Source organism: Methyloparacoccus murrellii (assembly GCF_054657115.1).
This window is the reverse complement of record NZ_BAAHXD010000017.1, coordinates 1-57,671: the sequence shown is the minus strand read 5'-3', so window position 1 is coordinate 57,671 and position 57,671 is coordinate 1. Positions and strand designations below refer to the sequence as shown.

The 57,671-nt window shown below is 65.7% G+C and carries 40 protein-coding genes; 22 read left to right on the top strand and 18 right to left on the bottom strand.

All coding sequences use genetic code 11. The features are described from left to right. The first annotated feature begins 36 nt into the window (after positions 1–36). From ACYQ1H_RS06880 to ACYQ1H_RS06850, 7 genes are all read left to right on the top strand, one after another. Entirely contained in the window at positions 37–558 is a 522-nt protein-coding gene (locus ACYQ1H_RS06880) for an ATPase (RefSeq protein WP_460027306.1), read from the top strand. After that, a complete protein-coding gene (locus ACYQ1H_RS06875; RefSeq protein ID WP_460027305.1) occupies positions 555–755 on the top strand; it encodes a hypothetical protein in 201 nt (66 codons plus the stop codon). The genes ACYQ1H_RS06880 and ACYQ1H_RS06875 overlap by 4 nt, the downstream gene beginning before the upstream one ends. Beyond that, positions 748–2,355 (top strand): type I restriction-modification system subunit M, encoded by a 1,608-nt coding sequence (locus ACYQ1H_RS06870; RefSeq protein ID WP_460027304.1) that lies wholly within the window; start codon positions 748–750, stop codon positions 2,353–2,355. The genes ACYQ1H_RS06875 and ACYQ1H_RS06870 overlap by 8 nt, the downstream gene beginning before the upstream one ends. Positions 2,356–2,528: 173 nt before the next feature. Further along, positions 2,529–3,821: an InlB B-repeat-containing protein gene (locus ACYQ1H_RS06865; protein WP_460027303.1), complete on the top strand. Its 1,293-nt coding sequence runs from the start codon at positions 2,529–2,531 to the stop codon at positions 3,819–3,821. A gap of 94 nt (positions 3,822–3,915) precedes the next feature. Then, entirely contained in the window at positions 3,916–5,421 is a 1,506-nt protein-coding gene (locus ACYQ1H_RS06860; RefSeq protein ID WP_460027302.1) for a hypothetical protein, read from the top strand. Positions 5,422–5,580: 159 nt separating this feature from the next. After that, positions 5,581–7,236 carry a ShlB/FhaC/HecB family hemolysin secretion/activation protein gene (locus tag ACYQ1H_RS06855; RefSeq protein WP_460027301.1) on the top strand — a complete coding sequence of 552 codons (1,656 nt, stop codon included), beginning with the start codon at positions 5,581–5,583 and terminating at the stop codon, positions 7,234–7,236. Then, complete coding sequence (locus tag ACYQ1H_RS06850; protein ID WP_460027300.1) at positions 7,226–17,341, top strand: filamentous hemagglutinin family protein; 10,116 nt, start codon at positions 7,226–7,228, stop codon at positions 17,339–17,341. The genes ACYQ1H_RS06855 and ACYQ1H_RS06850 overlap by 11 nt, the downstream gene beginning before the upstream one ends. A 126-nt stretch (positions 17,342–17,467) precedes the next feature. On the opposite strand, the gene ACYQ1H_RS06845 is transcribed toward ACYQ1H_RS06850, so the two are convergent. Beyond that, a complete protein-coding gene (locus ACYQ1H_RS06845) occupies positions 17,468–19,024 on the bottom strand; it encodes a PKD domain-containing protein (RefSeq protein WP_460027299.1) in 1,557 nt (518 codons plus the stop codon). A 12-nt stretch (positions 19,025–19,036) separates the two neighbouring features. After that, a complete protein-coding gene (locus ACYQ1H_RS06840; RefSeq protein ID WP_460027298.1) occupies positions 19,037–20,581 on the bottom strand; it encodes a hypothetical protein in 1,545 nt (514 codons plus the stop codon). A 358-nt stretch (positions 20,582–20,939) separates the two neighbouring features. Between ACYQ1H_RS06840 and modA the strand changes: the two genes are divergently transcribed. The 4 genes from modA to cynS all read left to right on the top strand — a co-directional run bounded on the left by modA (position 20,940) and on the right by cynS (position 24,562). Further along, positions 20,940–21,698 (top strand): molybdate ABC transporter substrate-binding protein, encoded by a 759-nt coding sequence (modA, locus tag ACYQ1H_RS06835; protein WP_460027297.1) that lies wholly within the window; start codon positions 20,940–20,942, stop codon positions 21,696–21,698. 81 nt (positions 21,699–21,779) lie between these two features. Beyond that, positions 21,780–22,718, top strand: coding sequence for a LysR family transcriptional regulator (locus ACYQ1H_RS06830; protein WP_460027296.1), 939 nt, complete (start codon positions 21,780–21,782; stop codon positions 22,716–22,718). 112 nt (positions 22,719–22,830) lie between these two features. Beyond that, entirely contained in the window at positions 22,831–24,042 is a 1,212-nt protein-coding gene (locus ACYQ1H_RS06825; RefSeq protein ID WP_460027295.1) for an NAD-dependent formate dehydrogenase, read from the top strand. Between the two features lie 76 nt (positions 24,043–24,118). Beyond that, positions 24,119–24,562 (top strand): cyanase, encoded by a 444-nt coding sequence (gene cynS, locus ACYQ1H_RS06820; RefSeq protein WP_460027294.1) that lies wholly within the window; start codon positions 24,119–24,121, stop codon positions 24,560–24,562. Positions 24,563–24,599: 37 nt separating this feature from the next. On the opposite strand, the gene ACYQ1H_RS06815 is transcribed toward cynS, so the two are convergent. The 11 genes from ACYQ1H_RS06815 to ACYQ1H_RS06765 all read right to left on the bottom strand — a co-directional run bounded on the left by ACYQ1H_RS06815 (position 24,600) and on the right by ACYQ1H_RS06765 (position 36,463). Beyond that, positions 24,600–26,129, bottom strand: a complete 1,530-nt coding sequence (locus ACYQ1H_RS06815) for a cryptochrome/photolyase family protein (RefSeq protein WP_460027293.1) — start codon at positions 26,127–26,129, stop codon at positions 24,600–24,602. Then, positions 26,126–26,293 (bottom strand): DUF2256 domain-containing protein, encoded by a 168-nt coding sequence (locus ACYQ1H_RS06810; protein ID WP_460027292.1) that lies wholly within the window; start codon positions 26,291–26,293, stop codon positions 26,126–26,128. The genes ACYQ1H_RS06815 and ACYQ1H_RS06810 overlap by 4 nt, the downstream gene beginning before the upstream one ends. A 70-nt stretch (positions 26,294–26,363) precedes the next feature. Then, positions 26,364–26,624, bottom strand: a complete 261-nt coding sequence (locus ACYQ1H_RS06805; protein ID WP_460027291.1) for a hypothetical protein — start codon at positions 26,622–26,624, stop codon at positions 26,364–26,366. A gap of 22 nt (positions 26,625–26,646) precedes the next feature. Beyond that, a complete protein-coding gene (locus ACYQ1H_RS06800) occupies positions 26,647–27,345 on the bottom strand; it encodes a protein-methionine-sulfoxide reductase heme-binding subunit MsrQ (RefSeq protein ID WP_460027290.1) in 699 nt (232 codons plus the stop codon). Then, positions 27,345–28,247 carry a sterol desaturase family protein gene (locus ACYQ1H_RS06795; protein ID WP_460027289.1) on the bottom strand — a complete coding sequence of 301 codons (903 nt, stop codon included), beginning with the start codon at positions 28,245–28,247 and terminating at the stop codon, positions 27,345–27,347. The genes ACYQ1H_RS06800 and ACYQ1H_RS06795 overlap by 1 nt, the downstream gene beginning before the upstream one ends. Before the next feature lie 118 nt (positions 28,248–28,365). Beyond that, positions 28,366–28,920, bottom strand: a complete 555-nt coding sequence (locus ACYQ1H_RS06790) for a glutathione peroxidase (protein WP_460027288.1) — start codon at positions 28,918–28,920, stop codon at positions 28,366–28,368. A gap of 70 nt (positions 28,921–28,990) precedes the next feature. Further along, entirely contained in the window at positions 28,991–29,167 is a 177-nt protein-coding gene (locus tag ACYQ1H_RS06785; protein ID WP_460027287.1) for a hypothetical protein, read from the bottom strand. 202 nt (positions 29,168–29,369) lie between these two features. Next, positions 29,370–32,120: a DEAD/DEAH box helicase gene (locus ACYQ1H_RS06780; protein ID WP_460027286.1), complete on the bottom strand. Its 2,751-nt coding sequence runs from the start codon at positions 32,118–32,120 to the stop codon at positions 29,370–29,372. After that, positions 32,117–33,361: an ATP-binding protein gene (locus tag ACYQ1H_RS06775; protein WP_460027285.1), complete on the bottom strand. Its 1,245-nt coding sequence runs from the start codon at positions 33,359–33,361 to the stop codon at positions 32,117–32,119. The genes ACYQ1H_RS06780 and ACYQ1H_RS06775 overlap by 4 nt, the downstream gene beginning before the upstream one ends. Then, positions 33,358–35,073, bottom strand: a complete 1,716-nt coding sequence (locus ACYQ1H_RS06770; RefSeq protein ID WP_460027284.1) for a site-specific DNA-methyltransferase — start codon at positions 35,071–35,073, stop codon at positions 33,358–33,360. Before ACYQ1H_RS06770 ends, ACYQ1H_RS06775 begins: the two co-directional genes overlap by 4 nt. Positions 35,074–35,086: 13 nt before the next feature. Then, on the bottom strand, positions 35,087–36,463 hold the full coding sequence (locus tag ACYQ1H_RS06765; RefSeq protein ID WP_460027283.1) for a DUF262 domain-containing protein: 1,377 nt from the start codon (positions 36,461–36,463) through the stop codon (positions 35,087–35,089). 594 nt (positions 36,464–37,057) lie between these two features. On the opposite strand from ACYQ1H_RS06765, the gene ACYQ1H_RS06760 reads away from it, so the two are divergent. The 5 genes from ACYQ1H_RS06760 (at position 37,058) to ACYQ1H_RS06740 (ending at position 42,671) form a co-directional block, all read left to right on the top strand. Then, positions 37,058–38,875: a DUF2341 domain-containing protein gene (locus ACYQ1H_RS06760; RefSeq protein ID WP_460027282.1), complete on the top strand. Its 1,818-nt coding sequence runs from the start codon at positions 37,058–37,060 to the stop codon at positions 38,873–38,875. A gap of 3 nt (positions 38,876–38,878) precedes the next feature. Next, a complete protein-coding gene (locus tag ACYQ1H_RS06755; RefSeq protein ID WP_460027281.1) occupies positions 38,879–39,283 on the top strand; it encodes an ExbD/TolR family protein in 405 nt (134 codons plus the stop codon). 75 nt (positions 39,284–39,358) lie between these two features. After that, the gene (locus ACYQ1H_RS06750; RefSeq protein WP_460027280.1) at positions 39,359–40,027 is read left to right on the top strand and encodes a TonB family protein; all 669 of its coding nucleotides are present in this window, start codon (positions 39,359–39,361) and stop codon (positions 40,025–40,027) included. Between the two features lie 49 nt (positions 40,028–40,076). Beyond that, positions 40,077–41,900, top strand: a complete 1,824-nt coding sequence (locus ACYQ1H_RS06745) for a putative porin (RefSeq protein ID WP_460027279.1) — start codon at positions 40,077–40,079, stop codon at positions 41,898–41,900. 12 nt (positions 41,901–41,912) lie between these two features. Next, the gene (locus ACYQ1H_RS06740; protein ID WP_460027278.1) at positions 41,913–42,671 is read left to right on the top strand and encodes a hypothetical protein; all 759 of its coding nucleotides are present in this window, start codon (positions 41,913–41,915) and stop codon (positions 42,669–42,671) included. A gap of 318 nt (positions 42,672–42,989) precedes the next feature. Here the strand turns inward: ACYQ1H_RS06740 and ACYQ1H_RS06735 are convergent, their stop codons facing one another. Both ACYQ1H_RS06735 and ACYQ1H_RS06730 read right to left on the bottom strand, forming a co-directional pair. Continuing rightward, positions 42,990–45,239 carry an esterase-like activity of phytase family protein gene (locus ACYQ1H_RS06735; protein WP_460027277.1) on the bottom strand — a complete coding sequence of 750 codons (2,250 nt, stop codon included), beginning with the start codon at positions 45,237–45,239 and terminating at the stop codon, positions 42,990–42,992. A gap of 146 nt (positions 45,240–45,385) precedes the next feature. Next, entirely contained in the window at positions 45,386–47,395 is a 2,010-nt protein-coding gene (locus ACYQ1H_RS06730) for a PhoX family protein (RefSeq protein WP_460027276.1), read from the bottom strand. Between the two features lie 286 nt (positions 47,396–47,681). On the opposite strand from ACYQ1H_RS06730, the gene tatA reads away from it, so the two are divergent. Both tatA and tatC read left to right on the top strand, forming a co-directional pair. Then, positions 47,682–47,891 carry a twin-arginine translocase TatA/TatE family subunit gene (tatA, locus tag ACYQ1H_RS06725; RefSeq protein ID WP_460027275.1) on the top strand — a complete coding sequence of 70 codons (210 nt, stop codon included), beginning with the start codon at positions 47,682–47,684 and terminating at the stop codon, positions 47,889–47,891. Between the two features lie 108 nt (positions 47,892–47,999). Continuing rightward, a complete protein-coding gene (tatC, locus tag ACYQ1H_RS06720; RefSeq protein ID WP_460027274.1) occupies positions 48,000–48,800 on the top strand; it encodes a twin-arginine translocase subunit TatC in 801 nt (266 codons plus the stop codon). A 96-nt stretch (positions 48,801–48,896) separates the two neighbouring features. Here tatC and ACYQ1H_RS06715 read toward each other — a convergent pair whose 3' ends face one another. Genes ACYQ1H_RS06715 through ACYQ1H_RS06705 form a run of 3 tightly spaced genes read right to left on the bottom strand, consistent with a single transcriptional unit; the run spans position 48,897 to position 54,621 of the window. After that, on the bottom strand, positions 48,897–50,327 hold the full coding sequence (locus tag ACYQ1H_RS06715) for a TolC family protein (protein WP_460027273.1): 1,431 nt from the start codon (positions 50,325–50,327) through the stop codon (positions 48,897–48,899). Continuing rightward, the gene (locus ACYQ1H_RS06710) at positions 50,320–53,502 is read right to left on the bottom strand and encodes an efflux RND transporter permease subunit (protein WP_460027272.1); all 3,183 of its coding nucleotides are present in this window, start codon (positions 53,500–53,502) and stop codon (positions 50,320–50,322) included. The genes ACYQ1H_RS06715 and ACYQ1H_RS06710 overlap by 8 nt, the downstream gene beginning before the upstream one ends. A 21-nt stretch (positions 53,503–53,523) precedes the next feature. Then, the gene (locus ACYQ1H_RS06705; protein WP_460027271.1) at positions 53,524–54,621 is read right to left on the bottom strand and encodes an efflux RND transporter periplasmic adaptor subunit; all 1,098 of its coding nucleotides are present in this window, start codon (positions 54,619–54,621) and stop codon (positions 53,524–53,526) included. A 307-nt stretch (positions 54,622–54,928) separates the two neighbouring features. Between ACYQ1H_RS06705 and ACYQ1H_RS06700 the strand changes: the two genes are divergently transcribed. The 4 genes from ACYQ1H_RS06700 to ACYQ1H_RS06685 all read left to right on the top strand — a co-directional run bounded on the left by ACYQ1H_RS06700 (position 54,929) and on the right by ACYQ1H_RS06685 (position 57,541). Continuing rightward, positions 54,929–55,261, top strand: coding sequence for a hypothetical protein (locus ACYQ1H_RS06700; protein WP_460027270.1), 333 nt, complete (start codon positions 54,929–54,931; stop codon positions 55,259–55,261). Between the two features lie 48 nt (positions 55,262–55,309). Then, positions 55,310–55,582 (top strand): hypothetical protein, encoded by a 273-nt coding sequence (locus ACYQ1H_RS06695; RefSeq protein ID WP_460027269.1) that lies wholly within the window; start codon positions 55,310–55,312, stop codon positions 55,580–55,582. A gap of 206 nt (positions 55,583–55,788) precedes the next feature. Beyond that, complete coding sequence (locus ACYQ1H_RS06690) at positions 55,789–56,181, top strand: hypothetical protein (RefSeq protein ID WP_460027268.1); 393 nt, start codon at positions 55,789–55,791, stop codon at positions 56,179–56,181. A gap of 115 nt (positions 56,182–56,296) precedes the next feature. Further along, positions 56,297–57,541: a PP2C family protein-serine/threonine phosphatase gene (locus ACYQ1H_RS06685; protein WP_460027267.1), complete on the top strand. Its 1,245-nt coding sequence runs from the start codon at positions 56,297–56,299 to the stop codon at positions 57,539–57,541. Positions 57,542–57,671 lie beyond the last annotated feature (130 nt).

The window sequence follows — 57,671 nt, the reverse complement described above, 5'->3', positions numbered from 1 at the left end:
TACCGGATTGTTCCGGTCAGCAGGCGAGGTACAGTGATGAGACCGCGAAAAATTCTCATCATCGCCGGCCCGAACGGAGCGGGCAAAACCACCTTCGCCCGCTCCTTCCTGCCGGAAGAGGCGCAGTGCCCCCGCTTCATCAATGCCGATCTGATCGCTGCCGGTTTGTCGCCTTTTGCACCGGAGGCCGCCGCAATCAAGGCAGGGCGCCTGATGCTGGAAGAAATCGCCGCCTGCGCCCAACGCGGCGAAAGCTTCGCCTTCGAGACAACGCTGTCCGGCCTGGGCTACCTGCGCCACATTGAGCAGTGGCGCGCCATGGGCTATCACATCAGCCTGTTCTTTCTGAGGCTGCCCGATGTCGAAACCGCCATGGCCCGCGTGGCCGGGCGAGTGCGACAAGGTGGACACAACATACCCGAAGCCGTCATCTGTCGCCGTTTTGCGGCGGGATTGCGCAACTTCGACCAGCATTACAAGGCTAAAGTGGATACCTGGGCCATCTACGACAACGCGGACCTTCAGCCTGTACTGCTGGAGTGGGGAGAAAACACATGAAATCCCAAGACCTATCGCAGGCCAAAGACCCGGATTTGCGCGCCTCGCTGGCCGCCATCCAGCGGGCCGCCCAACTGGCGCGCAGAACCGCCATCCAAACGGAGACCGGCATCGTCATTGTCCGGGATGGGAAAATCGTACACATCTCGGCGGAGGAACTGCGTCGCGATGCTTCGGAAGAAAACCAGAATGACTGAACAGGAAAAACAGCAACTCGGCAAAATTCTGTGGGCCATTGCCGACCAACTGCGTGGCGCCATGAACGCGGACGACTTCCGCGACTACATGCTGGCCTTCCTGTTCCTGCGCTACCTGTCGGACAACTACGAGACCGCCGCAAGAAAAGAACTGGGGCCGGACTATCCGGACTTGATGGACGACGACAAGCGCGCCCCGCTGGCGGTCTGGTATGCGGACAATCAGGCGGATGTCCCCGAATTCGAGAAGCAGATGCGCCGCAAGGTGCATTACGTGATCGAGCCGCAATACCTGTGGGCCAACATCACGGAGTTGGCGCGCTTACAGAAAAAGGAGTTGCTGGACACGCTGCAAAAAGGTTTCGCCTATATCGAGAATGAATCCTTCGCCAGTACCTTTCGCGGCTTATTCTCGGAAATCAGCCTTGGTTCGGACAAGCTGGGGAAGAACTACGACGAGCGCAACGCCCGGCTATGCAAGATCATCGGCGAAATCGCCAAGGGGCTGGCGCAGTTTTCCACCGACAGCGACACCCTCGGCGATGCCTATGAATATCTGATCGGCCAGTTTGCCGCCGGCTCGGGCAAGAAGGCGGGCGAGTTCTACACGCCGCAGCCGATTTCCAGCATTCTTTCCGCCATCGTCACGCTGGACGGGCAGGAGCCCGCGACGGGACAGCGTTCGCACATGGACAGCGTGCTGGATTTTGCCTGCGGTTCCGGCTCCCTGCTGCTGAATGTGCGCCACCGCATGGGGGTGCATGGTATCGGCAGGATTCACGGCCAGGAAAAGAACATCACCACCTACAACCTGGCGCGCATGAACATGCTGCTGCACGGGGTCAAGGATTCCGAGTTCGACATCTTCCACGGCGACACGCTGCTGAACGAGTGGGACCTGCTGCGCGAGACCAATCCGGCCAGGATGCCGAAGTTCGACGCGGTGGTGGCCAATCCGCCCTTCAGTTACCGATGGGAGCCGAGCGAGGCGCTAGGCGAGGATGTGCGCTTCAAGAATTACGGACTGGCACCCAAGTCCGCCGCCGACTTCGCCTTCCTGCTGCACGGCTTCCACTTCCTCAAGCAGGACGGCGTGATGGCCATCATCCTGCCGCACGGCGTGCTGTTCCGCGGCGGGGCCGAGGCGCGCATCCGCACCAAGCTGCTCAAGGACGGCCATATCGACACGGTGATCGGCCTGCCGGCCAACCTGTTCTTCTCCACCGGCATTCCGGTCTGCATCCTGGTGCTGAAGAAGTGCAAGAAACCGGACGACGTGCTGTTCATCAACGCAGCGGAACATTTCGAGAAGGGCAAGCGGCAGAACCAGCTGCTGCCCGAGCATATCGACAAGATCATTGCTACCTACCGGTTCCGCCAGGAAGAAGCCCGTTATTCGCGGCGGGTCGGCATGGCGGAAATCGGGAGGAACGATTTCAACCTGAACATCTCGCGCTACGTCAGCACGGCGGTCGCGGAACAGGCGATCGACCTGGGCGCGGTCCATGCCGAACTGGTGACGCTGGACCGGAACATCGCGGCGGCAACCCGCGAGCACAATGCGTTCCTGAAGGAATTGGGCCTGCCGCCGTTACCGTGATGGCCGCGGCCGTCATGCAACCTTAACCGTTCTGCAATGATTCGATGATCTCGTTGTAACAATCCTTCCGTAGTCTACCGGCCAGTTCAATGGGGCCATGGCTCCACGGTCCGATTTGGCGATGCGCCAGCGCGGCCGACACCTCTCTCATCCACTCGAGAACTGGTCAGACTATGAAAAAGTTGCAAGCCTTCATGGTGGCGGCGCTGGTGGCGGGCAGCCATCCGGCGGGCGCCCTCATCAACAATTCCAAGTATGGCGAGCCGGGCGAGCTGTTCATCTCGGTCTGGGATGAAGCCAACGCCCGCTCCTATTACAAGGACCTCGGCATCTCGATGACGGACTTCCTGGACGGCAAGGGCTGCTTCCAGGGCGATCTGTCCGCCGATCCCAATTTCGCCAACTTCGGCAACGCGGCGAACCTCGTCTTCAACATCGCCGCGGTCAATGCCCTGGCCCGCGACGGTGCCGGCAACATGGTGAATGCCGACCGCTGGGGCTATCTCGCCACCTCTTCGGCCGGCGAGACGATCTTCAATGCCTCCTTCAGCGCCATCGACAACACCAAGCAGAAGATCCAGGGCTACATCGATCGCCTGAACGTCGCGCCTTTCACCAACGCGCCGGGCGAAGCCGCCGAGCACAAGTCCGGCATCTTCCAGGCCAGCGGCCTCGGCTATCACGGCGGCAGCTTCTGGGGCGCCTCGATGGGTCGTTCCGTCGGCGGCAACACCGAGGGCAAGCCCGGCACCGCGCTGGATTTCTACTTCGTCAACAATGCCAACGGCCTGGATGGCGGCAAGCTGGTCACCAAGCTGGGCGCCTGGAACCTGGCCGGCGGCAAGCTGAGCTACAGCGGCACCGGCACGACCCAGGCTTGCAGCGGCGGTGGCGGCAATCCCGGCGGCGTTCGCCTGACCGTTGCCAAGACCGGCAACGGCAGCGGCACCGTGATCAGCTCGCCCGCCGGCATCAACTGCGGCACATCCTGCGCCGCCGACTTCACCAGCGGCGCCCAGGTCACGCTGACCGCAACCGCTGCCGCGGGCTCCGGCTTCGGCAGCTGGTCCGGCGGCCCCTGCGCCGGCTCCTCCACGCCCAGCTGCACGGTGACGATGAGCGCCGCGACCACGGTACAGGCCAGTTTCACCACCGGCGGTGATACGGGTCAGCCGCGCCTGAACCTGGCGGCGTCGTCCGCCTGGAAGGTCAAGCAGACGCAGGCCATCACCTGGGCCGCGAGCCAGATTTCGCCGAAATCCAAGGTGACCATCGCCTACTCCAAAAATGGCGGCGCCAAGTTCGCCAACCTCAAGGTTCTGCCGGTGACGCGCGGCGGCTTCAACTGGCGGCCGGGCAAGAAACACGTCAGCAACCAGGGCGTGATCCGCGCCTGTGCGCCGCCCGACCCGAAGAAGAAAAAGATTCTGCAGTGCGAGACCGTGCGCATCGTGGTCCAGCCCTGACGCCCGACAGCGCCACTCCGGCGGGCGGACCGCCCGCCGGGGGTCGAATACCCAACCCTACCGCTAGGTTCAATCAAGAGATCGGAGACTGATCATGAAATCCAAGCAGCTCATCACCGCCATCGCCGCAGGCCTGGCGTTCAATTCCGGCATCGCCCTGGCGCTGCCGCCGGGCGCGCCCGACATCGAAATCATCCTCTCCGGCGCCACGGCGCAGGACAACAACATCGGCGCCCTGTTCGCGGAGCTCTGCGTGGCTGGGTCGCTGGACGAATACCGCGACGGCACCAGCGGTTCCGCCGGCGGCAATCACCGTGCCTACTTCTGCAACCTGGATACCGGCAAGGTCACCGGCCTGTCGACCACCAGCCCGAAGGTGCTGTTCCACAAGACCAGCACCTCCAAGGCGACCGGCACGGCCATCGGCGGTTCCGGCATCGGCGTCAATCCGGTGCTGCAGAAGCAGCCGGTGGATGTCATGTCCATCAACAATGGCAACTGCACCGCCCCGGCCAACGGCGAGAAGTACTGGCGCTGCCGCATCAGCCAGACCGGCGACGTCACGCCGCAGGTGCCGGACGCCGGTGTTTCCGACGTCAACCCCGAGCTGTTCATCGGCGCCAACACCCCGGCCGGTGTCGCGCCGGTCGATGCCGGCGAGGTCGCCAAGCTGCTGCAGGTCGTTTCCGGCGGTTCGCTGGTGTTCAACACGCCGGTTACGCTGGAGCTGCGCAACGCCCTGCAGCGCGCCCAGATCGAGGAAGGCATCCTGGCCGCCGATTGTCTCGGCAAGGAGACCGAGGTCTGCATGCCCGGCATGAGCAAGCAGCTGATCGCCAGCCTGCTGACCGGCCAGGTCGGCAAATGGGACAGCGTCATGGTCGGCAAGCCCGGCAGCCTGAAGCCGCTGACCGATTTCGCCAGCGGTGCGATCACCGACAGCAAGGTGCACATCTGCCGCCGCACCAACGGCTCGGGCACCCAGGCCACCATCAACGCCAAGATCCTCAACGCACCCTGCACCGCCGGCGCGCTGGATCCGGTCGAGACCAGCAACGATCTCGCCGGCCCCATCGTCAAGCTGAACGCGGGTTCGGGCGACGTCGAGCGCTGCCTCGTCGACTTCAACGCCGGTTCCAACACCAGCGGCCAGAATGCCGGCGCCACCAAGGCCTTCGCCATCGGCGTGCAGTCCACCGAGAAGAACCCCAGCAACGCGCTGGCTTACCGCTTCATCAAGATCGACGGCGTCGCGCCGACCCTGCAGAACGCCGCCGCCGGCCGCTACGGGGTTGCCGCCGAGGTCACCTACCAGTGGCTGAAGTCGGGCGGTCCCACCGGCGACAAGGCGAAGATCATCAGTCGGGTTGCCACCGATGCCGGCAAGCCGTCCATCATCGCCGCCAACAACAAGAGCTTCGCCTTCACCTGGGGCCAGGGCGGCTATCTGGCCGTATCGACCGCAGGCTGGGAGGTTTCCCCCACAGGCGAACTGGACCTGAACAACCCGGTTACGCCATATACTCATGCTCCCAACGGTCTTTCGCTGGATAACTGCCGGGTTCCGGTAGTGGACAGCGGAAAGCGCAACCGTTTATAAGTCTACTACCTATCGATAGGGCTCCCGCCTGCCAGGCCAGGCGGGAGGCAGAAGCCGGTGGCATCCTCGCCACCGGCTTTCATGCGCTGGACCCGCGCCGGGTCCCGGGTTCGCAAGACAGGGCCTCGGGCCAGAACCGCCACGCTGAAACCATCGGCCATGCCAAACAGCTTGTTTCCTGCGCCCCCGCGGCGCTGTTCACGTTCCTGCCGCTGCCGCACGGCGCTGGTTTCCGCGCTGGCGCTCGGCCTTGGCTGGGGCGCCTCCGCGCGGGGCGACGAGGCGGAGCCGAAACCCCGCTTCGATGTCTGGGAGTACCGGATCGAAGGCAATACCACCCTCGACAACTCGATCATCGAGCGCACGGTGTACGGCTATCTGGGCGAGAGCCGGACCCTCGACGATGTGGAACAGGCCCGCCTGGCGCTGGAAAAGGCCTACCACGAATCCGGCTATGCCGCCGCGCTGGTCAGCATTCCCGAGCAGGATGTCAACGAGGGCGTCGTCGTGCTGCAGGTGGCGGAGGGCACGGTGGACCAGCTGAAAGTGACCGGCTCCACCTATTTCTCGCCCAACAACATCAGGCAGAGGGTGCCCTCGCTGGCCGAGGGCAAGCCGCTCAACATGCCGCTGGCGCAGGCCGAGCTGACCCGGCTGGCGGCCGAGAATCCGGACCGCCAGGTCACCCCGGTCATGCGCGCCGGGGCCACGCCCGGCACCATGGAGGTCGAGCTGGAGGTCAAGGACGAACTGCCCCTGCACGGCTCGGTGGAGCTGAATGCCCGCAACAGCATCAACACCACCCGCCTGCGCCTGCCGGTCATGCTGCGCTACGACAACCTCTGGCAGCTCAATCACAGCGCCTCGCTGCAATACCAGGTGGCGCCGGAGGACCCGTCGAACGTGCAGGTCTGGTCCGGCACCTACGTGCTGCCGATCGAGGCCATCGACTCGCGGCTGGCGCTGTACGGCATCGGCCTGGACTCGCAGAGCGACGTCACCACGGCCGGCTCCCTCAACGTGGTCGGCAACGGCAACATCTTCGGCGCCCGCCTGGTGAAGCCCCTGCCGAGCACGGCGGAGTACCTCCAGTCGGTGGGCTTCGGCTGGGACTACAAGGACTTCGGCCAGAGCATCAATCCCCGGGACCAGCCCGGCACCCCGGCCGACAGCAGCCCGGTGACCTACTCGCCGTTCCAGGTTAACTACAGCGGTACCCTGGCCAGCCAGGCCGGCACGCTGACGCAGTTCAACACCGAGCTGAACTTCAACTTCGCCGGCATGGGCAGCAGTTACCAGCAGTTCGAGAAGAAGCGGCCGGGGGCGACGCCGAACTATCTCTACCTGGCCGGCGAGGTCAAGCATCGCCAGCCGCTGCCGGCGGACATGGCGGTGCAGGTGCGCGCCAGCGGCCAGATCGCCGACAGCCCGCTGATCAACAACGAGCAGATGGGGGCGGGCGGCATGCTGACCGTGCGCGGCTATCACGAGGTGGAGCGACTCGGCGACAACGGCGTGATCGGCTCGCTGGAATTCTGGTCGCCGGATGTCGGCGCCATCGACATGGACGGGCTGGAGCAGCTCAAGGACCTGCGCTTCCTGGCCTTCACCGACGTCTCCCAGCTGTGGCTGAACGGCCCGCTGTCACCCGGCACGCCCAACCAGTACGAACTCTGGAGCACCGGCGCCGGCTTTCGCATGCGCGCCTTCAAGAACCTCAACGGCGAGTTCTACTGGGAATATCCCTTCATCGGTACCGAGTTCGTGAAACCCGGCCAGCAACGCATCGATTTCAGGGTGGCTTATGAATTCTGACGCACCGCGCGGCCGAGGCGCCGCATCCGCCATTCCGGTTTCCGCTCCCGGTGTCCGCCTGCGACCGCTCGCGGCGTCCGTCCAGCGTGTGCTGGCCGCCGGCCTGTCGCTGGGCATGGGCAACGTCATGGCCGGCGAGCTGCCGGTGCCCCGGGCGGCCCTGGTCAGCATGGGGCGAGCCGATCAGGTGGTGACCGGCAACCGGATGATCGTCAACCAGTACACCGACCGGGCGGTGCTGAACTGGGAGAGCTTCAACATCGGCAAGGACAGCGCCGTGCAGTTCAAGCAGCCCTCGGCCGCGTCCGTCGCCCTGAACCGCATCTACCAGTCCGATCCCAGCCAGATCCTGGGCAACCTCAGCGCCAACGGGCAGGTATATCTGCTCAACCCCAACGGCATCGTCTTCGGCAAGGATTCGACCGTCAACGTCAACACGCTGGTCGCCACCAGCCTCAACATCACCGACGATACCTTCGAGCGCGGTTTCACCAAGGTGCTGAACCAGGATGGCCGCGCGGCGCTGACCGGCACCGGCCAGGTCTATCGCCGGGATGCCCAGGGCAACTTCGTGCTCGACGACAAGGGCAACAGGGTCAAGATCGGCATCGAGTTCGAGCAGGGCGCGCAGGTGAACGCCGGCAAGTCCGGCCGCATCATCGCCGCCGCGCCTTCGGTGGTGAACCGCGGCAAGCTGTCGGCGCCGGATGGCCAGATCCTCATGGTCGCGGCGACCGACAAGGTCTACCTGCAGGAGACCAGCGGCGATCCCTCGCTGCGCGGTCTGGTGGTCGAGGTCGCCACCGGCGGCGATGTCACCAATGTCGGCAAGCTGGTGGCCCAGCGCGGCAACGTCACCCTGCTGGGGTTTGCCGTCAACCAGAAGGGCCAGGTATCGGCCTCCACGGCCGTGCAGGCCAACGGCTCGGTGCGGCTGCTGGCGCGCGAAGGCGCCGTGTCCCGCCGCGAGGGCGACAAATGGCTGTTGCAGCCGGGCGCCACCACGCGCCGCGAAGCCGCCGACGACGGCCTCGGCACCCGCGCCCGGGTCGTGCTGGCCGAAGGCAGCCTGACCGAGGCCACGCCCGATCTCAAGGACACCGCGACCGCCGTCGACGGCCAGGCCCAGGAAGCCTCGCGGGTCGAGATCATGGGCAAGCAGGTGCGCATCGAGAAGGACGCGGTGATCCGCGCGCGCGCCGGCAAGGTCTCGATCACCGCCACCGAAAATCCCGCCAGTCCGGCCCTGCCCAACGTCAAGAACGACAGCAAGGTGATGATCGCGCCCGGGGCCACTATCGACGTCTCCGGCATCAAGAATGTCAACCTGCCGATGGCGCGCAACGTCGTCGAGGTCGAGCTGCGCAGCAACGAGCTGCGCGATGCCCCGCTGCAGAAGAGCGGGCCGCTGTATGGCAAGAAGATCAAGGTCGATATCCGCAAGGGCACGCCGCTGGCCGACATCGCCGGCGCGCTGGACCGCATCGCCCGCACGGTCGCCGAGCGCAGCACCGGCGGCGGCGCCCTGTCCATCGTCTCGGAAGGCGACGCGGTGCTGGCCGCGGGGTCGAAGGTCGATCTCAGCGGCGGCTCGGTACGCTACCGTTCCGGCTTCGTCCAGACCAGCCTGCTGATCGGCCCGGACGGCCGCTCGCTGGTCGACATCGGCAGCGCCAGCCCGGATGTCAGATACCTGGGGCTGGCCGAACCGCTCAAGCACACCTACGTCGGCTCCAACCTGTCCTTCACCCGCGACCGCGTCGGCCCGGTTTCCGCCGGCACATTCGAGTCCGGCTATGTCGAGGGCAAGTCGGCCGGCACGTTGGACATCCGCGCCGCCGCCCTGGCGCTGGATGGCGAGATGCAGGCGATCGCCGTCAACGGCGCACGCCAGCGCGCACCCGAGCTGCAGGCGCATGGCGGCACCCTGTCCATCGACCTGGCCCGCACCACCGCCGACAACCAGGCGGTGCGATTCGGCAAGAAGACCGGCTCCGGGACGCCGGACGAGGACGGCAGCCTGCCGACCGATCCCGCCAATCCCGGCCAGCCGCTGGAGCTGGTGCTGGATGGCAGCGGCCTGAAGCGTACCGGCCTGCAGGCGATCCGCATCAACACCAATGGCAGGATCAGCGTCGACCAGGGGCACCGGGTCGAACTGGCCGAGGCCGGCGCCCTGACCCTCAAGGGCGGCGAAATCGCCGTGGACGGGCAGATACGCTCGCTGGCCGGCACGGTGAACCTGGAGACCCGGGTCATCGGCGGCAGCCGCGCCAGCGGTGCGATCAGTCTCGGCGAGCGCGCCTCGATCGACACCAGCGGCGGCTGGAACAACGACCGGCCGGCCGCCTCCAGCGGCGTCAATCGCTACGATGGCCGGCCGCTGCGCATCGACGGCGGCAGCGTCGCGGTCAGGGCGGAAGGCGACGTGACGGTGGCGGCCGGCAGCCGCATCGATGTCAGCGGCGGCGCCAACCGCCGGACCGACGGCACGATCAAGGCCGGCAACGCCGGCAGCATCGCCCTCGAAGCGGCGGCGGTCGGCGGCTCCGACCTCGCGCTGGCCGGCAACCTGATGGGCTATGCCGTGGTCGGCGGTCGCGGCGGATCGCTGTCGCTGACCTCCGACCAGGCGGTGCTGGGCGTCGACGACACCCTGTTCGTCGACGGCGGGCCGGTGCCCCTGTTCCTGAGCAACGCCTTCTTCGGTCGCGGCGGCTTCGCCGCGTACACGGTGGCGTCCAACAAGTCCGGCGTCAGCGTCGGCAGCGGCGCCGACATTGCCGTCACCGTGCAGAACCGGATCCTGGACCCCGGCGCCGTGAGCAAGGTCACCGGCGAGAACCTGGCCGACTTCAGCCAGATCGCCACGCTGCCGGTGCAATCCCGCCCGGCGGGCTCCCTGTCGCTGGTGCTCTCGCAGACGGTCGGTTTCGGCGGCAAGGACGCGGCGGTCAGCATCGGCGATGGCGCCACCCTGCGCACCGATGCCGGCGGCAGGATCGGCATCCGCTCGGATGGCAGCATCCGGGTGAACGGGACGCTGTCGGCGCGCGCCGGCGACATCGACCTGCAAACCGTACCGCCGGCCCTGACCGATCCGGGTTTCCTCGCCAATCAGGGCATCTGGCTGGGCTATGGCGCCAGGCTCGACGCCAGCGGCGCCAGCCTCACCTACCAGGACGCCCAGCGCCGCTACCAGGGCGAGGTGCTGCAGGGCGGCAGGATTCGCCTGCACGCCGACCGTGGTTTCATCGTCGCCGATGCCGGGTCGACGCTGGATGTCGCCGGCACCTCGGACTGGCTGGATATCCCCGGCCGGGTCGTCAACCAGTCGCGGGTGACGGAGCGCCGGCAGGTGGCGTCCGACGCCGGCAGCATCGACCTGCAGGCCGCCGAGGGCATGCAGCTGTTCGGCGACTTCCGGGCCAGCGGCGGCAGCCGCAACGCGGCCGGCGGCGAATTGACGCTGGCGCTCAATCCCTTCACCCGCAACGAACCCGACCAGGCCGGCAGCGGCCAGCCGTTCCCGCGCGTACCCAGCGTCATCGCCATCACCCAGAGCCCGAGCTTCGAACAGTTGCCGCCGCAGCAGGGCGGCAACATTCCCCAGAACCAGTTCGGCCAGGCACGGGTCTCGGCCGACCAGATCGATGCCGGCGGCTTCTCGACGGTCACCTTCCGCTCGCCCGACCGCATCGACATCATCGGTGACCTGAGCCTCGCGGCCCAGCGCAGCCTGAACCTGGATGCGCCGGCGCTGGCCTTCCGGCCGGCCAGCGGCGCCTCGACGGGGCAGGTGTCCCTGAGCGCCCCGCAGGTGTCGCTGGGCTCCACCCAGACCCGGCCCGGCGCCCTCAACCCCAGCCAGGGCGGCGGCAACCTGTGGGTCGACGCCGGCCTGATCGACCTGACTGGCGCCATGGCCCTGCAGGGGTTCGACAGCGCCTATCTCAACAGCCGCGGCGACCTGCGCCTGACCGGTGTCCGCACCAGCCAGCAGCAGCGCGACTTCCTCGGCGAGTTCACCAGCGCCGGCGACCTGACCCTGGCGGCGCGGCAGATCTATCCGACCACGCTCAGCGACTTCAAGGTGTCCATCCGGAACAATCCGCTCGGTACCCTCAGCGTGACGCAGAACGGCAAGGCCGGGGACACGCCGCTGTCGGTGGCCGGCAAGCTGACGCTGGCGGCGCCGAACATCGTCCAGGGCGGGACCCTGCGGGCGCCGATCGGCGAAATCCGGCTGGATGCCGGCAACAAGCTGCAACTCGCGGCCGGCAGCATCACCTCCAATTCGGCCGGCGGCAAGGTGCTGCCCTTCGGCCGCAGCCAGGGCGGGCTGGACTGGGTCTACCCGCTGGGGCAGCAGAACCTGATTTTCGCCACCCCGCCCGAGAAGCGGCTGTCGCTGAAGGGCGACGTCATCGACATCGCCATGGGCTCGGTGATCGACACCGCCGGCGGCGGCGATCTCTACGCCTTCGAGCATGTGCCGGGGCCGGGTGGCTCCTTCGATGTGCTCGATCCGTCCAGCCAGGGCTACCGGGGCTCCTTTGCCATCCTGCCGGACTACACCGGCAACGCCGCGCCGGTCGATCCCCTGGAATTGCCCACCAGCGGTCTCAAGATCGGCGACAGCCTGTACCTGTCCGGCGGCGGCGGCCTGAAGGCCGGCCAGTACATCCTGCTGCCGGCCCACTACGCCCTGCTGCCCGGCGCCTATCTGGTGACGCCGGCGGCCGGAACCCAGGATCTCCTGCCCGGCATGCGGCAGCAGGACAGCAACGGCGCCACCATCGTCGCCGGCTACCGGACGGTGGCCGGCACCGATATCCGTGCGCCGCGCTGGAGCGGCTGGGCGGTGGAGACAGGCGCCGCCGTCCGCGCCCGGGCCGAGTATGCCGATTACCGCGCCAACCGCTTCTACGCCGACAAGGCCAGGGAGCTGGGGCACGCCACGCCCTACCTGCCGCAGGATGCGGGCGCCATCCAGATCGCCGCCGGCAGCGGCCTGAACCTGGATGGCGCCATCGATGCCGCCACCACCAGGGGTGGCCGCGGCGGGCGGCTGGATATCGCCGCCGACAACATCGCCGTCGTCGCCCAGTCGCAGGCCGCGCAGACGGCCGGCGGCACGGTGCAGCTGATCGCCGAGCAGCTCAACGCCCTCAATGTCGCCAGCATCTCGCTGGGCGGGCTCCGCAGCAGCCGCGACGATGGCGTCGATCTCACGGTGAGCGCCAACAGCATCCAGCTGGGGCGTGACGCGCAGCTGTTCGGGCAGGAATACATCCTCTCCGCCCGGCAGGACATCTCGCTGGCGCAGGGCGCCGGCATCACCGCGGCCGGTGGCGGGAGCGACGCCGGCGGCGACCGGCCGGTCTACCGTGTGCAGGGCGATGCCGCCTTCCTGCGGGTATCGGGGGATCGGCAGGTGGATTTGCGGCGCGAGGGTGCCGAGGGCCGTTCCGGTTCCATCCAGATTGAGGCCGGCGCCACCGTCGCGTCCACGGGCGCCCTGATGCTGGACGCCTCGGCCGACAATCGCATCGACGGCACCCTGGCCACCGACGGCGGCTCGGTCGCGCTGGGCGCGCGCCGCATCAGCCTGGGCGAGGTGGATGCCAGCGCCAGCGGCCTGATCCTCGACCAGGCCCGGCTCGACGGGCTCAAGGCCGACGAGCTGGTCCTGAGCAGCGGCAGCGACATCAGCCTGTTCGGCGCCGCCGCCGTCAAGGCCAACCGGCTGACCCTGCGCACGGCCGCTCTGCTCGGCTTCGACAATGCCGGCCGGGAGGCCAGCCTGAGCGCGGCGGATACCCTGCGCATCGACAACCAAGCGGGCGCGGTCGCCAGCCGCAGCGGCAACGGCAGCGGCAACCTGCGGCTGAGCGCCAGGAACCTCACCCTCGGCGAGGGCCGCTATGCCATCGGCGGCTTCGCCAACGTCGACCTCGCGGCCAGCGAAGCCATTGCCGGCGACCGCGCCGGCAGCCTCGGGGTGGCCGCCGATCTGAGCCTGCGGGCGCCGCTGGTCACCGGCGGCAAGGGCGCCAATACCGCCATCGACGCCAGCGGCCATGCCGTCACCATCGCCGGCAACGGCACCGCGCAGGCACCGGCCAACCCGGCGCTGGGCGCGCGGCTGGCCATCACCGCTGACAGCATCCGCCATGCCGGCAACATCGGCCTGGCCTCCGGCGGGGTCAAGCTGGACGCGCTGCGTGGCGATCTGGTGCTGACCGGCGATGCCCGCATCGATGTCGCCGGGCGCAGCGCCCGGTTCGGCAATACCGTCATCGACACCGACGGCGGCACCATCGAGCTGGCCGCCGAGGCCGGCAACATCGCCGTGGCGTCGGGCGCCCGGCTGGCTCTGGGCGGCTACCGTGGCGGCACCCTGAGCGTCGCCGTGCCGGCGGGCAATCTCTCGCTGGACGGCGCACTGGCCGCCGCCGGCAAGCAGGCCGGCGGACGCTTCCTGCTGGATGTCGGCAATGCCGCGTCGGTAGGCGATCTCGGTGCCCTCGGTGCCGGCCTGAAGTCGGCCGGCTTCACCGACGAGCTGGCGTTCCGCGCCCGTGACGGGGACTGGCGCCTGGCCGCCGGCGACAGCCTGGCGGCGCGGTTGGTGGCCATCGCGGCCGACCGCGGCGGCATCCGCATCGATGGCGACATTGCTGCCGCCGGAGCCGGCGCCACGGTGCGCCTGACAGCGGCCGACCAGCTGGCGCTGGGCGAGCGGGCGGGCCTCTCGGCGCACGGCACGGTTGACCGGGGCGGCCGGGTCTGGCTCGGCGCGGTGGATCAGGATGGCGATGGCCAATCCGGCATCGAGCTGGCCAGCGGGGCCCGCGTCGATGTCCGTGACCAGGCCGGCGGCAGCAACGGCGAAGTCCGGCTGCGGGCCGACCGCGCCGGCGACGATGTGGCTGTCAGCGGCAATCTGCAGGCGGCCATCACCGGCTCGCGCGACACCACGGTCGAGGCGGTGCGGCTGCACGAACGGGAAGGCACCGTCACCGCCGAGGACATCGCCGGCTGGAAGGCCGAGACCGCTGACTACATGACCCATGCGGAAACGATCGAGGCGCGCCTCGGCCTGCCGGGCGGCCTGCTGGCGGGGCTGGAGATCCGCAGCCGTGGCGATCTTGCCCTCGATACCGCCGGCTGGGATCTGGCCGACTGGCGCTATGGCGGCCGGGCCGGGGTGCTGAGCCTGAATGCCGGCGGCAATCTGGCCATTCGCGGCGAGCTGAGCGACGGCTTCCGCGACGCGGACAACGGCATCGATCTCACCGGCATCCTCGGTCCGGATGCCGTGATGCCGGTGCGCGACCAGTTGCAGACCGGCGCCTCCTGGAGCTACCGGCTGGCGGCCGGCGGCGACGTGGTCGTGGGCCGGAACGCTCTGGTCAGGACCGGCACGGGCGACATCGACATCGCCGCCGGCCGCGACCTGGTGCTGAGCGACGCCAGCGCGGCCATCTACACGGCCGGGCGCACCACCCAGAACAACCGCTACGGCAGCTTCAACAACGGTTTCGTGGCCTACAACTTCTTCGGCGAATACCCGGTCGAGGGTGGCGACATCCGCATCCAGGCCGGCCGCGACGTGGTCGGCGCACTGACCGGGCAGTTCTTCGACGGCTGGTTCGCGCGGGTCGGCAACTGGAGCCAGGATGCCAACCACGAGGGCGAGACGCCGACCGCCTGGTCGATCGGCATCGGCGGCCCGCTGGGCACCACGCGGCCGCTGTCCAGCTTCAACCAGAATGTCGGCGCGCTGGGGGGCGGCGACGTGGTCGTCGAGGCCGGTCGCGACGTCCGCGATCTTTCCGTGGTCCTGCCCACCACCGGCAAGCAGATCGGCGAGGCCGAGAACACGGGCCGCGGCTCGGAGGCGAACTTCAGGACCAATGTGGTCGAGGTCCAGGGTGGCGGCCATCTCAAGGTCGCGGCCGGCGGCGATGTGGTCGGCGGCACCTTCTACAGCGGCCGCGGCGACGCGGAGATCGCCGCGGCCGGCGCGATCCGTGCGTCCGCGGCCAACAACGGCATCGGCACGGTGCTCGCTCTGGGCGACTCGCGCTTCGCGCTGAAGGCGGGCGATGGCATCGAGCTCGGCGCCGCCATCAATCCGACCGTGCTGCACGACGCCCGCAGCCGCAACTACTTCTTCACCTACGGCGCCGACAGCGGCATCGAACTGCAGGCGCTGTCCGGTGACGTGACCCTGCAGAACGACATTGCCGGGCTGATCGACGCGGTCAACGCGCGGCGGCCAGCGGCCAGCCAGATCAAGTTCCCGGGCGTGTCGCAGGAGGCGCTGACGGTCTACCCGGCCAGCCTGAACGTCGCCGCCCTGCAGGGCGATATCGTCTTTGGCCAGTCCTTCGTCACCTATCCCTCGGCGAAGGCGGACTTCAGCCTGCTGGCCGGCGGCGACATCACCACCGGCCGCAATGGCAACAACGTCAACATCACCCAGTCGGACGCCGACCCGACCCTGCTGCCCAGCGTGGCCAGCCCGGCCACCAGCTGGGAGGATGCCTTCCAGCGCCTGCAGCCGTTCGGCGACGCCAACCTGATCCATGCCCGCACGCCGATCCATCGCGGCGACACGATTCCGGCCACCCTCTGGGCCGGCGGCAGCATCCGCTCCAGCGATCCGCTGCTGTTCTCGCTGGCGGAAGCGGCCAACGTGCAGGCCGGCAAGGATCTGCTGGACGTCAGCTTCCAGATCCAGCATGCGGATTACGCGCTGTCCAGCATCGCCGCCGGGCGCGACATCCAGTTCACCTCGCCGCGCAACGCCCAGGGCAACCTGGTCAACCTGACGCGCGAGATCCGCCTTGCGGGGCCGGGCCAGCTGTGGGTCACGGCCGGCCGCACCATCGATCTGGGCGCGTCCGAGGGCATCTACACCATCGGCAACACCAACAACAGCGCCCTGGCCGAGCGCGGGGCGTCGGTCTCCATCCTGGCGGGCCTGGGGCAGCAAGGCGCCCGCTACGACGACTTCGCCCGCCAGTACGATCCGCTCAGCCCCAAGTACGCGGCGGACCTGACCCGCTATATGCAGACCCGCCTGGGCGAGGCCGATCTCGACGCCACTGCGGCGGCCACGGCCTACCGCAACCTGCCGGAGGCGGACCGGCGCGAGTTCCTGCTGGCGGTGCTGTTCCGCGAGATCCGCGACGCCTCGGCGGCGGCCGCGCGCAGCGGCAAGGTGGCGGACTACGCGCCGGGTTACGCGGCGATCGAGGCGATGTTCCCGGGCGCCGGCAAGCCGGGCTCGGCCTATGCCGGCGATCTCAAGCTGTTCTTCAGCAAGGTGCACACGATCGACGGCGGCGACATCAACCTGGTGGTGCCGGGTGGGCTGGTCAACGCCGGTCTCGCCGTGGCCTTCGCCGGTTCCAAGCCGGCCAGCCAGCTGGGCATCGTCGCCCAGCGCGAGGGCGCCGTGAACGGTCTGGTGAACGGTGACTTCCAGGTCAACCAGTCACGTGTGTTCGCCATGGATGGCGGCGACATCACGCTGTGGTCGTCGAACGGCAACATCGATGCCGGTCGCGGCGCCAAGGCGGCCATCGCCGCGCCGCCGCCCATCGTCACCTTCGACGAGCAGGGCAACCTCAAGATCGAGTTCCCGCCGGTGGTGTCGGGTTCCGGCATCCGTACCGCCGCCAGCACCGTCGGCCGTCCCGGCGACGTCTTCCTGGCGGCGCCCAAGGGCATTGTTGATGCCGGCGAGGCGGGCATCGGCGGCTCCAACATCACCATCGCCGCCACGGCGGTGATCGGCGCCAGCAACATCGACGTCGGCGGCAGCGCGACCGGCGTGCCCAGCGCCAACGTCGCCGTGCCCGTGGCTCCGGCCGGCGCGGCGGCGGCCGCCTCCTCGGCCACCAACACGGCCACCGCCACCGCCGAGGACGCGGTCAACAACGACGTCAATCAGGCCAACGAGAAGAACGATCTGGCGCAGCGGATGGCCGAGAACGCGGCCCGCCTCAACCCGCTGCAGGTCGATATCCTCGGCTTCGGCGAATGCGGCGTGGCCGACATCAAGGAAGGCAAGCCCGGCTGCGGGTGAGGCCGACCGCGGCCGCTGGCGCGCGCCCGGCACGCTCAGGCTGGGGACCAGGCGGGTGGCCACCCCGCAAGGGCAGGGTGGCCGGCAACGCCGGGATGACCGGCGTGACCGGATGCCGGTGACGGGCTAGGGCCTGCGCACCACGATGCGGGCGTCGTCGCAGGCCCAGGCCGATGCGCTTCTGGGCTTGACGCAGGCGCGCAGCACACCGGTTTCGCTCGCCTGCGCCTGCTTCGGCTTCCAGCGGAATCCACCCTTGCCGGCGGCGACGCTGCCCAGGGTCTTGAAGTTCACCCCGTCCCGCGAATACTGCAAGCGCACCGCGCGTTTCGGCGCCACGTCCCGGGTTGTCCAGGCGATGCGTTGCGCAACGCCGACGACCCACTCGCCAGGCGCCCGTAGCGTCAGGATGTCTGGCCCGGCGATCGCGACGTCGACCCAGCCCTGGCTGCTCAGCTCGCCGTCCGAGACCGTCAGGCCGAAGCGGTAATCGCCCGGCAGATCCGGCGTGAACGATGCCTGCGCGCTCTCAGCCCCGGCCAGGGTCGTGGCCGGGCCGCCGGATGGCGTCCACTGGAAGCGCAGCGGACCCGGCACGTTGTCGGGGTCGTAGCTCCGGCTGCCGTCCAGCGTCACCCGCTGGCCGACCCGCCCGCTCAGGCGGGTTTCCAGCTGCACGACCGGCGCCTGATTGGCGGCGGCCTCGACCGCGATGTCCAGCGTGGCGGAGGCGTTCGCCTCCCCGTCGCCGACGGTCAGGCGGAAGCGGTAGCGGCCCGGTTGCGCGGGGGTGAAGCCGGCCTTGGGACTTTGCGGGTTTTCCAGCGTGGCCAGTGGGCCGGACAGCCGGATCCAGGCATGGCGCAGGGGCTCGGGGCCCTGGTCCTGGTCGCGGCTGCCGCTGCCGTCCAGGATGACCGTCTCGCCGACGCGGGCGGCGCCGGGACCGGCGATGTCAGCCTGGGGTGGCAGGTTGCCGCTGGCCGTGCGATCGAAGCTCAGCTTGCCGTCCCGGGTCAGCAGCCAGCTGCCGAGCTGCTCGACGCGGCCACCGGCAACATCGCCGGTGTTGTTGTTGACGCGGTAAAAGGCAACCGGCTGTCCGGGGTGGCCGACCGTGCTCCCGCCGACCAGCCCGCCGAGGCTGGCGCCCCAGTTGTCGCCGTCGAAATAGCCCGCCTCGCCGGCATGAAAGGTGCCGGCGGTATCCGTCAGCTGGCTGGCATAGATCTGCATGCGTTGACGGACGGCATCGATCGACACGAAGTCCCCGGCAAGGTCGGCGCGCGAGCCGGTGTGGGTCAGGAGATAGCCCCAGGACGACAGGTTGGCGCCGTCGGCCGACAGCCGGTGAAAGGCGGCGATGTTGAACAGCAGGCCATCCTTGCCGAGCAAGTCGGCAAACCGGCTGTCGCCGGCCAGGTCGAGCGTCAGCGCGGGGTTGTCCAGGAACTGCCGGTAGGTGACCTGCAGGTCGCGGTAATAGCTGGTCTGGGTGAGGGGGTCGAGGACGGACAGGAACAGGGACGAGGGACCGCCGTTGCTGCCGTCATGGTTCAGCGCCCAGGCCGGGGTCGCGACGGCGAGGACACAGCCGAGCGCCATCGACCGGAGGCGGAAGGGCCGTCGCCTGCCGGACACGGCCCGTGCGGGTGGGCGTCGGATCTGGTTCATGTGGTTCATGGAACTGCCCGCCTAGAAATTGCTGACATGGCCCGCGCGCGTCTGCGGCGGGATGCAGTTGTCCAGCCCCCCATCCGGGGCATGGGTGTAGGCCGTGACGGGGTAGTTGGCGTTGAAGGGGGCGGCAGGCGTATAGCCCTGGCCGCTGGTGGCGATGAAGCTGCCCTGTCCCCAGCGATGGGCGATGGTGCTGTTGAGCTGGGCAAACTGCGTCGGCGTGGTGGCCTCGGTCGCCAGCTTGCGGATCAGGGTCAGCGTGTCGCCGGTCGGTTGCGGGTCCTGTTTGCGCCAGACGTAGGCGGCCTCGGTGAAATATGCATAGCGGCCGGCGGCGACTTCTTCCAGCGTCGGGGCGGCACCGTCGATGCGGATGTAGCGGTAGTTCAGCTGCAGGTTCGTGTTGCGCTCCGTCGTCAGCATGCCGACCGCCCAGGCCCTGTTGACCGCCGGGTTGAAGGTGCCCAGGTTGGTGCCGTCGTTGAAGTCGGCCAGACAGATTTCCTCCGCCGTGACCTGTGGCGGCGAGACGACGACCGGTCCGGACACCGGATTGCTGATATCCACCGGCAGGCTGCCGGTCGCCGCGCAGGGCGTGTTGAGGAAATAGGCATTCACGGCCGCCTGGGTGCTGGCGCCCAGGTTGCGCCGGCAGATGTGCACCAGATCGGAGGTCAGCGAGGCCTTGTTGAAATCGGTCAGCGGTTTTGCGCTCGGGCTGCTGGCGCCGCTGGCCGTGACATCCACCTGCACGTCGCTCCAGCGGGCGATGCGTCCGGCAAACAGGCTGGCGAGCAGGCTCTTGCTCAGGGAGGGCATGCAGTCGATGCCATCGCGGCGCTCACTGTCGGTCAGGCAGGCCGGGTCCAGGCGACCCTGGGCCACCTGCGCTTCCTGCAGCGCATCGCGCAGACCCAGGGTGACCGGGGTGTTCTGCAGTACGCCACCGGCATTCATCACCTGCAACTGGTCCGCAATGGCCGCCGGCGTGGGCAGGTTGAAGCGGACACCATCGATGGTCGGGTTGTAGTTCGGGCCACGAAACGCCTGGGGATCGGTGTCCAGCACGCCGAGGTCAGGCGTGGCCGGAAACACGTCGCCGGGCCGGTCGGTACGGCAGCTCCAGGTGGCGCCCGCGGCGGTCTGGGTGCACTGCGGCGTGCCGTCCTGGCGATGGTCGATACCCATGAAGTTCACGCCCTTGCCGGTTTCCAGCAGCGGATAGACGCCGGTGATGGCGCCGCTGCGATTGCGCTTGAGGATCAGCAGCCGGGGGTTGGTCAACGTCAGGCCGGGCACTTTCGTCGCGTCGATCTGGCAGAAGAAGGCCCGCCAGTAGGTTCCCTTGCCCACCGGATCGGCATCGCGGAACTGGTCCAGCGTGCCCGGCTGGCAGATCATGCCCAGCACCTTGACCAGGTTGTTGTCCTGGATGGTCGAACCGGCGACATGCAGGGTGATGTCCGCCGGCGTGCCGGGCGTGAGCGCCAGGCCGGCCGGCGCATGGAGTGTGGCGGCAATGGCCAGTGCCGGGAGTCGGTGGCCAGCGGGTATGCGCATCGTGGTACCTCTGAAACGTAGGAAGCGGTAGCGGAATCCAGATCGATATAAACGCTACGCCATATCGTGCTTCAAGGTCAAACCGAGAGTCGCGGGCGGTTGTCTGGCAACGAGGCCAGTCCGGGTCTTGACCGCAAATGGTGTGGCCTTTATCAGGCGCCTGGTCACGTCGGGCCGGCGGCTGGCAGCGGCACGCGGCCCGGCGATGGCCGATGCCGGAGGATTGTCATGTCCCTATAAGATGATGTACATAATGCTGCTTTGCCGCCGTGCTGGCGTGCGGCAAGGCAGAGGTGCCGCCAGCCGGCACGCCCGCCACGCCTCGTTTCTCCCCCACCCCTGAACAGGAGCTGAACCCATGAGTAGACCGGCAATTTGGCGGCTGGCGCTGATGCTGATGATCGGCATGGCCGCGCCAGGGACCCACGCCGACGAGGTGCTGGTGGCCGTGGCCGCCAACTTCACCGCCCCCATGCAGGCGATTGCCAGGGCCTTCGAGGCGGATACCGGCCACAAGGCAGTGCTGACCTTTGGCGCCACCGGGACGTTCTATGCCCAGATACGCCATGGCGCGCCATTCGAAATCCTCCTGTCCGCGGATGCCGGGACGCCGGCCAGGCTGATCGCCGAAGGGCATGCCGTGGCCGGCAGCCGGTTCACCTATGCCATTGGCAAGCTGGTCCTGTGGAGCGCCAGGCCCGGCGTCGTCGACGAGCAGGGCAAGGTGCTCCGCACGGGCACGTTCAGGCACCTGGCCATCGCCAACCCGAGACTTGCCCCGTATGGCGCGGCGGCCATCCAGGTTCTCGACAGGCTCGGCCTCGGCCAGGCGCTGGCGCCCAGGCTGGTGCAGGGGGAAAACATCGCCCAGACCTTCCAGTTCGTGCAAAGCGGCAATGCCGAGCTGGGCTTTGTCGCCCTCTCGCAGGTGTTCAAGGACGGCAGGATCGGCCCCGGTTCCGGCTGGATCGTCGATCCGGCGCTCTACCCGCCGATCAGGCAGGATGCCGTCGTGCTTGGCAAGGGCGAGGGTAAGATCGCCGCCGGGGCGCTGATGGATTACCTCAGGCGCGACAAGTCCCGCGCCATCATCGGCGCCTACGGCTACGGATTCTGAGAGCGCGGGCATGCGCGGACGGCGGCGCTCGGGTTGGCGTCGGGATGCGTCGCCGATCCGTCCACTCCCCTGAGCGGTCCTATGTTCATCCGTCAGGTTCACTACCTGCTCGCCCTGGCGAAACTTGGCCATTTCGGCCGCGCGGCGGAGGCCTGCCATGTTTCCCAGCCGGCCCTGTCGACGGCCATCCAACATCTGGAGGAGGAGCTGGGCGTGACCCTGGTCCGGCGTGGTCAGCGCTTCCAGGGATTCACCCCGGAAGGCGAGCGCCTCCTGCAATGGGCCCGGCGGCTGGCCCGCGACTGGGAGGGCATGCGCCAGGAGGCCGCACTGTGCGCTCAGCAACTCACCGGCACCCTGCGCCTCGGTGCGATCCCGACCACCCTGGCGGTGACGCCCCAGCTCACCGAGCCCTGCCAGGCGCAATGTCCGGGGGTCACCATCCAGTTGCTATCGCTGTGCGCCGAGGATCTGATTCGCCAGCTCGACCGGTTCGAGCTGGATCTCGGCCTGACCTACCTCGAGGACCCCCGGCTCAAGGGTTTCCGCACCCTGCCGTTGTACCGGGAGCGGTATGTGCTGCTGGCCCGCCATCCCGATCCGGCCCTGGCCGCTGGCGAAGCCGGCTGGGTGGACATTGCCGGCTTGCCGCTCTGCCTGCTGACGCCCAACATGCAGAGTCGTCACCTCATCGACGCGGCCTTCCGCGAGGCCGGCGTGACCCCACGGGTCATGCTGGAAACCGATGCCGTGTTTGCCCTCTATGCCCATGTCCGCTGCGCCGGGCTGTACAGCGTGGTACCTCACAGTCTCCTGAGCCTGTTCGAAATGCGCCAGGAGGTCACGGCCATTCCCCTGAAGCCCGAGCTGTCCCGTCCCGTCGGTCTCATCTCGCGGATTCAGGACCAACTGCCGGCGGTGCCGGCAGCTGTCTGGAACATCGCGGCCGGGCTGAATCTGCAGGCGCGGCTGGATGCCCTGATAAACGCCATGGATCAGCCAATGCCTACAAACGATTAGCCGCGCCACTGCACAAGCCCGACAATGCCGACCACCTGGCCAGGTACTCGCCGGGTTCGGCCGGGACACCGGTGGACCCACCCGTTACGCAACCATTCCTAAGGTGGAGAACATGGCAAAAATCGTATGTGTGCTGTACGACGATCCCGTCGATGGTTACCCGACAACCTATGCGCGGGACGACTGTCCGCAGCCGGAGCGTTATCCGGACGGCCAGACCCTGCCGACCCCCAGGGCAATCGATTTCAGGCCGGGCACCCTGCTGGGCAGCGTGTCCGGTGAGCTGGGCCTGCGCCAATACCTGGAAGCCAACGGCCACCAGCTGGTCGTCACCTCCAGCAAGGACGGTGACGGCAGCGTGCTCGACCGCGAGCTGCATGACGCCGAAATCGTCATCTCGCAGCCGTTCTGGCCGGCCTACATGACCGCCGAACGCATCGCCAACGCCAAGAACCTGAAGCTGATCGTCACCGCCGGCATCGGCTCCGACCATACCGATTTGCAGGCGGCGATGGAGCGCGGCATCACGGTTGCCGAGGTCACCTACTGCAACAGCAACAGCGTCGCCGAGCACGTCGTCATGTCGATCCTGGCGCTGGTGCGCAACTTCATCCCGTCCCACCACTGGGTGCTCAAGGGCGGCTGGAACATCGCCGATTGCGTTGCGCGCTCCTATGACCTGGAAGCCATGAGCGTCGGCACGGTGGCGGCGGGGCGGATCGGCCTGCGTGTGCTGCGCCTGCTGAAGCCCTTCGACGTCAAGCTGCATTACCTGGACAGGCACCGCCTGCCGGAAGCGGTGGAACAGGAGTTGAACCTGACCTATCACAGCAGCCTGGAAAGCCTGGCCAGTGTCTGCGACGTGGTGACGCTGAACTGCCCGTTGCACCCGGAAACCGAGCACATGATCAACGATCAGACGCTGAAGCACTTCAAGCGCGGCGCTTACCTGATCAACACCGCGCGCGGCAAGCTGTGCGACCGCGACGCCATCGTCCGCGCCCTGGAAAGCGGCCAACTGGCCGGCTACGCCGGCGATGTCTGGTTCCCGCAGCCGGCGCCAAATGACCATCCCTGGCGGACCATGCCGAACCATGGCATGACCCCGCACATTTCCGGCACCAGCCTGTCGGCGCAAACGCGCTATGCGGCCGGTACCCGCGAGATTCTGGAATGCTACTTCGAAGGCCGGCCGATTCGTGACGAGTACCTGATCGTCCAGGGCGGGCAACTGGCCGGGGTGGGCGCACATTCCTACAGCAAGGGCAACGCCACGGGGGGATCGGCAGAAGCCGCCAGGTTCAGGAAGACGACGGCGGGCTGAGACCGCGCATCAGGCGGGAGGCCGGCCAGCGGTTGCCGATCCTCTCGCCCCTAATCCTTATTCCAGGAGCATCAACATGAACCGAAATGACGTTACCGAAAGGATCATCGCCGCCAAGATCGCCCGTGGCCTGAAGTGGGCCGATGTCGCCGCGCAAGTCGGACAGAGCAAGGAATGGGTCACGGCCGCCTGCCTGGGACAGATGACGCTCACCCGGGAGCAGGCAGGCGTGGTGGGAACGCTGTTCGACCTGACCGAAGAGGAGCAGCGCTGGTTGACGGTGCCGCCCTGCCGAGGGGCGTCGCTATCGGCGGTGCCCAATGATCCTCTGGTCTATCGGTTCCATGAGCTGATCAGCGTATATGGCGCCACCATCAAGGCACTGATTCACGAAGAGTTCGGCGACGGGATCATGAGCGCCATCGATTTCAGGATGGACATCCGGCGCGAGCCGGACCCGAACGGCGATCGGGTGAACATCTCCCTGTCCGGCAAGTTCCTGCCCTACCGGAGTTACTGAAGGCGACTCCGGCGCGTCTCGCCTGGATGGGCCGCGCTCACAGCGCATCCAGGCTGTTCAGCAGCTGTTCCGCGCGAATGCCCAGCGCCCGGCGGTCTTCCGCGCGCATCTGCCCCAGTTGCCGGTAGACCAGCCCCAGCCGGGGATTGCCCGCCAGCCGGTCGGCATGCCGGGCGAAGAAATCCCAGTAGAGGGCGTTGAACGGGCAGGCGCGCTCATCTGTCCGCGCCTTGCGGTCGTAGTGGCAGCCCTTGCAGTAATCGCTCATCCGGTGGATGTAGGCGGCGCTGGAGACGTAGGGCTTGGTGGCCAGCAGCCCGCCATCGGCGTACTGGCTCATGCCGAGCGTGTTGGGCAGCTCCACCCATTCGAAGGCGTCGATGTAGACGCCCAGATACCAGCGGTGCACGGCCATGGGGTCGAGGCCGGCCAGCAGCGCGAAGTTGCCGATGACCATCAGGCGCTGGATATGGTGGGCGTAGGCCTGCGCCAGCGATTGGCCGATGGCGTGGGCCAGGCAGCGCATGCGCGTCTCGCCGGTCCAGAACCAGGCGGGCAGCGGCCGGGTGTGGCCGAAGACATTGCTGTGCTCGTAGCCCGGCATGCGCGCCCAGTAGACGCCGCGGACATACTCGCGCCAGCCCAGTATCTGGCGGATGAAGCCCTCCGCCGCCGCCAGCGGCACCCTGCCCTCGTGGCAGGCCTGCTCGGCCCGCGTCACCACCTCGCGCGGGTTCAGCAGCTTGACGTTCAGGGCGAAGGACAGCAGCGAATGGAACAGCCGCCAGGCGCGGGCGCTCATCGCGTCCTGGTAATCGCCGAAATGCGGGAGCCCGGCGTCGATGAACGCCTCCAGCTGCGTCAGGGCTTCCCGGCGGTCGAGCGGCCAGGCCAGCTGTCCCTCGGCCGGCTCGCCGAAACTGCGGACACCGGCGGCGACGATCGTTCGCCAGAGTGCGCCGTGATCGTGCCGGGCGCGGGTGTCCTCCGGCTCGGCGGGCTGGCCGGGCCAGGCCTTGCGGTTCTCGGCATCGTAATTCCAGCGGCCGCCCAGCGGCTGGCCGCTGGCCGTCAGCAGCAGGCCGTGGCGCTGGCGCTGGTGCCGGTAGAAATGCTCCATCAGCCACTGCCGGCGCCCCTCGAACAGGCGGGCCGCGGTGTCGCGGGCGGAGAGGAAGTGCCCGCTGTCGACCATGCGGCCGGGGATGGCAAGCCCCTCCACGTGACGCCGCAGCTGTTCGTCCAGTCGCCATTCGTCGGGGGCCTGATACTCGAAGCGGGCGGCCCGGTGGCGGACGATCAGCCAGTCGAGGTTGTGGGTCAGGGACTGGGTGTTGCGCGGATCGTCGATGGCCAGGTAATGGACCCGGTGGCCGCGGTCCCGGAGTTCCCGGGCGAATGCGCGCATGGCGGCGAAGATGGCGAGGATCTTCTGGGCATGGTGCAGGACGTAGTCGGTTTCCTGGCGGATTTCCATCAGGACATGCACCACGTCGGCGCGGGGTGCGCGATACCAGCCATGGCCGGCGTCGAGCTGGTCCCCCAGTATCAGCCGCAGCGTGGTCATGACGTCCCGGTTGCGGCCGGCATCTTGCCGCGGCCCTTGGCGCGCCGGCAGCGTTCCGAGCAGTAGCGCACCTCGGCCCATACCCGCGCCCATCGCTTGCGCCAGGCGAAGGGGCGGCCGCAGGCGGCGCAGAGGCGGCTGGGCAGATCGGCTTTCCTGCACATGGGGGGCGTGGCCGGAAGCGTGACGGCTGGCCGGCTCACCACGGCCCGGCCAGCATCGGCTCCGGTGGCCTCAATGCCGGTGGCCCTTGAAGAACCGCCGCGCGCGTCGCTCCTTGTTGAGGCTGCACAGGGTCGCGACGTAGGCCGCCCGGGGATACTCTCCCGGCGGCGCCGGCGTCTGCACCAAGCCATCGGCGGCGCGCTCCAGCTCCTCGTCCGCCGCCCGGTCGGCGCCTCTGGCCAGCGCCCAGAGGCGATTGACCAGCGATCGTTCCGCCCCTGCCGTCAGGCAATGGAGTCTGGCGAACAGGTGCCGGGTGAAGCTATTCATGGTGACCTCCGGGCACGCATGCTCACGGGAATGACGATGGGCTCTGGCTGCCGTGACGGCGTCGCCTGCTCAATCGCAGGATGAATAGGCCGCAGAGAACCAGGATGTAAAGGCCCGGTTCGGTGATGTCGCGCTTGACCAGCCAGAGGAAATGCAGGGTCGCGGCGATGCCCGCCAGATAGATCAGGCGGTGCAGGGGTTTCCAGTGCTTTCCCAGTCGCCGGATCATGGTCCGGGTGGAGGTCGCCGCCAGGGCCGCCAGTATGGCGTAGGCCAGCAGCCCCGCGGTCAGGTAGGGCCGCCTGAGCACGTCCAGGACGATCTCGGCCAGCGCGAAGCTGTGGTCGAAAGCCAGGTAGACCAGCACATGCAGGCTGCCGTAGAAGAACGCGAACAGGCCCAGCAGCCGCCGGATCTGCAACGGCCACAGCCACCCCAGGTGCCGGCGGGCGGGGGTCGCCGCCAGACACAGCATGAGACAGTTCAAGGTCCAGATGCCGGTGCTGCGCGTCAGGGTCGCCACCGGATCCACGCCCAGCGCATCCAGGGCGAAACGCGCCAGCAGCCACAGGGCTGGCAGGGAGGCCGCCACGAAGGCGGCACGCTGCAACCGCAGCTTGGCCGCCTCCGCGCGCGTCAGTTCCGCCCTCAGCGGGCGGCCAGCGGCAAGGCCGGCGGGGTCGGCGCCCATCGCGGGTCGCTCCGGCGAGGTCGAGGCCATCAGCCGCGCTCGCCCTTGTCGTGCTGGCGCGCATAGACCGGCCGCAGCAGGTAGTTGCCCCGCATCAGGGCGCCCTGCAGCCAGTCCAGCGCCTCGCCGGGCCGCCGCCACAGGCGGGACCACTGTCCGAGGAGTTCGCGGACGCTGATGACACCGGCATCCGCCAGCCCGATCGCCGTGGGCTCCTGATCCCTGAGCGTGCCGAACAGCCGATCCCACCAGGAGAACACCGCGCCATAGTTGCTGTCATGCTCGGCCCGGAGCACCGAGTGATGGACCCGGTGCAGGCGCGGGACGATGAAGATCCAGCCCCAGCGGCGTTCATGCGGGAACGTGACGTTGGTGTGGTGGAACAGGACGAAGATGGCCATCACCGTCTGCATCACCAGCACCACCCCGGCGCCGACCCCGATGATGGCGATGAACAGGATGCGCACCAGCGCCTCCAGGCACAGTTCCACCCCGTGGAAGCGCAGGCCGGTGGTGACGTTCAGCGTCGGGTCGCTGTGGTGGACCCGGTGGAACCGCCATAGTCCGTCCACCTGGTGCGTCAGCCAGTGCCAGCCGTACATGGCCAGGTCCATGAGCAGGAAGGACAGCACGTACTTGGGCCAGGCATCGGGCAGCCGGTTCAGGACGCCATGGTCGGAGAACCGCTCGGCCACCAGATACAGGGCCGGTATCGACAGCACCGACAGGGTGATGTCGTTGAACAGGAACAGGGTCAGGTTGGTGAGATAGGAGTCCTTGACCAGCCTCAGGCCCGGCCGGAGGTAGGGCATGCGGGCCTCCACCCCGGCACAGAGCAGGAGCATCAGGATCACGGCCAGCGCCAGCCAGTCATCGGCCACCGGCAGCCAGGCTTCCGTTTCGGCAACATTCGCTGACGACGCAATCGTCATGGTCTGTCATCCCCATCTTGACACGGCTGGACCGTCAGACCGGCGTGGCAGCGCAAGGTTTAACAAGCTTACTCATGCGCTGCCACAGGGTCGCCGGCGACGCCGGCAGGCGCGATGTTCACTCCGCCAGCGCCGCTTCGATGGCGCCGCGCAGCAGCAGGTCATCCGGTGCCACCTGTGCCGGGAACACCGTCACGACCTTGCCCTTCCGGTCGATCAGGTATTTCTGGAAATTCCATTGCGGCGCCTTGCCCGAGGCCTGCTCCAGCGCCTTGAAGAAGCCGTTGGCCCTGGCGCCGGATACGGCGCTGCTGGCAAACAGCGGAAAGGTGACGCCGTAATCGCCGATGGCGACGCGGGCGGTATCCGCCGGGTTGTCGTGTTCCTGATTGAAGTCGCCGGACGGGAAGCCCAGCACGACCAGACCGCGCGCGCGATAGGTCTGGTAGAGGGTTTCCAGGCCCTTGAGCTGCGGCGTGTAGCCGCACTGGCTGGCCGTGTTGACGGCCAGGATCACCTTGCCGCGATAGGCGGAGCAGAAATCGACCGGCGCGCCGCCCTGCAAGGGCTCGGCCGAATAGGACAGCAGCGCGGGACATGGATCGGTCGCCGCCCAGGTTTGCCAGGCGCCGCCCAGCATCAGCAGCAGCGCGGCTTGACGTTGTCTTTTCATGGGTCCTCCGGTTGTCGTTGCCCGCCCGGGTAGACCGGCGAGACCGCGAAAAGTCCCCGCCCGCGCAGTCCTACATCCGCGGCAGGAGAAAGCGGGCGATGGCTCCGCCGGTCACCAGGACTAGGCCGGCCGGGAACATCACGAAGGGTGAATGAACCCAGCCGCCGCCGCTTTTCCAGCCGATGATGGCGTAGCCGATCAGCATCAGCATGCCGAGGCCCATCATGAGGTTTGCTACCGTTTTCATGGCGATCTGTCCGAGGTGTGTGACGGCAACCTGAAGGGTCCGCGCCGGCCTGCCCGCGGGCCGATCCGCGGGGCACGGTCGCATCCGGCGCATGGCGTTGCCCGTTGCCATGACCGCTTGCCCCGCTCCCGGATGATGGGGGCCGTCCCGAAGACACCCCGAGCCGGCCGCTGGTTCCGGTATCTCCGCTGTCGCCTGGCGGTCAATCCTTCACTTCAAGGCGGAGCAGGTCCGTCAGCCGCATGGCCTCCTGGATTTCGTCGTGAGGGACCAGCAGATACTTCCACGGTTTGCTGCCGACGCTCGCCGTGAATTCCGATGCGTGCTTGCACCATTGCACGGCTGCCGCGGCCTTGGCCTGCACTTCCTGGCGGTTGATGTCGCCGCGCGCCTTGGTCTCCACCATGAGGATGGCCGTGTCCGTCTCGGCCACGAAATCCGGGATGTATTCCGGCTGTTCGGCACCCAGCCTGTAGCAGATGCGGAATTGACCTTTCGCGGGCTTGAACCACTTCAGGGCGTCGCGTTCCAGGAGGATGGCGAAGCGCCGTTCGGTATCCGAGTCGAACTTCTGCAGCGGATACAGGCATCGCGCGAAGCCGCCGAACAGCATCTGCTTGATCTTGCCCAGCTCGGTCACCGTTTCACGATAGTTGTGCGCCGTCTGTCCTTCGACCGCCGTGTAGTGGCACGGCTTCAGTTCTGTGAAGCCGCGACTGATCTGTACCTCGTACTCGGTGGCCGCTTCCCAGAAGTGAGCCATCATCTCGGCCCGGATCAGGCGGGCCAGCTCCGCGCCATGGGTGTCGAAGATCTCGTGCAGTTCGTTTTCCGAGTAGTTCTGCGCCTGGTAGTGGGCTACCGCCTGACCGGCCAGGTCGTAGAGCAGCTCCGACTGGGTGAAGTAGTCGATGTCGTCGAAGTCGACCAGCTTCTTGACGATGTAGTCCTCGAAGCGCTGCTCCCTGATGCCCGCCTCGCGGCTCAGGGTGAACTGATGATTGGTGCGTAGCACCTGGCCTACGATCTCGCGCTGACCCGGCTGGAAATTGGGCAGCGAACCCAGCTTGAACGGATGGAAGCCGGTGGTGACGTCGCCCGTCGGCACCACGGCAATTTGCGGAATGTCTATGGTGTGCTGGACGACGATCTCGGTGGTCCTGGACACCACAGCCAGCAGGTCAAGCGCAGGCGCCCCATCGTCCGTCCCGGCCAGCAAGTCACCTTGGACAGGCCTCAGCCGCTCGGCCACTTCCGCCAGGATGGCCGAATGCACCTCCGGGCTGAGCAGCGCATGGCTGGTCGGCACGAGGTCTCGCCTGAGCTCGTACTTGCCGATCACGTCCATCACCGCACGCGCCGCTTGGCGCTCGCGCTCCGTAGTGAATACTGGCGCAGGTGCTGCACGTTCGGGTGTTGTTACGGTACTGACTGGATGGGTCGTGATGGTCGGCGCTCCGAAGAGGCCAAGGCGCGTCATCGCGACCGAGCCGACCTGTACGCTCACCTTCTTGTCGTCGGCGCCCGGTGCTTCCAGGATCACTTGTTTCAGGCGAATCGGCGAGTCGCCGCGGTTGGCCTCGTCGATGATCTCCTGGAACTTGTCGTGCGCCACGATGTTCAGCCGATCCACCGCCGCGACGCCCGTGCGCTGGCCGTAGGGCAGGCGCAGTCCGCGGCCGATGGACTGCTCGATCAGGGTGCGGGCATTGGCGGCGCGCAGCGGCACGATGGTGTAGAGGTTGGTCACGTCCCAGCCCTCCTTGAGCATGTTGACGTGGATGACAATCTCGGTCGGCTCATCCACGCGCTCCACGGCGAGAAGGCGGGTGATCATCGCTTCCTCTTCCGCGCCGGTGCGGCTGGAATCGACCTGAATCACCTTGCCCGCGTACCGGCCCGCGTAGAAGGCCGCGGATTCGATCAGTGCCTTGAGCTGCGCCGCGTGCGTGGTATCGCGCGCAATCACCAGCATGAAGGGCTTGACCACCGGCACACCGTTCTCGCGGGCGTAGGTGAGCAACTCCACCTTGGTGGTTTCGTGCAGCCGTACACCGTCCTCCAGCTTGATCTTCTCAACGTCTTCCGGCGCGTGCGCCGATGCCGAGAAGTTGCGCTGGGTCACCACGGCAGGCTCCTTGACGAAGCCGTCCTCCATCGCCCGCGCCAGCGGATAGTCCATCACCACGTTCTTGAACGGTACCGGCCCCTTGCCGGACTCCACGAACGGGGTGGCCGTCACCTCCAGGCCAAACAGCGGCTTGAGCTCGTTGATGGCCCGCATGCCGGCCTGCGCGCGGTAGCGATGCGACTCGTCCATCAACAGCACCAGGTCCGGCAGGTTGGCCAAGTGGTTGAAGTAGCTGTCGCCCAGCACCTCGCGCATGCGCTTGATACGTGGCTCCCTGCCGCCGCGCACCTCGGAGTTGATCTTGGCGATGTTGAAGATGTTGATGCGCACGTCGTGGGCGAAGCCCATCGACTGCTCATCCACCGCCGCGCCGGTCTGGTCGTAGTTGTCGCCGGTGATGATCAAGGGCGGCTGCTGGGCGAACTCGGCAATGCCCTTGAACACATACTTCGGCGTATTGCGCGTGAAGTCCGTGATGAGCTTGTTGTAGATCGTCAGGTTGGGCGCCAGCACGAAGAAGTTGTTGATGCCGTGCGCCAGATGCAGGTAGGCGATGAAGGCGCCCATCAGGCGCGTCTTGCCCACGCCCGTGGCAAGCGCGAAGCACAGCGATGGAAATTCGCGCTCGAAGTCCTCCAAGGTAGGGAGTTCAGCCTTGAGCGTTGCAAGAATTGCCGGGAGATTGCGCCCTTCGATGGCGCCCTCATGGTCCAGCAGTTCGGGCGCGGCTTGCAGCATACGCCCCAACCTGGCGAGGGATTCAGCTTGCGGCGGTCGCAGCGAGAGCCGGCCGCTGATGGTGTTCAGTACATGGGCATTCATGCGGTGCCCTCCGGCATGGCCTGGGCGTAGATGGTCAGACACAGCTCCAGATCGTCGATGACCTCATACAAGGGTTTCTTCCCGGAAAATTTCTCGCTTTCCCGCAGGATCATTTCAACGCCGAAGCCACGGCGGTCCATCAGGAAGCGTTTGCCCAGCGCCGGATCGTCGACCGGGTAGTAACGTGCGAGCAAACTGGCCAGGATCTCGTTGCGAGGCACGGACAGGCGCGTCATGGATGCCAGGGACAAGGTGTTCGGCAAGGCGCCGGGAGAATGAATTTCCAGGCGATCGGAAAACATGAACAGCCGAATCCGTTGGCCGTGCAGCGAGTAGTCTCGGTGCGCCACGGCGTTGACAATCGCCTCGAAGACCGCATCCAGGTGGTATTGGGGATAGTCGATGCGCCCCAGGCGCTTTCGTGCCGCCGTCACCATGTTGCGACGGACGAAATGCAGGGCATCGAAAATCTGCCGATCCAGCGGGCCGGTAATTTCCAGCCCATCGATCTGATCGTCGGGATTGTTCTGCGTGCCCGAGTGCGCAACGGCAATGATTTCGGCATTGCGCAGCCAGCGTGCCGGATTCAGCGTGCCGAGCAGCACGCCAGCCACAGTCGGCACAAACCGCCCATCCCGCAGATGCAAGAGGTGCAAGCGTTCGAGTTGGGCGGTGGCGTCGCCTTCTTCTGGTTTGACGAAGCGCCGCAGCAGCAAGGCGTCGAGATCGTCGAAGGTGCAATCGGGAACCTCCTGCTCCTCGAAGCGGATCAAGCGCGCCTGACTGCGTTGCTGGAACAGGCGCGCCAGCGCATCCGGCGGCAGCTCCCGCTTGGCGTGTCCCACGCGACGGAAGTAGCCGTTGGCACTTTGATGCACCCACAGGCTCTTGGGCACCTCCACCACGATGACCGGGCGCCGCTGGCCAGCGTGATCGGGCAGTGCCAGATGGCGCGTCACCACGTCGAGCGGCGGTCTGATGCGGTCGGTGCAAATGGCCGTCAGCCACGCCTCCAGCCGGTCGAGTTGTTCGGGCGGAACGCCCACCACTTCCCGGCGCTTGTCGTCGACACCCAGAATCAACAGGCCGCCGGCGGCGTTGCCCATCGCCGCCAGTTCATCCGACAGCCCGTCGGGGTGCGGGTCGGAGACTTTGCCGTCCGGACGCAGAACCACTCTTTTCAGTTCCAAGGTGGAGTCTTCGCCCAAGCGAATGCGCTCCAGCAGGTGTTCGATGTTCATGCCTCCTCCTCGAATAGGCCGCCCTGTCCGGCGTGAGCGAGCGCCGCTGTCCTGGCCCTGGTCTTCTTGAGGTTCCCGTCCATGGCGGCGGGCTCGGCCTGTTCACGCTGCGCCAGCGGCAGATTGGCGACGTTCAGGCTGTAGTCGTCATGGCCCCATTCGCAGCGGGTCAGCACCATCTTCGGGATCTTCTTCAGCGTCAGGTTGGGCCAGCGCTCGGCGGCCTGCGCCGCCGTCACCCCCCGGAAAGCCGAACAGCACACCAACAGGCTGCGCGCCGTGCCCACCTCGTCGGCCAGCGCCTGCAACTGTTCGGCGGACAGGTTCTGCGTGGTCACAAAAATGAAATCGCGCTCGCTGGAATGCCCGTGCTGCCACCAGTGCGTTTCCGACGGCGCGTAGGTGAAGCCCTCCAGCTTGGCCAGCGCCTCGGCCAGCATTGCCGCGTTGTAGTCCGGGTTGATGACCGGGTTGCCCCAGCGGTCGTTGATGATCAGCGTGGGGGCAAGGCGGTAATAGCGGAAGCCGCCGCCGCCCTGCCAGCTGACGGCCTTGCTGATGCCGCCCGCGTCCTCGCCGTCGATGACCTTCTTCAGGCGCGGGATGATGTGGGTGTGGCAGTGCTCGCCCAGCTCCACCATGATCCAGCGGCGGCCCATCTTGTGGGCGACGGCTCCTGTGGTACCGGAACCAGCAAAAGAGTCGAGAACAATGTCGCCTGGATTGGTGGCAATTTCGAGAACGCGTTGAACGAGACTTTCTGGCTTGGGGGTTGCAAATGGCTCATCCCTATTGAACGCCATTACTTCACGCTTAGCTGCTTGGTTGTTTCCTACATCTTCATGTCTCCAGACAGTTGTAGGCACGGTACCTTCTCTGACTTTGTCAGCGAATTTCTTTAATCGAGGGACAGGATTCGTTCCACTTCTTCCCCACCAAAGCAGGTTTTCCGCCACATTTCTTTCATGTGAAAGTCGGTCGAAGGCCCATACTCGCACTGGACTCGGCCAAATCTGTTCGCCCGTATTGGGATTTACAATGGGGTAGTAAAGATTAGGTCTCTCATCTTTAGATTTCGCACACGTGTAATCAGTCGAGGTCCAAGGACCTCTCGGATCATTATCAGGATTTTTAAAATTTTTCTCTTGTTTTTTGCTGCGCGCCAACAAATTTGGTCGCCAAACTTCTTTATTTTTCGCGAACACAAGAATATGATCGTGGTTCAAACTTAACCATTTAGCATCATTTTGGGGAGAAAATTTCTTCTCCCACATAACATTTGCTACAAAGTTCGTCCGCCCAAACACCTCATCGCACAACACCTTCAAATAATGGCATTCGTTGTCATCAATCGTGATCCACAACGATCCGTCCTCAGACAGTAGCCGCCGGATGATCTCCAGTCGATCACGAATTAGCCCCAGCCAGATGGAGTGCTCAAGTCCGTCGTCGTATTGCGCGAAGGCGCTCCCGGTGTTGTACGGCGGATCGATGAACACGCACTTCACCTTGCCGGTGAATTCCTGCTCCAAGGCTTTCAGCGCCAGCAGGTTGTCGCCGAAGATCAGCCGGTTGTCGAAGAGGTCGTTGTCCGTCACGCGATGCCTGGCGTGATAGGACTTCTCCGGGTCTTCGAGCAGGATGCGCGGCTCCAGCTTGGGCCGCTTCTCCTTACCGATCCAGGTGAGTTCGAGTTTTTGTTTGTTGCTCATCAATACGTCCTGATCAACTCAATTGGGCAATGCGCCAGATGGCGGTGGCCTGGTTGGCCATCCCGTTCTGCCGTACCGCAATTCGTTCGGGTGTCCATTCGGCGTTGTCCACGGCGACTTTCTGCGTCAGAAAAAATCCGCTTTGCTGATAGCCAGGCCGTTTGGCGGCGTAGTCGGCATTGCCGGCGTTGCGGTTGGCACCCGCCTGCATCAGGGTCATGTTGCCCAGCCGGTACAACAGGCCATCCATCTCTTCGTTGCTGAATCCGCCCCAGCCATCGGGGGCGCGCTGCGGCAGGATATGTTCGATGTTGAAAGCGTCGCGGGTGAAGCTGTGGTCGTTGCCGGAGAGCTGCCGCTCCAGCGCACACAGGATGAAGCGCACCACACGGTTATTGCGCGAATCGGTGGTGCGGATGATTTTTTCAGCGAATGCCGCGCGAAATACCCGGTCTTCAACATAGATGCTCCGCATCGCCGACAACGCCTCGGACAGCTCCTGCAGCTCCCCCTTGGCAATGCGCTCGGCGACGGTGTTGTAGGTGCGCTCCTGTTCGGCTGTGCCGAACGCACCGATGACGTTGTAGCGCATCGAAATGACCACAGTCGCCCGCAGCAAGCCGGAGAAATCACTGGCGTCGAAGCTGCGCCGTGCGGCCAGCAGCAATGGGTAGGGTTGACGCACACGGAAGGTCTTGAGCACGCCGGCGTTGTGCTTGTCCTCGGGAGACCAGTCCGAAACTTCCGGCGAGGTCAATGCCAGATAGGTGTCGAGGTCTTCTTCCATGCCGCGCAGCAGACCGAACACAGCTTCGCGATCGATGATCTTCGAGCGGATGGTCTTGAACAGATCGGCTTGCCGGGCAAAGTTACGCCGGCTGTTCCAGTGTGCGCGCAGGAAGTCGGGAAAGTTTTCCGATGGCAGCCGTCCGACGAGCGACTCCCAGCGTTCTTCCAGATTATGCAATTCGTGGTCGGACTCGCCGCCGCGATCGAGTACGGAGAACAGGTAATTCTTCAGCAGGTCGGTGGCGGACAGACGCACGCCACGCGCATTCAGCGTCTCGAAAACCTTGTAAGCGTTCAGCTCGTCCGTCGCGTGCGTGCCGGAAGCGAGCACCTTCCGTCGCCGTTCGGCCCAGCGCTCCGAGATGACCAAGCCGGCTTCGATGGTCTTGCCCGGACCCACCTCGCCGGCGAGGATCACGCCGCGCGCGAGAAGGTTGCGGCAAGCGAAGCGCGCGGCCTCGACCTGATGGGGATTCCGATCGACTTGCGAATCGACCAGGGTCGAAGCCAGCGACTCCACGGAGTCGCCCGCGGCACGCCGGGCGAGCAGCCAGGCAAAGTACGGGCTCCGATGCGGCGTCGGAAGCTGCGGTGTTGTCAACGGCGACCCTCCTGTTGTTCTTCCCCGCGCGTGATTCGGCGGCCGGCTTGGCCCAGGCTCGCTGCGCCGCCAGGTTTCATCCTGGCGGATGCTGGATTTTACGTGCCGGGACTGGCCGATTTTCCGGCATTGCGGCGTCATCGACCAGCGATCGGGCTCATGGGTATCCCGGTCCTGGCGACCGCAGCCGGCGTTTGTCGCCACCCCTCATCCTGGCGAAGACCAGTGCCGGCCCCCTCCGGCGATGACGGCCGGATCGCCGTCCGTACTGATATAAGGTTCTATTCATAGCGACGGCTGGTGGCCGCTTCCCCGCCCTGTCGGCGCGGGCCATGTCCCGGTATCCCGCTTCTCGGACCGAACTCCTTTTCCTGATAACAAGGCGCTGCTTGCGGGGCAGAGGGCATCGGCTGGTCGCCAGGGTCCTGGCAGCCGATCCTGGGCTACCCATGGCGGGATCGGCTGGTTCAATATATGTCATGGTATATAGCGATGGTGGCAAGCTGTCATCGACTCGTAACCTGCGCTTCACCCTCCTGTAACAGGGCGGTCACATAATGCCCGGCCTTAACCCTTACCGATCAGTCTCCGAACATGAGCCGACGCTTTTACTGCCTGGTTTTTCTGCTGGCGCTGCTGCCCCCGAGTCTTGCCCTGGCCTGGTGGAACGACGAGTGGAAGTCGCGCAAGGAGATCTCCGTCGATGCCAGCATCACCGGCGCGGACATCAAGGAGACGCTGGTCGATTTTCCGGTACTGGTGCGTCTGCACGCGGGTAACTTCAGCTATTTCAGCGAGCTGGCGGAGGGTGGCAAGGACATCCGCTTCATGGCCGACGACAAGACGCCGCTCAAGTTTCAGGTCGAGAAGTACGACGCCGTCAACGAGATGGCCCTGATCTGGGTGCGGGCGCCGAAAGTCCAGGGCGGCGCCACCACCGACAAGTTCATGATGTATTACGGCAACGAGGATGCCGCGCCGCCCGACAGTGGCCAGGGCGTCTACGACGACGGCATGGCGCTGGTCTATCACTTCGACGAGACCCAGCCCGTGCCGCAGGACGCGACCGCCAACAACAACCACGCGGCCAGTTCCACGGCGGCGAACGAGACCGGCGGCTGGATCGGTGCCGCCGCCCGGTTCGCCGGCAACGGCGTCATCACCGTCAATCCGACGCCAGCGCTGGCCATCGATCCCGCCAGGGGCTGGACTTTCAGCGCCTGGCTGAAGGCGGAGCCGCCCCAGGCCGAGGCGCACGTGATGAAGGCGGTGGACACGCAGTCGGCGATCGAGCTGATGGTGCGCCCGGTCGGTCTGGTGGCGCGCTACACCACCGCCGCCGGCGGTTCGGTCGAGACGCCACCGGCGCCGCTGGCGGCACCGGCCCAGTGGCGGCATGTCGCCGTGGTGCTGCGGGCCGACAAGCTGGAACTGTTCGTGGATGGCGCCAACGTCTCCGAGGTGCCGGTCGCGGCGGCGCCCATGAACCCGACCCTGACGCTGGGCGGGCTGGCCGGGGGCAGCTTCCTTACCGGCCTGCTGGACGAGGTGCAGGTTGCCACCGTCGCCCGCTCGGTCGACTGGCTGAAGATCGCCGCCCGCAGCCAGAGTCCCGATTACACCGTCGTCACCATGGGCGGCGACGAGGGGCAGGATGCCGGTGGCGACAGCTCCTTCGGTGTCATCATCCAGAACGTCACCATCGATGGCTGGGTGGTCATCGGCCTGACCGGCATCATGTTCGTGATGGCGGTGGTGGTCATGGCCATCAAGGTGGTGGTGCTGCGGCGGGTGCGCAAGGACAACCAGGCTTTCCTGGATGCCTACGCGCGGCTGTCGGTGGACGCCGATCTCGCCGCGCTGGACCAGGAGGAGACCGAGGAGGACAGGGAGCTCGGCGAATCCGATTTCCTCCAGGCCATCGCCGGCAGCCATGACCACTACCAGAGCTCGCCGCTCTACCACCTCTACCATACCGGCATCCACGAGATGAACAAGCGGCTCGGCAAGGGCAGCAGGCCGCTGTCGCCGGAGGCGCTGAACGTCATCCAGACGGCGCTGGACGCGATCCTGGTGCGGGAAACCCAGCGGCTCAACAGCAAGATGGTGCTGCTTTCCATCGCCATCGCCGGTGGCCCCTACCTGGGCCTGCTCGGCACGGTCGTCGGCGTCATGATCACCTTCGCGGTCATCGCCGCCACCGGCGACGTCAACATCAATGCGATCGCGCCCGGCATCGCCGCGGCCCTGCTCGCCACCGTGGCCGGCCTCGCCGTCGCCATCCCGGCGCTGTTTGCCTACAACTACCTGACGGTGCAGATCAAGGACGTGATCGCCGACATGCGCGTGTTCGCCGACGAGTTCCTGGCCATGATCGCCGAGCGGGCCGCCGACCGCTGCCGCGCGGAGTAAGCCATGAAGGTCGATTCCGAAGAAAAGATCTACGACGACATCAACATCACCCCGATGCTGGATGTCGCCTATGTGCTGCTGCTGATCTTCATCATCATGACGACGGCGACGGTGCAGGGCATCACCGTCAACCTGCCCAAGGCCAGCAGCAGTCCCAGCCTGGCCAAGCCCAAGACCAAGGCGGTCTCGATCACCCAGGACGGCACCCTGTACCTGGACACCTACCCGGTCACCCTGGCGGAGCTGGAAACCCGCCTGGCGCAGTACAAGGCGGCGACGCCGGACCTGCCGGTCGTCATCAAGGCCGATGCCAGCATCCAGTACCAGAAGGTGGTCGAGGTGCTGGACGTGGTGACGCGCCTGGAAATCGGGCAGCTGGGCCTGGTGACGCAGAAGCTCGTCAAGTAGCGCTGCCATGAGAGTCCTTGCCGCGGCCATTGCCGACATGGCCGGACCCGCACCGGGCACCGGGGAGCGTGGCGCATGAAACACCGGTTTCTGCTCAAGAACCTGCCCTGGATCGCCGGCCTGGTGCTGGTGCTGATCGTGGCGGTGCTCGCCTATGTGTTCCGGGACCTGTTCGAGAGGCCGGCGCAGACGAAGAAACAGGTGCAGCAGATCACCGTGGTGCAGCCGCCCAGCCCGCCGCCACCGCCGCCGCCCAAGCCGGACATCAAGCCGCCGGAGGTGAAGGAGGAAAAGCTGCCGGAACCGGAGCCCGAACCCGAGCCGGAAACGCCCGAGCCGGAGCCGGAACCCGCCGACGCGCCACCGGGCGATCAGCTTGGCGTGGATGCCGACGGCGGTGCCGGCGGCGACGGTTTCGGGCTGGTCGGCCGGAAGGGCGGTACCGGCCTGGTCGGTGGCGGGGGCGGCAACGCCATCATCTGGTACGGCCAGCACGTCCAGCGCGAGCTGACCAGCGAGCTGGATCGCCGCCTGCGCGACCGCGCCCGCGCCAACAGGTACTCGGCCGTGGTGCATGTCTGGATCAGCCCCAACGGCGAGATCACCCGGGTGGAGCTGGCCAATTCCAGCGGCACGGCGGAGATCGACGAGGCTCTGAGACAGGCCATCGCCCAGATTCATGGCCGGCTCAAGCCGCCGCCCGAGCGCATGCCGCAGCCGCTGAAGATTCGCATCCGCACCTGACGCGCCCATCCGGCGCGCGCCAGGCTTTCCCCATCGTTCGAGTGATTCCATGAGCAAGCACATCCCGGCCCGACGGGCCGCATCACCGATGACCCGCCGCTCCGCGCTGGGTCTCTGCATCACCCTGGCGCTGGGCGGTTCGACGGAGGCCGGCGCCTCGACCGAGAAGGAGGAATTGCTCAAGCTGCGCAACACCACCCTGAACCTGATCGACATGCTGGTCGAGCAGGGCGTGCTGGACAAGAACAAGGCGGCGGTGATGGTGAAACGCGCCGAGCAGAAGGCCGCCGACGAGGCCAGGACCGAAGCCCGCCGGGAAGAACCCGCGGAAGGCCGGACCGCGGCCGCCGGCGCGGGCTCCGCCGTCGCCATGCGCAACCTGCCGGACGAGCCGTCCACCCGCCGCGCGCCTGGCAAGGGGCCCGTGCGCGTGACCTACGTGCCGGACTTCGTCAAGGACGAGATCCGTGCCGATGTCCGCAAGCAGCTCAAGGACGAGGTAGTGAAGGAGGTCAAGGCCGAGGCCAGGAACGAGAAGTGGGGCATTCCGGCTGCCTTGCCGGAGTGGGTCAGCAGGATCAAGCCCTATGGCGATATCCGCCTGCGCTTCGAGGATCAGCTGTTCGGCGCCAACAACGTGCCGAACGCCTATTTCAACTGGCCCCTGATCAATGCCAGCGGCGGCCTGGCCAATACGCCCAATCCGTTCCTGAACACGACCCAGGACCGCGAACGCTTCCGGGCGCGCGTCCGCTTCGGTTTCGAGACCCAGCTGGTCGAAGGCGCCAAGGCCAACGTGCGGCTTTCGACCAGCAACGATCGCAGCCCCATCACCACCAACCAGACCATGGGGCAGACCGGCGAGCAATGGGAGGTCGCGCTGGATCGCGCCTTTCTGCAATACGACTATCTGGACGACGAGGGTCACGACTGGTTCAGCCTGTGGGGTGGGCGCACGCCGAACCCCTGGTTCAGCACCGACAACATGTTCGACCAGGACCTCAACTTCGAGGGTTTCTCGGGCACCTTCCGCTTCCCCTTCAGCGACATGAACGACCCCGAGCTGCGCGGCTACAACGCGCCCAACACGGCGGGCCGGCTGTGGTTCCAGAACCTGAACCAGGGCTTCACCAAGCCGAACGAGCTCTACCTGACCGGCGGCTTTTTCCCGTTGCAGGAAACACCCTTCAACGCCGACTGGAAATGGATGGCGGCCGGGCAGACCGGCTTCGACTGGCTGTTCTACACCGATTCGCGCCTCAAGACCGGCGTGTCCTATTACAGCTTCCACAACACCCAGGCACGCCTGAATCCGCCGGGCAGCACGGTCAACGACTGGACGGCGCCGCAGTTCTTCACCTTCGGCAACAGCCTGGCGCAGATCAGCAACGACCTGGAGCCGCTCGACGCGCCGCGCCTGGTGGGCCTGGCCTCGCGCTTCGATGTCCTCGACATCATCGCCCAGTACGACTACACCGGTTTTGCGCCCAACCATATCCTGCTGACCGGCAACTATTCGAACAACCTGGGCTTCGACCGCGAGCAGATCTACAACAGCCTGGGCCGGGATATCGAGCCGCAGACCGATGCCTGGCAGGTGCGCCTGGACGTCGGCCGTCCCGACATGCTGCGGCTGGGCGACTGGAATGCCTGGGTGGCCTACAAGTATCTGGAGCGCGACGCGGTGTTCGATGCCTGGACCGATTCCAACTTCCACCTGTCCGGGACCAACGCCAAGGGCTATGTCATTGGCGTCAACTATGGCCTGGCCAACAACATCTGGGCTAACCTGCGCTGGCTGTCCAGTTCCGTCATCACCGGTCCCACCTATGACGTCGATGTCCTGCTGGCGGACATCAACGCCCGTTTCTGAGCTGGCTCAAGCATGAAGCGCAATCCGACTGCCGGCCCGGCCGGGACTGCCACCGTGGCGGGCGTCCGCCGCCCGCCCTTCGCCCGCGGCTGGGTGACGATGGCCGTGCTGGCGGTGCTGCTCGGCCCCGCCGAGGCCGCCAAGAAAGGCGATCCCGATATTGTCCAGACCCTCAACAAGGCCCAGGGCATGCTCCGCCAGCTGAGCCAGGAAAAGGCCGAGCTGGAAGCCCGGCAGGCCGAGACGGCCAAGGCGCTGGAGGACGCCCAGCAGGCGCTGGACGCCAAGCTCAAGGAGAACCAGCAGCTGCAGGCCGATCTCAAGCAGAAGACCGACCTGCTGACGGCCTTGCAGCACAACAACGAAATCCTGAAGAAGAACAACGAGGTGCTCAAGACCAATCACGAGAACCTCAAGAAACACTGCGCCGAGCAGATGGACAAGGCCCGCGAGCAGATACAGCAGCTCGGCAGCGACGTGCGCAACCACCAGCACGACAACGCCCTGCTGGTGAACGCGGTCAAGGAGCGCGGCCGCTGGATCGAGCAGTGCACCCAGCGCAACCAGCAGCTGATCCGGGTCAACCGGGAAATCCTCGATAATTTCAACAACCAGAGTTTCTGGGAGAGTCTCAAGGAAGCCGAGCCGCTGACCGGCATCGGCTCGGTTGCCCGGGAAAACCGGGTCGAGGAGTACCGCTACCGCCTCAACGATCTGCGCGTGACGCCCTGGCAGGACAGCGAGACCGGCGGCGGCCAGCAGCAGCCCTAGCGCATAGCTGCATCGCCGCAGCGGGCGGGCCGGCAATATCGCTGGCCCCCGGACGGGGGCGCGAGGTGCGCCAAGCATGCCGGCGGCCTGTCCCTCGCCGGATGTCTGTTGTCGCGGATGGGGAATCCATTCCGGTCCCGCCGCCGTGGCGCACCGCCCGCGCGCCCTGGAATCTCCCGGCCTTCGATCAACGCGCGATCCTCCATGGTGATGGCCGGACAGGGGCCTCGCCGTCACCTGGATTTTTCGGGCACCCGATAGCCAACCGCCCGGCCGGTAACGGCCAGGCGGTTCGTCAGGCCGTTGCGAGCGGGTGTCTCAGAAACCGAAGACCCGACGCCGGGAGCCCAGATCGCGGAACTGGGTTTCGCCGGTCGACTCGTCGACACCGTCGTTGTCGGTGACCATGTATACCCGGCCGCCGGCGCTCAGGGTGAGGCCCTCGGGCTTGTCCTGAACCCATCCCTTGGGTTGTTGCAGCACGGGCAGGAGGTCGAGTGCGGGCTGCTTGACGAGCTCGGGCAAGGTGCCGCCATGAGCGGCGGGAGTGATGCCTGCTACCGAGAAGGTATAGAGCTTCTTGAGTGCGGCATTGTCGCCGCGCTGGTTATCGCGCTCGATCACGGCAAAGCGGTCGTTGCCGAGGTAGGTCAGCTCGGACAGTCCCACCCAGCCGCCCGCGGGCGAGGCGACGGGGTCGAGCGGGTAACGATAGAAGGCCCAGTCGCCCGTGCTTGGCGTGTAGCGGCCAAGCTTGACGTGGCCTTGCGGGTCGTCCTTCCATTCACGCTGGAAGGCCACATAAACCCGTTCGCCGTCGCCCGATCCCACCACGGCTACGCCTTCAAAACCATTTGTTGTTTTCTGGGCATCCAGGCTGGGTGGTAGGGGAATTTCCTGCTGGACAACGCCCGCCGCGGTGGCTCGGATCAGCAGGTTCTTGCGGCTATTGTTGCCTTCCGAGGCCAGCCAGAAACCGCCGTCCGCCCGTTGCGCCAGGCCCTCGATATCGTAGTCACAGGTATTACAGTTCGTCAGCGGCATGGTCGAGGTGATGCGCGCGGGTTTGGAGCTGACGTCGATGGTGTAGAGCTTCGGTTCCTTGTAATAGGAATCATGCGCGCCGTAGAGCAGCTTGGCGTTGTCCTTGTCGCCTACCAGCGCGGACAGCGCGCTCCAGGGAATCGGGTTACCCGCGGGGTCATTCCCGGAGACGATGGTGGGATAGCTGGCTGCCCCCAACTTCAGGCGGTAGATGTTGACACTGGCGCGCAGGCCCAGATCCGCGTCATCCAATTCCGTCGAGACGATGAAGAGATTACGCTGCGGGAGGGCTTTCAGGCCCTCGGGGCTGGCGGTCGTCGGCAGCAATTGCAGGAATTTGGGTTCCGCGTTTCTGGCGGTTTTGTACACGGCGACGAAATTGCCGCGTTCGGAACCCACGAACAGGAAGCCGTCCATGCCGTACTGGCCGAAGTCGATGCCCTCCGGTTCGGAGCCCTTGTTTTCCGATCGGTTCTCCGGATAGTGCCCATGGCGGACGGCGATATGCTCGTAGCTGTTGCCGGCGTCATGCACCAGGCCGCTCATCATGTTGAACACGGACCAGCCGCGGCTGCCGCCCTTCCAGTCGCCTTCGTTGGCGGTGGCCACGTGCATGTCGTCGATCCAGGTGATGGCGTCCGCTTCGCGCCGAACTCCTGCGAGGGAACCGGTCAGGCGAATGACGTCGTCTTCCACGGTGTCGATCTGGTCCAGATCGACCGTGCCCATGGAGTAATGGTTGAGGATACTGCCGTCACGCAGGTTGACGAAAACCAGGTGATTGTTTTCCTGCAGGGTGACAGCCGCGATGTTGCGCCGGTTGATGTCGACATATTCGGGTTCGGCGTCATCCGCGGCGATCCCGGCCAGCCCGGTCAGATCCACCTTGCGCGTCTGCCAGGTGCCGGGGAGGCCCTTGATGTCCACGATCATCAAATGCCCGCTCGGTTCCTGGGGCAGATCGCCATCGTTCACATCCTCGTCGCGTTCATTTTCCACCGCCACGGCGGCGTAGCGGCCGTCCGGGCTGAGGGCGACGGAATCAGGCTGGCCCTGCATGTCCAGTTCGGCCACGATGGCGCGGGTGTTCAGGTCGACGACGGCCAGCTTGCCCGATGGAGAAGTGAAACTGGCCGAGGTGTTGACACCTACCAAAGCGTAGCGGGGGGCGATGGCCACGGAGGTTGGCTCTCCGCCCATCGGCAAGACGCCATCCACCTTGGGATCGAATGGGTTGGCGATGTCGATGAAGCCGATCCGTTTGCCAGGGCTGTCGGTGTAGATCAGCGTCCGGCCATCCTTGGTGGCGTCGATGATTTCGGCCACGGAGGTCTGGCTGGCATCGGTGTTCCGATAGACCGGCAAGGTGGCGATGCGTTCGAACATGCGGGCATTGGCACCCGGCCTGAATGGGGCAAGGGAATCGAAGAAATTGCTGGCAGTCCCGGCCTGGGAAATGCCGGGGGTCGCGCCACAAAGCGCCAACGCCAAGGCGGCAGAGAGGGTCGATTTGGAAAAAGTCATGGTGTGAGTCCTTTGGGTTAACGGGTTGGTATCCACTCGTTCGCAGACCTGCCACCGCCCTTTGTCGGCAGAGTGAAGTGGCGGGTGTTGCGGGAAAGATAAAGCGGGGCTCACGCCCCGCTGAAGGAGGAATGGCCGGTGAGCGGTCAGGTGCCGATCACGCCGCCGTCTTCCTTGCGGATGACGATGGTGGCGGCGCGCGGACGGCCCTTGGGGCCATAGCCCTGGGAGAAGGGCCAGGAGCTGATCTTTTCCGGCGTGGCTGGATCGTTCTTCTCGCTGTCCGGCTCGCCCGGGTGCTGGATGTTGATGAACATCGAGGTGCCGTCCGGCGTTTCGGTGATGCCGGTGATCTCGCAGCCCTTGACGCCGGTCAGGAAGCGCCGGATTTCCCGCGTTTCCAGGTCGGCGCACAGCATCTGGTTGTTGCCGATGTTGGCGTACTCGTTCTTGCCGACGACGCTGGTGGAAATGTCGGTCTGGATCCACAGGCGGCCTTGCGGATCGATCCAGAGCCCATCCGGGCTGCCAAAGGCATCCCCGTTGATGTTGCCCCGGTATTCCGGCTTGGTCTGGGTCGGATCGCCACAGAGGACGAAAACATCCCAGGTGAAGGTCAGTGAGGCCGGGTCGGCGTTGCGCTCGCGCCAGCGGACGATGTGGCCGAAACGGTTGTCCTTGCGGGGATTGGCCTCGTCGATGGGCGGCCTGGCGGAGCCGGCGCTGGTCGTGCCGTCCGGCTGGTTCGCCGACTCGGGGGTGCTGCCGCGGCGGTTGTTGTTGGTGCAGGTGACGAAGACATCCTTGGTGTTTTCGTCGACGGCGATCCATTCCGGGCGGTCCATCATGGTGGCGCCGACCCGGTCGGCCGCCTGGCGGGTCTTGATCAGCACCTCGGCCTGGTCGGCAAAGCCATTTTCCGGGGTCAGGCCATTCTGGCCCCAGACCAGCGGAATCCATTCGCCGATGCCGGCCATGTCGCTGGGCGCATGACCGGCCTTGAACCTGGCGACATACAGGGTGCCCTCGTCGAGCAGATTCGCGTTCACCCGGCGGTTGTTCGGCCGGAACCGGTTGGCGGAGACAAACTTGTAGATGTACTCGTTGCGCTCGTCGTCGCCCAGGTAGACCACGACGCGCATGTCCTTCGCCAGCGTTACCGTGGCACCCTCGTGCTTGAAGCGGCCCAGCGCCGTGCGCTTCCTCGGCACGCTGCGCCTGTCATAGGGATCGATCTCGACCACCCAGCCGAACCGGTTGGGCTCGTTCGGGTGCAGGTCGGCGCGGAAGCGCTCGTCGTGCTCGTGCCAGCGGTAGCCGAAGCCGCCCTTGGTGATGCCGTAGCGGTTCTGATGGCTGGTGGGGGTGCCATTTTCCAGGGAGAAGTAACCGTTCCAGTTTTCCTCGCAGGTCAGGTAGGTGCCCCAGGGGGTGTAGCCGTTGGCGCAGTTGTTGAGGGTGCCCAGGGCTGCCCGGCCGGATGCGTCGGCCGCGGTCTGCATCAGCGGGTGACCGGCGGCCGGGCCGCTGATGCGGATCGGCGTGTAGGCGGTCAGGCGGCGCGCGTAGCGGGAAGGGCGAACCACTTCCCATTCGGCGCCATTGCGCTTGACCTCGACCATGGAGACGCCATGGGCGGCCTGACTCTTCTTGACCTTCTCGGCAGTCCAGGGCTCCATGCCGCCGACATGCAGCAGGCCATCGTCGGTGTATTCGTGGTTCACCGCCAGGATGCCGCGGCTGGAGCTGGCCTTGCGGCCGGGCATCGGGTACGGCAGCGGGAAGAAGTGCATGCCGTCGTGATGCATGCCGGCCTGCTGTTCCTGCTCCTCGGCGGTGTTGCTGGCATCCGGCCTGAATTCGGGGCCGTTCGAAATGGGGTCGCCCCAGGCGTAGAGGACCTGCACGGCATGGTTCCTGGGAACCTTGACCACGTCCTCGCTGGAGACGGGGATGCTGTCAAAGCCGATGGCCGGGCTGTCGAAAGCCTCGCTTCTGGACGTCCAGCTCAGGCCCGGCAGGCCAAGGAACGAGGCCACCGCCAAGGCCGAACCGCCCTTGAGGAGTTCGCGGCGACGCGGGTCGATTTCGACCAGGCTGTCGAAGTGGGGGTTGTCGGACGTGTTGCAGATGCTGTCGACATCGTGCTCGGCCATGGGTATCTCCGTGCTTCAGGGTTGCGGGGGGTCGGTGCCGGCCGCTGGAGCTGTGTGACCGGCCGGGAATCCCGGAAGATAGAGGCCGCATGTGACTGTGTGGTGACTGCCGCTTGACGAGTCGGTGAAGATTTGGCGACGGCGGGACGGATGCTGCGGGAGGGGCCGTTTGCCCCGGCGATTTGTCATAATTGCGCGCTAGTCTGTAGGGTCACCCTGGCGGTTGCCGGCGGAGCCCGGCAGCCGGGGCGTTTTCTTTCATCCTGATATTTTTTGCGAGGCCATCATGGGCATTGGAATCTGGGAGTTGCTCATCATTTTCGCCATCGTGCTGGTCCTGTTCGGCACCAAGCGATTGCGCAACATCGGCGGCGATCTGGGCGGGGCGATTCGCAGCTTCCGCTCCGCCATGAGCGGGACCGAAGCCGAGGATGGCGACAAGCCCCATCGCGCCGATGCCGAGGCGGCGGACAAGCCCCCGCAGGACAAGGGTTAGCCGGCATGGTCCTGGCGGGTTTGAGCGGGGTGCCGTCGCCGGCGACCGGGATGACGTGTGACGGTCGCGTGTGCCGGGGTCGCGTTGCCCTGCCGGCGGGAGGCGGGCATGGCTGACAGGGAGGGCAGGACCGACAACCGGGACGAGGAACAGCCGTTCATCGCCCATCTGATCGAACTGCGCGATCGCATCCTCCGGTCCGTGATTGGCGTGGGGCTGGCGTTCGCCGCGCTCGCCTATTACGCCAACGACATCTATGCGCTGCTGGCCGAGCCCCTGCTCAGGCACATGCCGGCCGGCACGCAGATGGTGGCCATCGACGTGGCGTCGCCCTTCTTCACGCCGTTCAAGCTGACGCTGGTGGTGGCGCTGGTGCTGGCCGTGCCCTGGGTGCTCTATCAGGCCTGGGCCTTTGTCGCCCCCGGCCTGTATCGGCGGGAGCGGCGGCTGGTGCTGCCGCTGCTGATCGCCAGCACCGTGCTGTTCTATGCCGGCATCGCCTTCGCCTATTTCGTGGTGTTTCCGCTCATGTTCGGCTTCTTTGCCGCGACGACACCCGCCGGTGTCACCATGATGACGGACATTTCCCGCTATCTGGACTTCATCCTGACCATTTTCGTCGCCTTCGGCATCGCCTTCGAGGTGCCGATCGCCACCATCCTGCTGGTCTGGAGCGGTATCGTCAGCCGTGCCTCGCTGGCGGCCAACCGGCCCTATGTGATCGTCGGCGCCTTCGTCATCGGCGCCATCCTGACACCTCCGGACGTGATTTCGCAGACCTTGCTGTCGCTGCCGATGTGGTTCCTGTTCGAGGCCGGACTGTGGCTGTCGCGCTTTTTCGGTCCCGGTGACCCCCGGCGGGAGGACGACGAGATCCCGCAGCTGGAGCCGCCGGACCCGCCGTCCTGATGCCGGGCCTTGCCCGGCGGGGCGAGGCCATGACCCACCTTCCGGCGCGCCCCCATGACGGGGATGCCCCCGCCCGGGAGGGCCCGTTCCGCGCGGCTAGAGCCAGCCCCCGCCAAGCGCCTTGTAAAGGTCCACCATCGCATCGACCTGCTTCTGTTTGGTCTCGATGAGATCCTTCCTGGCTTCCAGGGCATCCCGCTGGGTCAAGAGCACATCGAGATAGTCCGCGCGGGCGGACCTGAACAGTTGGTTGGCGACATCTATCGACTTGACGAGCGAGTCCACCTGTTGCCTCTTGAGCGCGTAGTTCCTCTCAAGGTTGTCGATGTTGGCAAGCTGATTTGCCACCTCGGCACAGGCGTTCAGTATCTTCTGCTCGTATTCGTAGGCGGCCTGAATCTGCCTGGCATTCGCGTTCTTGTATTCGGCGATGATGGCATTTTTGTTCACCAGCGGGGCCACCAGTTCTCCGGCGACCATGGCCGCCAGCGACTCGGGGGTATTGACCAGGTATTTCAGCAGGAAGGCATCGAAGCCTATGCCGGCCTTGATGCCGAAGCTGGGGTAGAAATTGGCCCTGGCCACATCGATATTCAGGTCGGCTGCCGCAAGCTCGAATTCGGCTTGCCGGATGTCCGGACGATTTTGCAGCAGCTGCGAGGGGATGCCGGCGCGGAGGATTTTCGGCTGCATGTCCATGAAGCTGGTGGAGGCCCGCCGGATGGGCTGGGGTCTCCTTCCCAGGAGGACGTTGAGCCGATTCTCGACCACGGTGATCTGCTGCATGATGTCGAATCGCTTGCTCTGGTTCTTCGCCACCTCGGCCTCGTAGCGCTTGACCGCGAGGCTATTGGTTCTGGCGAAGATCTGTAGCTGCTTCACCACCTCCAGGCCGTTCTGCTGGATCGCGATGTTCTGGTCCAGATTCTCCAGCTGATTGTCCAGGGCCACCAGCTCATAGTAGGCATGGGCGACTTCCCCGACCAGATTGGTCAGCAGGAAGTTTCTGCCTTCCTGGCTCGCCATGTACTCCAGCACGGCCACTTGCGCCGCATTCCTGAGCTTTTTCCAGATATCGATTTCCCAGGTCGAGAAGAGCCCGAATTGGTAATTGCCGAAAAAGGTGGGGAAGCGCTGGCCATCCGGCAGCCTGAGAAAATCCTCGATAGCTCCCCTGAAGGTGTACTTCCCGACCTTTTCGCCTTCCGCCCCGGCGCCCATGTTGACGGATGGCAGATAGGCACCCCGCCGTGCCTGAATCTCGTTTTCCGCGATGCTGATGCGTTGCAGCATCATGTTCACTTCCTTGTTGTTGGCCACGGCAATATCGATCAGGCTTGACAGGTGCTGATCGGCGAAGAAATCCCGCCACTTCACGGTGGCTGAACTGGATTTCCCCGCAAGGCCTGGCTTGAAACTGTCCGGCAGACGAACCTCGGCTGTCCTTGCCGTCAATTCCGGAATCCCGCAGGCCGGCAAGGCCAGGCCTGCAAGGATCAGTGCCAGCAGCCGGACAGCGCTAGCCATGATGATGCTCGTCGCCCGGACCATATTGATAGGTCTCGGTGAAGGGGCTGACATCCTCGTCGCGGATCAGCCGCTTGCCTTCCGCCATGCTCGCGAACAGGTAATAAAGCCCCGGTATGAGGAGGACACCGAACAGGGTGCCGAAAACCATCCCGCCCAGGGCGGAGGTACCGATGGTGCGGTTGCCGACCGCGCCCGCACCGCTGGCCAGCGCCAGGGGAACCAGACCGGCGATGAAGGCAAAGGAGGTCATCAGGATCGGCCGGAAGCGTGCCTTGGCCCCCTCGATGGCCGCATCCCTGACGGACATGCCCTGCGCTTGCTTCTGCACCGCGTATTCGACGATCAAGACCGCGTTCTTGCCCAGCAGGCCGATCAGCATCACCAGGCCGATCTGGGAATAGACATCGTTGGCAAGACCGGTTTGTTGCAGCAGGAAGAGTGACCCGAAGATACCGGCCGGCAGGGACAGCAGGACGGCCAGTGGCAGGAGAAAGCTTTCGTACTGCGCCGCCAGCACCAGGTACACGAACACCAGGACCACCCCGAAGATCATCAGCGCCTCGTTGCCGCGGGCGGCCTCGTCGAATGACAGGCCTTCCCAGGCAATGTCATAGCCGCGCGGCAAGGTTTGCGCGGCGACTGCCTGGATGGCATGGATGGCCTCGCCGGTGGTGTGGCCGGGGGCAGGTTCGGCGCGAATGGCCGCCGAGTTATAGAGGTTGTAGCGCGTCAGCTCGTTGGGGCCCTGTTTCTTCTTCATGGTCATGAAGGCGGAATACGGCACCATCTTGCCGTCCTCGTTCTTCACGTAGTAGTTCAGCACATCCTCCGGAAAGCGCCGGAATTCCGGCAGCGCCTGGGTATAGACCTTGAAGAAGTTGTTGAATCGGATGAAGCCCTGCTCGTAGGTGCTGCCGATCATGATGTCCAGGTTGTCCATCGCCTTGTCGATGGAAACGCCCTTCTGCATGGCCAGCCGGTTGTCGATGACCAGCTCATACTGGGGATAATTGGCCGCATAAAAGGTAAACAGGCCCGTCAGTTCCTGGCGCTTGCGCAGCGCTGCCATGAAGTCCTGGTTGATCCTGTCGAACTCGTCGTAACCGGTATCCGACGTCTTGTCCAGCAGACGCAGGGCCAGTCCGGACGCCGCGCCGTAGCCCGGAACCGCCGGCGGCTGAAAGAATTCGATGATGGCGCCGAAGTCGTGGGTTCTTTCTTCCAGTTCGTGGATGATGTCCTGCACCGAGGACTTGCGCTCGGTCCAGTCCTTCAGGTTGATGATGCAGGTGCCGGCATTGGAGCCACGGCCTTCGGTGAGGATTTCGTAGCCGGCCAGCGAGGAAACCGATTGCACGCCTTCGACCTGGCGGGCCACGCTTTCCAGTTCCCGTGCGACCTTGTTGGTGACTTCTATCGTGGAGCCGGGCGGCGTCTGGATGATGGCATAGAGCATTCCCTGGTCCTCGCCGGGAATGAAGCCGGATGGCAAGGTTTGACTGACGAGCAGGATGCCGAGGGAAAAGCCAGCCAGGGCCAGAAAGGTCACGATGCGTCGGGCTACCACGAGGTGCAGTAGGTTGAGGTAACGTCCTGTGGCCCTCTCGAAGACATGGTTGAAGCTGTCGATGAGGCGACGGATGGGCGTCCTCTTTCTGGGTTGCGCGTGAGGACTCTGGAGAATCATCGCGCACAGGACCGGGGCAAGCGACAGGGCCACGATCGCCGAGATGACGATGGACGAGGCCATGGCAATCGAGAACTGGCGGTAAAAGACGCCGACCGGTCCGCCCATGAAGGCAATGGGAATGAACACCGAGGTCATGACCATGGTGATGGCGACGATCGCGCCGCCGATTTCACCCAGAACCCGTTGTGATGCCGCGTAGGGCGACAGGTGCTCGGTTTCCATTTTGGCGTGCACCGCTTCGACCACCACAATCGCGTCATCGACCACAATCCCGATCGCCAGGACCAGGGCAAACAGGGTGATCAGGTTGATCGAAAGCCCGAAGGCCGACATCACGGCAAACGAGCCGATCAGGGAGACCGGCACCGCCAGGATGGGAATCAGGGTGGAGCGCCAGTCGCCGAGGAACAGGAACACCACCAGGGTCACCAGCACGAATGCCTCGACCAGGGTGTGCAGCACCTTGTCGATGGAGGCCTCCACAAACCGGGAGACATCGTAGGAGATTTCGTAATCCATGCCGTCGGGGAACGAGGTTTTCAATTCCCGCATTTTTTCCTTCACGTCGGCAATGACCTTGCTCGCATTGCTGCCGTAGTTCTGCTTCAGGACGATGGAGGCGGAGGGGTAGGAATCCTTGTCGGAATAGATGTTGTAGAACTCGCTGTTCAGATCGACCTTGGCGATATCCTTGAGATGCAGGAACTCGCCTTCCGCATTGGCGCGGATGATGATGTCCTCATACTGCTCGGGCTTGTTGTAGCGGCCCTGATAGACCAGCACATATTCCCTGGACTGCGCGGCCATCCCCGTGCTCTGCCCGATCCGGCCAGGCCGGCCGATGATGCTTTGCCTGGCGATGGCATCCATCACCTCCTCGGTCGAAACGTTATAGGCCCGCATCCGGTCCGGGTTCAGCCAGATCCGCATCGCATACTGGCGACTGCCCAGGATTCTTGCCTGGGCGATGCCGAAGACGCGCTGGATTTCCGGAATGACGTTGACGTTGGCGTAGTTGAACAGGAATTTCTGATCCGCGTGCTTATCCTTGCTGTACAGGTTGATGTACATGAGCATGCTGGGCTGGACCCGCTCGACGATGACGCCCTCCAGCTGCACCAGCGCCGGCAGGCGGCTCATGACCTGATCCAGGCGGGTCTTCACGTTGACCATCGCGATATTGGGGTCGACGCTCAGGTCGAACAGCACCTGAAGGGTGGATTCCCCCGCGCTGGTCGCATCCGAAACCATGTACTTCATGCCGGGAACGCCGTTGATGGCGCGCTCGATCGTGATCAGGGATGACTGCACCAGGACATCGGCGCTGGCGCCCGGGAACGACAGGGAGATGGTGACGCGGGGTGGCGCGATATCCGGAAACTGGGAAATGGGCAAGGAACGGATCGCCAGCAAGCCCAGGAACAGGAACAGCAGCGACAGCACGATCGCCATGACCGGACGTTTGATGAAGATAGTGAACATGGCTTGCTCCGTGCCGGAGGTTCATTCGGCGTACAACTCGAGTTCCGAGCGGATCTTTGCCGGTGCCAGCAGGTCGATTTCCACCGGTTCGCCGGCATGTACCTTGCGCAGTCCTTCCAGCAGGATCCTGTCATCGTCCTTCAGGCCATCCCTGACGATGAACAGATGCGGCACCGAGGCATCGATGTGGATGAGCCGCTGCTCCAGCCGGCCTTCTGGCGTGACGATGAAAACGTAGGTCTTGTCCAGGATCTCGAAGGTGGCCTTTTGCGGGATCAGCATGGCATTCGGGTATGGCCTGGCCATCAGGATCGTGCCGGTCTGTCCATGGCGCAGCAGTTTGTCCGGATTCAGGAAGGTGGCACGAAATTCGATGTTGCCGGCCGTATTGTCAAAGTCCGCCTCGATGGTTTCGATGAGGCCGGCCTGATTGAACAACTCACCGTTGGCCATCCGTAGCCGCACCTTCGTCGGTTCGTTGCCGTGCCTGTGGGCGATGTAATCCAGATACTCCGCCTCCGGGACATTGAAATAAACCCATAGCCGGCTGATGTCCGACAATGTGGTCAGCAGTGCGCCTTCGTCCAGCAGGCTGCCGTTCCTGGCATACAGGCGATCCATGATGCCGTCGAAGGGCGCATTGATGTCCGTGAAACTCAGGTGGGTTTCCTCCAGCTTGACCTCCGCCAGCGCCTTGTCCAGTTTTGCCTTGGCGAGCGCCAGCTCGTTGGGCGACACGATGTTCTGATCCGCCAGGCCTTTGGTATTCAGGTATTCGATGTTCATGTTGTTGGCCTCGGCCTTGGCCTTCATGAGTGCGGCCTGATAGATGTTCGGCATGATCTTGAACATCGGCTGACCCTGGCGCACCGCCTGTCCTTCATCCACAAAGATATGCTGGAGATACCCCCGCTCCAGGGCCCGTATCTCGATGTGCCGGATGGCGCGAATCTGGCAGACATATTCCCGGATGACGGTCGTGTCCTCGCGTAGCGGAGTCGTCGCCGCCAGTTTGGGCGGCTGCTCGTGCCGCTCGAGTTTGTCTCGATGGCAACCCGCCAGCAGGATGCCGATCACGCCGGAAACCAGGAGTGCTCTGACGAAGGTGTTACGGTTCATGGGGCAACATGAGGGCGGGGGCCTGCGCAAAACCAGGCTTGCAGCCGTGGCTGCGGCGAGGGTGGTGGATTGGCCCGTCTGAAGCGCTGTGGCGCGCCACGCCCATCGGGGAATGGCGGGTCATCATGGCCAGGGTTGCCGCGGGTGCGTGGCTACCGGAAAGGCCGTCGGGGGGGGCCGGGATTCTGCATCGGGTTTCATATGCCCGATGGGCCTTGGCTGTCAGGGTCAGGCTGCGAGAATGACGACGGTTCTGTGGCATGGGGTCAGCGGGGTCATCGCGTTGGCGTGCCCGCGGGTAAGCAGCATGCGTGCCGAATTCGACAACGTATTGAAAAACATGGGTATGGCCTGTGCGTCCGGTCGCATGGCCAGCGCCGGGCTGGTTGAGAACCACCGGATTGGGCCGGTTAACGGCAGCGCGGCCGTCGAGAGCATCCCGCTGCGCGGCGACCCGGCGCCCCGGGGTTCGCGTGCAGGCATCGATAGCCGATGTATGGTGAAACCGGGACGCAAGATGCGGTCTGCTGGCCGGGTCTGGCCGTGGCGTGCGGATGGCTTCCCGGGGCTGCCGGGCGTTATTGACGAGGGGGAAACAGACCTGCCCTCATCGGCGTGTCCGGATTGCGGGCTGCTGTAACCTGCCAACCGTTAGTCTGGTCTCCCCCCCATTGACGGAGTCCGCACCATGAATCACACCACCGAACGCGGGATTCTCCAGGCCATGCTGTACCAGTCGAGCGAAATCCAGATGCCGCGGGTATTGAGGATTCATCGACGGCTGGAAACGGGCGACAGGCTGAATGACGACGATCTGACGTTCCTGTACGAGGTTTGCCGGTCGGTGGAGCGCATGCGGGTGCTGGTACTCCGCCACCCGGATTACGAGGATTACTGCACCCGCTCGGTCTATCTGCTGCGGGAAATCTCCTCCCTGGCGCTTGCCAATGAACGGGCTTGATCCGGCGCGAGGGAAACCTCGGGCCCATGTGACCAAACGGTGAAAAGCGATCGTTCGCGTGCGTCGAAATGCCGCGGCTCCCGGGTGCGACAGCCGCCGCGCACTTTGCTAGCTTTCAACTGTCGGTCAGACGACAGGCGGCGGAACCGGATTGTGACAGGTGATTCCGCCATCGACGGGAATCCAGACCCTCTTGGAGGTGACGCATGAGCAGAAACAGAAACAGCAAGGCCGTGGAACCGGAAGCCATCCCCGACAGCACTGCCGATGCAGCGGCGACGCCCGAATTGGCCGCCGTCGAGGTGGAAGCGGAGCGAGGTCTCAATGCCGTCGTGCAGTCGGTCAAGGCCGGCGCCGAGGCGGCGGAACAGGCCGCCAACCGTTTCGGGGCAGGCTTCCGCAAGGTGGCCTACCGGGGCGTCTACTACGTATCCTTCGGCGCCACTTTCGGCGCCTTGGTGGCCGCCAGGCTGGTGCCGCAGGGCAGCTGGGTGGGCGATGCCATCGCCGATGGCGCGTCTGCCGCCAGGCAGGCGTTCCGCGAGCAGGCGGCGCGACGGGTCGAAGAGGACATGACGCAGGCGCCCACCCCGGCCTGAGCGCGGCCCTGTCCATCACGCCGGCAGTGCGGACATGTCCGCACTGCCCTTTCCATCCGCTCCGTTGCCGCGACCGGGCCAGGCTCTCCACCCGGCCGATGGGCCGGCATCCGCCATGACGACACTCGTCGATCTGATCGAGCACCGCAGCGCGGTGGCCGCCGACGCCACGCTGGGCGAGGCGTTTCATGCCTTCACCCAGCACACGCATGCATTCATGGCGGTCGTCGATGGCAACCGCCTGGCGGGGCTGTGCGCCCGCAACGACCTGGGCGTGCTGCTCGGGTCGCAGTACGGATTTTCCCTGTTCGCGCACAAGCCGCTGACGGTGCACCTGCGGCCCGATCCGCTGCTGCTGCTGGCGGATACCGACCTGCACACCGCTTTCGGACAGGTCTTCGCCCGCGATGGCGAAACCTTCTACGACGACGTGCTGGTGATTGGCCGGGGTGGGGCGTTGCTTGGCCTCGTGCCCACGCAGACCCTGGTCAGGCTGCAAAACCGCTTCCACCGGGAGAGCATCCGCCTGTTGCAGGAGAAAGGCACGGAGCTGGCGTTGAAGAATCAGCAGATCGAGGCCGATCTGCGCCTGTCGCGCGAACTCCAGCAGGCCCTGCTGCCGGCCCGTTACCCCTGCTTTCCTCCGCAGGCCGCGCCGGAGCACAGCCTGTTCCGTTTTCAGCATGTCTATCGCAGCGTCGGCATCGTCGGCGGGGATTTCTGCCATGTCCAGCCGGTGGCCGAGCGGGTCGCCGGCATCTGCATCGCCGATGTGATGGGGCATGGGGTCAGGGCGGCGCTGGTCACCTCGATGCTGCGGGCCCTGCTGGAGGAACTGGGCCCCCTGGCCGGTTCTCCCAGCCGGCTGCTGACCCAGCTCAATCGCGAGCTGGCCAGCATCCTTGGCGGCGCAAGCCATGACGTGGTCTACGCCACCGCGCTTTACCTGACCGTCGACGCGGATGCGGGAACGGCCGTGCTGGCGACCGCGGGACATCCGCCGCCCATCCGCATTTGCCGCCAGACGGGCCAGGTCGAGAGGCTCCGGGATGACCATGCCGGGACGTTGCTGGGCTTCTTCGACGACTTTGCCTGCGGCGAAACGCGCGCGCCCTTCCTGCCCGGCGATACCCTGATGTTGTTCACCGATGGCATTGTCGACGTGGAAAGCGCGGCCGGCGAGGCCTTCGGGGTCGAGCGCCTATGCGCGGCGCTGGCCGCTGGCATGCAGCGTTCCACCCCGGAGCTGCTGGAGCAGCTGCTGCGGAATACCGCCGACTTCGCCGACGGCAAGGCTTTCACCGACGATGTCTGCCTGATCGCCGTGGACCGGACCTGTTGGCCCGGCCCGCCGGGCTAACAGGTCCGGTCCCGTGCACCCGGGGTTGCCTGTCCGGCCGGCAAGTGCACGAAGAAAAAGGCGATCCCGAAAATCACATAGCAGAAAAGCAGCAGCGCGCCTTCCAGCCAGTCGGTTTCCCCGTCCTGGA

Coding starts and splice junctions, on each gene's coding strand:
- cynS (WP_460027294.1), top strand. CDS start 24,119: ATGAACCGAAATGACGTTACCGAAAGGATCATCGCCGCCAAGATCGCC.
- ACYQ1H_RS06780 (WP_460027286.1), bottom strand. CDS start 32,120: ATGAATGCCCATGTACTGAACACCATCAGCGGCCGGCTCTCGCTGCGA.
- ACYQ1H_RS06710 (WP_460027272.1), bottom strand. CDS start 53,502: ATGTTCACTATCTTCATCAAACGTCCGGTCATGGCGATCGTGCTGTCG.
- ACYQ1H_RS06850 (WP_460027300.1), top strand. CDS start 7,226: ATGAATTCTGACGCACCGCGCGGCCGAGGCGCCGCATCCGCCATTCCG.
- ACYQ1H_RS06840 (WP_460027298.1), bottom strand. CDS start 20,581: ATGCGCATACCCGCTGGCCACCGACTCCCGGCACTGGCCATTGCCGCC.
- ACYQ1H_RS06740 (WP_460027278.1), top strand. CDS start 41,913: ATGAAGCGCAATCCGACTGCCGGCCCGGCCGGGACTGCCACCGTGGCG.
- ACYQ1H_RS06855 (WP_460027301.1), top strand. CDS start 5,581: ATGCCAAACAGCTTGTTTCCTGCGCCCCCGCGGCGCTGTTCACGTTCC.
- ACYQ1H_RS06735 (WP_460027277.1), bottom strand. CDS start 45,239: ATGACTTTTTCCAAATCGACCCTCTCTGCCGCCTTGGCGTTGGCGCTT.
- ACYQ1H_RS06790 (WP_460027288.1), bottom strand. CDS start 28,920: ATGAAAAGACAACGTCAAGCCGCGCTGCTGCTGATGCTGGGCGGCGCC.
- ACYQ1H_RS06875 (WP_460027305.1), top strand. CDS start 555: ATGAAATCCCAAGACCTATCGCAGGCCAAAGACCCGGATTTGCGCGCC.
- ACYQ1H_RS06745 (WP_460027279.1), top strand. CDS start 40,077: ATGAGCAAGCACATCCCGGCCCGACGGGCCGCATCACCGATGACCCGC.
- ACYQ1H_RS06865 (WP_460027303.1), top strand. CDS start 2,529: ATGAAAAAGTTGCAAGCCTTCATGGTGGCGGCGCTGGTGGCGGGCAGC.
- ACYQ1H_RS06770 (WP_460027284.1), bottom strand. CDS start 35,073: ATGAGCAACAAACAAAAACTCGAACTCACCTGGATCGGTAAGGAGAAG.
- tatC (WP_460027274.1), top strand. CDS start 48,000: ATGGCTGACAGGGAGGGCAGGACCGACAACCGGGACGAGGAACAGCCG.
- ACYQ1H_RS06800 (WP_460027290.1), bottom strand. CDS start 27,345: ATGGCCTCGACCTCGCCGGAGCGACCCGCGATGGGCGCCGACCCCGCC.
- tatA (WP_460027275.1), top strand. CDS start 47,682: ATGGGCATTGGAATCTGGGAGTTGCTCATCATTTTCGCCATCGTGCTG.
- ACYQ1H_RS06860 (WP_460027302.1), top strand. CDS start 3,916: ATGAAATCCAAGCAGCTCATCACCGCCATCGCCGCAGGCCTGGCGTTC.
- ACYQ1H_RS06760 (WP_460027282.1), top strand. CDS start 37,058: ATGAGCCGACGCTTTTACTGCCTGGTTTTTCTGCTGGCGCTGCTGCCC.
- ACYQ1H_RS06880 (WP_460027306.1), top strand. CDS start 37: ATGAGACCGCGAAAAATTCTCATCATCGCCGGCCCGAACGGAGCGGGC.
- ACYQ1H_RS06825 (WP_460027295.1), top strand. CDS start 22,831: ATGGCAAAAATCGTATGTGTGCTGTACGACGATCCCGTCGATGGTTAC.
- ACYQ1H_RS06730 (WP_460027276.1), bottom strand. CDS start 47,395: ATGGCCGAGCACGATGTCGACAGCATCTGCAACACGTCCGACAACCCC.
- ACYQ1H_RS06870 (WP_460027304.1), top strand. CDS start 748: ATGACTGAACAGGAAAAACAGCAACTCGGCAAAATTCTGTGGGCCATT.
- ACYQ1H_RS06690 (WP_460027268.1), top strand. CDS start 55,789: ATGAGCAGAAACAGAAACAGCAAGGCCGTGGAACCGGAAGCCATCCCC.
- ACYQ1H_RS06785 (WP_460027287.1), bottom strand. CDS start 29,167: ATGAAAACGGTAGCAAACCTCATGATGGGCCTCGGCATGCTGATGCTG.
- ACYQ1H_RS06775 (WP_460027285.1), bottom strand. CDS start 33,361: ATGAACATCGAACACCTGCTGGAGCGCATTCGCTTGGGCGAAGACTCC.
- ACYQ1H_RS06750 (WP_460027280.1), top strand. CDS start 39,359: ATGAAACACCGGTTTCTGCTCAAGAACCTGCCCTGGATCGCCGGCCTG.
- ACYQ1H_RS06795 (WP_460027289.1), bottom strand. CDS start 28,247: ATGACGATTGCGTCGTCAGCGAATGTTGCCGAAACGGAAGCCTGGCTG.
- modA (WP_460027297.1), top strand. CDS start 20,940: ATGAGTAGACCGGCAATTTGGCGGCTGGCGCTGATGCTGATGATCGGC.
- ACYQ1H_RS06845 (WP_460027299.1), bottom strand. CDS start 19,024: ATGAACCACATGAACCAGATCCGACGCCCACCCGCACGGGCCGTGTCC.
- ACYQ1H_RS06815 (WP_460027293.1), bottom strand. CDS start 26,129: ATGACCACGCTGCGGCTGATACTGGGGGACCAGCTCGACGCCGGCCAT.
- ACYQ1H_RS06830 (WP_460027296.1), top strand. CDS start 21,780: ATGTTCATCCGTCAGGTTCACTACCTGCTCGCCCTGGCGAAACTTGGC.
- ACYQ1H_RS06705 (WP_460027271.1), bottom strand. CDS start 54,621: ATGAACCGTAACACCTTCGTCAGAGCACTCCTGGTTTCCGGCGTGATC.
- ACYQ1H_RS06810 (WP_460027292.1), bottom strand. CDS start 26,293: ATGTGCAGGAAAGCCGATCTGCCCAGCCGCCTCTGCGCCGCCTGCGGC.
- ACYQ1H_RS06715 (WP_460027273.1), bottom strand. CDS start 50,327: ATGGCTAGCGCTGTCCGGCTGCTGGCACTGATCCTTGCAGGCCTGGCC.
- ACYQ1H_RS06755 (WP_460027281.1), top strand. CDS start 38,879: ATGAAGGTCGATTCCGAAGAAAAGATCTACGACGACATCAACATCACC.
- ACYQ1H_RS06695 (WP_460027269.1), top strand. CDS start 55,310: ATGAATCACACCACCGAACGCGGGATTCTCCAGGCCATGCTGTACCAG.
- ACYQ1H_RS06700 (WP_460027270.1), top strand. CDS start 54,929: ATGCGTGCCGAATTCGACAACGTATTGAAAAACATGGGTATGGCCTGT.
- ACYQ1H_RS06685 (WP_460027267.1), top strand. CDS start 56,297: ATGACGACACTCGTCGATCTGATCGAGCACCGCAGCGCGGTGGCCGCC.
- ACYQ1H_RS06805 (WP_460027291.1), bottom strand. CDS start 26,624: ATGAATAGCTTCACCCGGCACCTGTTCGCCAGACTCCATTGCCTGACG.